This is a genomic window from Nocardioides zeae, assembly GCF_030818655.1.
Lineage (GTDB): Bacteria > Actinomycetota > Actinomycetes > Propionibacteriales > Nocardioidaceae > Nocardioides > Nocardioides zeae_A.
This window is the reverse complement of record NZ_JAUTAN010000001.1, coordinates 3,993,867-4,051,537: the sequence shown is the minus strand read 5'-3', so window position 1 is coordinate 4,051,537 and position 57,671 is coordinate 3,993,867. Positions and strand designations below refer to the sequence as shown.

The window sequence follows — 57,671 nt, the reverse complement described above, 5'->3', positions numbered from 1 at the left end:
CTCCGCGGGGGTACGACGCGTCTGGTGGCGAGCGTGGTCGAGGGGTCGCGCTGGTTCGCGCGTGCGGAGGAGTGATCGATGGACGAGCCTGTTCGCCGCCGGCGACTGCTGGTCGGCGGGGTCGTGGCGGCGACTGTGGTGCTGCTCGGCGGCGGGTTGTCGCTAGCGGTCGCGAACGGCGGCGACGGCAGCAGGGACGCGGACGATCCCGCGGCGACGAGCTCTCCGGCAGCGACGCCGGAGGAAACCCCGGCGACCGCCGAGACGGCCCACGGCTCGTGGGACGTCGTCGCCTTCGACGGTCTGTCCCGTGCCGACGCCGCCGAGCAGCGTGCCTACGTGACCCTGGACGAGAACGGGGACGCGACGGGCAGCGACGGGTGCAACTCGTTCTTCGCCGATGTCACGTGGGGGCAACCGGGCGAGCTCCGACTCGACTCCTTCGGCTCCACGCTGATCGGCTGCGTCCCCCACACGAGCGTCATCGGGGCGCTCCAGGAGGTGACGAGTGCCGTCCTCCTCGATCCCGACACGCTCCACCTCCGGGACGCCGCAGGGGCGACGGTGGTGGAGCTGCGCCGTACGGGGGCCGACGCGGAGACGAGCGCCGCCGTCGACGGCACCTGGATCGTGGAGCGCGTCGCGGGCGAAGTGCTGCCCCACGCCGGCGACGCACGGATCACGATCGCCGGCGACGTCGCCAGCGGCGTCGACGTCTGCAACTCGACCGGCGGCGAGGTCGTCCGCGGCGACGACGGCGCGCTCCGCTTCGAGCGCGTGTTCACCACGCTCGTCGGGTGCGGCAGCCGGCTCGGACAGACCCTCGTCGACACCAGGTCCGCCGCCGTGCGCGACGGTGACGAGCTGGTGCTGCAGGCAGGGGACGGTACGACGCTGGTGGAGCTCAGCCGGGTCCACTTCCCCGAGCGGGCCTTCGTGACCGCCCTCGGCGACGGCACCCGGATCGAGCTCGCCGTCGCCGACGGCCGGGTCAGCAGCCCGGCCGGGTGCGCCGGCCTCGTGGGCACCTACGAGGCGGCGGACGACGGCACGTTCGCCTTCGAGCCCGGGACGGCGCGCGGCGGAGCCTGCGACCGCAGCGGCGAGCTGGTCGAGGAGTTCGTGGCGGCGGTGCGCTGGTCGGGATCACCGACGACGCTCGACCTGTGGGCCGCGGACGGGACGCGTCTGGTCCACCTCGGCGCAGCGGACTGAGCCACCTCGGGACTGTGCGCCTGGGACAGGTCGGAGCCAGCCGGAACCGCCCCAGCCGCACACTTCCGCGCCCCCGGCCGGTGGACACCCCGCACCCCCTCGCTGACGTCATGCGAGCCGCAGCCCCCAACCGCCGCAACGCATGACGTCCCGCTGTGGCGGAGCACCGATCAGCGCGGCGCCTCCGGCCCCGGGGGCGGCTTCCGGAGGTCGGGCCCAGCCTGGGGTCGTGGCGGGGCGTACGGCGCCGGTCCACCCGCGCCGTACCCCTGCGCCGGCGGCCCGTAGGGGCTCCCCGGCGCGTACGGCGAGCCCGCCACCTGGCCGGCGCCGTAGCCGGGCGCGGTCGTGATGAGCTGCCCGGAGCCGCCGCCGTGGGCGAACCACGGCGTCGTGCCCGGCAGGAAGAGGAGCGCCACGACGAGCAGCGGCAGGACGATCCCCGGGACGGTCACGACGAGCGACTCCACGTCGGCGACGATGATCGCCGCGCCCAGCATGAGGAGCGTGACGAGCACGGAGCTCACGGCGAGCATCCAGCGCGCGACGCCGGACCCGCGGATGACGAGGATCCCGAGCACGAAGGCCGCCACGGCCCAAGCGGTGAAGGCCGCGGCGACGGCGGCGAAGATCCCGAAGGCCACGCCGAAGGCGTCGCCCATGCCGCCGGTGTCCTCGGCGGTGAAGCCGCTGAGCGAGATGAGCGCACCGAGGGCGGCCACCGTGCCGGCGCTGAGGGCGACCCCGATCGAGCAGACCATCGTGATCACACCCGCCGCGATGACCGACCCCGGCCGCGGCGGACGGTGGTCGGGGATGCCGTAGGGGTTGCCCGTGGCACCGGGCGCGGCCTGCCAGCTCCAGGCGGGGTCGGACGGCGACGGCCCGCCGTAGCCGCTCATGCGCGCCGCGACCGGTCCTGGGCCGCGAACCACGCGGCCACCTCGCGCCGCAGCAGGGCGACGACGGCGATGGCGGTGGCCGGGACCCCGACGATCAGGGGCGGGGCGAGCAGCGTGCCGAGGAGGCAGATGCCACCCGCGACCCCGGCGGAGACCAGCAGCAGCACGCGCGCCCAGCCGCGACCGCGCAGCGTGAACACCGCCAGCACGCAGGCGACCACGCACCACACCACGACGAAGCCGACCATGCCGATCGTCGCGCCGACGAGGTAGCCCTCCGTCACGCCCTGGTCGAGCAGCTCGGGCTGCGTGCGCCGCACCTCGTCCATGAGCAGGTCGGGCGAGGCGAGCACGACCGCGGCCTGCACGAGCATCAGCACCGCCAGGAGACCGGACGCGATCCACGTCGCGAGCGCCGCCGCCATGACCGCGCCGGGGCGCCGCGTCGGGGCGGCCGCCCACGGTGCCTGCCCCGGCACCGGACCGCCGTGGGTCTCCCCGAAGCCGTGGTACGCCGCGGGCTGCGCGGAGGGCGAACCGGGCGCGTACGGCGAGCCCGGCGCGTACGGCGAGCCGGCGGGCTGCTCCGGCTCGTCGAGCCGGTGCGGCGGGTAGGTCGGGTACGTCGAGCCTCCCGTCGAGCGCCCCCACGGCTGCTGCACGGGGCCGTCGGTGGGCGGCTGCGCGTCGTACGGCGGCGGGGTGCCGCCCCCGAGGGCCGAGCGGTCCGGGCCGCCGGTGCCGCCCGTGCTGTCCGGTCGGGCGGGCCGGTCGACGCGGGCGCTTCCCTCCCGCGGCACCCGGAAGCGCTCGGGGAGGGGGCGGCGGGCGAACCAGCTGCGCGCCGGTTCGAACCACAGCATGACGATGGAGACCGTCACCACCGCGGAGGCGAAGCCGCCGGCGACGGAGCCCGCCAGGAACAGCGGTGGCGCCACGACCGTGAGCCCGATGCGGGCGCCCTTGTCGCGGCGGAGCGCGAAGACGCCGAGGATCGCGGCGACCGTCGCGCAGACGGCCAGCACGAAGATCGCGATGCGACGGAGCTCCCGGGCCCGCTCCACGCCGATGCCCAGGGAGCTGCCCGGCGGCTCGTCGAGGAACTGCTCGATCATGGCGCGGGTCTCGAGCGTGCGCAGCGACGACATGGCCTCGAAGGCCCCGAGCAGCACGAAGACGGACCCACCGACCACCAGCCATCCGGCGAAGGTCACCTGGGGCGGGCGGCGCTCGGATGCTCCTGAGGTCACCCGTTCATTCCACCATGCGCGACCAACGCCCCCGGGTCGTGGTGCGAGGCCTGCGGAAAGTGCAGGGCTCGCACCACGACCGCGCAGAGGGGGTCAGCGCCCGATCAGACGACGCTCAGCTCCAGGGCGTCGCTGCCCTCGGGGTGGTCGACCCGGACGGTGCCGCCGTCGCCGACCTCGCCGCCGATGAGCATCCGCGCCAGCGGGTCGCCGATCGCCGACTGGATGAGCCGGCGCAGCGGCCGGGCGCCGTAGGCCGGGTCGAAGCCCGTGTCCGCCAGCCACTCCTTCGCCGCGTCGGTCACCTCCACCGAGATCCGCCGCGCCGCGAGGCGCTCCTCGAGCAGGCGGAGCTGGATGTCGACGATGCTGCGCAGCGCCTCCATCGTCAGCGCGTCGAAGAGCACGACCTCGTCGAGCCGGTTGAGGAACTCCGGCTTGAACCGCGACCGCACCTCCGCGAGCACGAGCTCGCGCTTCTGCTCGGGCGCCAGGATCGGGTCGATGAGGTACGTCGCGCCCAGGTTCGACGTCAGGATGAGCAGGGTGTTCCGGAAGTCGACCGTGCGACCCTGCCCGTCGGTGAGACGACCGTCGTCGAGCACCTGCAGCAGGATGTCGAAGACCTCGGGGTGCGCCTTCTCGACCTCGTCCAGCAGCACGACGGAGTAGGGCCGACGGCGCACCGCCTCGGTGAGCTGACCGCCCTCGTCGTACCCGACGTAGCCGGGCGGCGCCCCGACGAGCCGCGCGACGGAGTGCTTCTCGGCGTACTCGCTCATGTCGATCCGCACGATCGCCCGCTCGTCGTCGAACAGGAAGTCCGCGAGCGCCTTCGCCAGCTCCGTCTTGCCCGTGCCCGTCGGACCCAGGAAGAGGAACGAGCCCGTGGGGCGGTCGGGGTCGGCGATGCCGGCCCGCGAGCGCCGTACGGCGTCGCTCACCGCCGTCACGGCCTCCCGCTGCCCGATGAGGCGCTCGCCGATGACCTCCTCCATGCGGAGCAGCTTCGAGCCCTCGCCCTCGAGGAGGCGACCGGTCGGGATGCCCGTCCAGGCCTCCACGACGTCCGCGATCTGCGCGGGACCGACCTCGTCGCCGACGAGCGGCTCCTGGTCCTTCTCCATGCGCGGAGCCTGGGAGAGGCTGGCGAGCCTGGCCTCCATGTCCCGGACCTGCTGCTGCACCTCGTACCGCTGCTGCAGCACGGCGTACTTGTCCTCGCCCTCGGGCAGCGCCAGGCTGTCGCGCTCAAGCCGCTCCGTTTCAACCCGCAGCTGGTCGAGCTGGCGACGCAGCTCGCCCTCGCCCTCGAGGGACGCCCGCTCGCGCTCCCAGCGCGACTCCAGCGCCCGCAGCTCCTCCTCGCGGTCGGCGAGGTCGGAGCGGAGCGCGGCGAGCCGCTCGACGGAGGCGTCGTCGTGCTCCTTCTCGAGCGCGAACTGCTCCATCTTCAGCCGGTCGACCAGGCGGCGGAGCTGGTCCACCTCCTCCGGGGACGACTCGTGCTCCATCCGCAGGCGCGAGGCGGCCTCGTCGATGAGGTCGATCGCCTTGTCGGGCAGCTGCCGGCCGGTGATGTAGCGGTGGCTCAGCGTCGCGGCGGCGACCAGCGCGGCGTCGGTGATGCGGACGCCGTGGTGGGCCTCGTACTTCTCCTGGATGCCGCGCAGGATCTGGATCGTGTCGGGGACGCTGGGCTCGCCGACGAACACCTGCTGGAAGCGGCGCTCGAGGGCCGGGTCCTTCTCGACGTGCTCGCGGTACTCGTCGAGCGTCGTCGCGCCGACCATGTGCAGCTCGCCGCGGGCCAGCATGGGCTTGAGCATGTTGCCGGCGTCCATCGCGCCCTCGCCGCCGGCACCCGCGCCGACGACCGTGTGCAGCTCGTCGATGAAGGTGATGACCTGTCCGCCGGCGTCCTTGATCTCCTCGAGCACGGCCTTGAGGCGCTCCTCGAACTCGCCGCGGTACTTCGCGCCCGCGACCATCGCCGCGAGGTCGAGGCTGAGCACGCGCCGTCCCTTGAGGGAGTCGGGCACGTCGCCGTCGACGACGCGCTGGGCGAGGCCCTCCACGACGGCGGTCTTGCCGACGCCGGGCTCGCCGATGAGCACCGGGTTGTTCTTGGTGCGCCGGCTCAGCACCTGGATGACGCGGCGGATCTCGGCGTCGCGGCCGATGACCGGGTCGAGCCGGCCCTCCTCCGCAGCGGCGGTGAGGTCGACGGAGTACTTCTCGAGGGCCTCGTACGTCGACTCCGCGTCCTGGCTGGTGACCCGGCGCGACCCACGGACCGTGACGAGCTGCTCCGAGAGGCCCTGCATCGTCAAGCCGGCGTCGGTCAGCACCTTCTGCGCGCTGCTCTCGACCGAGGCGAGCGCCACGAGCAGGTGCTCGGAGGCGACGTAGTCGTCCTTCATCGCGGCCGCGAGGTCGATGCCCTTGGCGAGCACGCGGGTGAGCGCGGGCGAGGCACCGGGCTGCTGCACGGTCGCACCCGAGGCCCGCGGGAGCGCGGCCACGGCCGCCTGCGCGGCGCCGAGCAGCGTCGCGGGGTCGACACCGGAGGCGGTGACGACGCTCCGCACGATGCCCTCCTGCTCGGCCCGGCCCGGTCCGCCCCCGAGGAGGGCGACGAGCAGGTGGACGGGCTCGGTGGAGGTGTTGCCGGCGGTGGTGGCGGCGACCTGGGCGACCTCGATCGCCTCGCGGGCGCGGGTCGTGAACCTGTCGGCACCGAACTGACTCATGGGGCGGCTCCTGGTCTGCGTGGGTGTCCTGCGGGGGCGGAGCGGTGCTCCGCGGTTCCGACGGCCAGTGTGACCGTCTGTTCCTTGCAACGACCCGAGAGTTGAGTCGATTCCCCTCAACTCTAGGAAAATTGTCCGTTCGGGCAAGCGGACTGGAGGAGTCCGCACCGAACCGCCTGCGCGAACCCTCCCGATGCGGGACAGTGGGGCCACTCCTCGGATGATCGGACCCCACCCATGCGCACGATCGAGCCAGCGCCGCTGCCGAGCACCCCCCTCGCGCCCGTCGGGACGGACGCGACCGTCCCGCCCGCCGCCGCGGCCCCCGGCACCGGCCGCCGCGTCGTCGTCGTCGACGACACCGCCGACCTGCGCAACCTGCTGCGCCTCGTGCTCGCCCGTGGCGGCTTCGAGGTGGTCGGCGAGGCCGCCGACGGTCGCGCCGGCATCGAGGTCGCCCGCCGCACCGTGCCCGACCTCGTCCTGCTCGACATCGCGATGCCGGTGATGGACGGTCTCGAGGCCCTGCCGACGCTCCGCCGCTCGCTCCCCCGCGCCAAGATCATCGCCATGTCCGCCTTCGGCGCGACGCAGATGGCCTCCCGCGCCGTCGCCGCCGGCGCCGACGGCTACGTGCAGAAGGGCACCTCGCTCCACGCGATCCTGGCCTACGTCGAGGAGGTCAGCGGGCTCACCCGCCGCCCGAGCCAGCCGGTGGCCGTCAGCCAGGGACCGGCCGGGGAGGGTACGGCGCGGCCCGTGCGCACCGGCCCCACACCCGTCGAGCGGGCCGGGGGCACGGACCGGTCCACCGGTGCCGCCGCCGCCCTCGAGCACGCCCCCTTCGGGGTGCTCGAGGTGACGGAGGAGGCCTCGCCCCGGATCCGCTCCGCCAACCCGGTCGCCCGTCGGCTGCTGGGCGGCTCGCCGGAGGTGGGCTCGCTCCTCAGCCTCACCGCGCCCGGGCTGGCCCACCACGTCGCCACCCACCGCCACGAGAACGACGCCGTCTTCGAGGCCCTCGTCGACGCCGGCACCGTGCGCGCCACCCTGCGCCGCGCCGGGACGACGATCTTCGTCTACCTCGACTCGACCACCGAGGACGTCGGCCTGCTGCGCCGCGCCATCGCCACCGCCGCCCACGAGCTCCGCGGCCCCATCGCCGTCATCGACGGCGCGGTCGAGGCCGTCTCCTGGGGCCTCGCGACCCTGAGCGAGGCCGACCAGGAGCAGCTCTACCGCTCCGTGAAGCGCCAGGTCTCCCAGCTCGACCGCGTCACCGCGGACCTGTTCACCGCGACCCAGGTGCACCGCGGCACCCTCCACGTCGACCTGCACCGCGTCGACCTGCCCGCCCTCCTCACCGACCTGTTCGGCGGTCACGAGGGAATCGGCCTCGACCTCTCCGAGGTCCCCGCCGCCTGGGCCGACCCGCTGCGCCTCGAGCAGATGCTGGGGAACCTCCTCAGCAACGCGCACCGGTACGGCGCGGCGCCGGTCCGGATCGCCGTGCGACCCGGCACGGGTGGGCGCACGGTGCGCATCGAGGTCGTCGACCGTGGCCCCGGCGTGCCCGAGGACTTCGAGCCGCACCTGTTCCGGGAGTTCTCCCGCCCGGCGACCTCGGTGGCGACCGGGACCGGGCTCGGTCTCTACGTCGTGCGGATCCTCGCCGAGGCGCAGGGCGGCACCGCGACGTACCGGAAGCACCCCGAGGGCGGCGCCATCTTCGCCCTGCAGCTCCCCGTGGCCTAGGGCTCGCGCCCCCCCGTGGCCTCGGACTCGCCGGGGAACACCCGGGGGTCGTGGGCGTTGACGACCGTCACACCCTCCGTCGCCTGCAGCCGCCGGAGCGCGGCGTGGTTGCCCCGGATCCGCCACGGCTGGCGGCACGCCGCCACCTCGAACGCCCGCATCGGCGGCACCCGGCGGAGCGGCTTGCCGGTGGTGGCGTGGCGCGCGCCGTACGCGCTCGCGTCGAAGGCGGCGTCGCCCGCGTGGACGACGAGGCCGTCGTCGCCCTCGACCGCGACGATCGCGTGCCCGCGGGTGTGCCCGACCATCGGCACGAGGGTGATGCCGGGCAGCACCTCGTGCCCCGACAGCTCGTGGCGCCAGGGTTCCCCCGCGCCGCCGTAGCGGCGGACGTCGCTCGTGGTCGCCCACTGCACCGGCTTGTAGCGCAGGTGCTCCGGGGCGTGGGTCGCGACCGTGGCCGCCGCCCACTCCTCCGCCGTCGTGTGCACGACCGCGTGCGGGAAGTCGGAGAGCCCGCCCGCGTGGTCGAAGTCAAGGTGGGTGAGCACGATGTGGGTCACCGCCTCCGCCGAGAAGCCGAGCGCGAGCACGGCCGCCAGGGCGGTCGTGCTCGGGTCGGGGTCGGGACGCAGGGCGCGTCCCATCGGACCGAGCCGGCGGGGGTCGGCGAGGTCCGCGGTGCCGAACCCGGCGTCCACGAGCACGAGCCCCGCCTCGTGCTCCACGACGAGCACGTGGCAGATCGCTCGGGCGGCGAACCGGGGGCGGAGGACGCCGGCGACGGCGTGGTGGACCCGCATGTCCCCCATCCTGTCACCGCGGCCCACCCGCCGGGGCGCACCGCCGCACGTGCCGGGCCGCGCGCCGTGCCGCCGACCGTTCGTCGCCGGTGGACGACCGTTCGCCGACGCGGCCCGCCCGCCCGGCGACCGGCCCGGCCCGGCCCGTTCCGGCGTGACCCCCGCCACTCGTAGCGTGACGGCGCTCACACCCGAAGGAGGACCCATGTCTGATGCGTCCGAGCGGAACTACCGCTCGCAGTCGGAGCCGATCTACCGCGAGCTGCACGACACCGAGCAGTTCGCCGAGCTGCGCCGGCGCTACCGCTCGTTCGTGCTCTGCCGTGGACCGCGGCGTTCCTGGTCTGGTACCTCAGCTACGTCGTGCTCTCGAACTGGGGCGGCGACTTCATGAACACGAAGGTCATCGGCAACATCAACCTGCTGCTCCTCTTCGGGCTCCTCCAGTTCGTCACCACCTTCGGCATCGCGTTCCTGTACGCGCGCCACTCCCGCACCCACCTCGACCCGCTCGCGCGGGACCTCGAGCAGCGCTTCCACGAGGGGACCCGCCGATGAACCAGCAGTTCCTCACCACGTCGCTCTTCCTCTTCGTCGTCGCGATCACGATCGGCGTCACGCTCTGGGCGAGCCGGCAGACCAAGACCGCCGCCGACTTCTACTCCGGCGGCCGCTCCTTCTCGGGCTTCCAGAACGGCCTCGCGATCGGCGGCGACTACATGTCGGCCGCCTCGTTCCTCGGCATCTCCGGAGCGATCGCGCTCTACGGCTACGACGGCTTCCTCTACTCGATCGGCTTCCTCGTCGCCTGGCTCGTGGCCCTGCTCCTCGTCGCCGAGATGCTGCGCAACGCGGGTCGCTACACGATGGCCGACCAGCTGGCGTTCCGCATGCGGCAACGGCCCGTGCGCACGGCGGCGGCGACGTCGACCGTCATCGTGTCGATCTTCTACCTGCTCGCGCAGATGGTCGGCGCCGGCACGCTCGTCGCCCTGCTCCTCGGCGTCGACAGCGAGGCGGTCAAGAACATCGTCATCGTCGGCGTCGGCGCGCTCATGATCTTCTACGTCACGGTCGGCGGCATGAAGGGCACGACCTACGTGCAGATCATCAAGGCCGTGCTGCTCATGGCCGGCTCCGCGCTGATCGTCTTCCTGGTGCTGCTCAAGTTCGACTTCAACCTCTCGGCGCTGCTCGGCGAGGCCGCGGACCGCTCCGGCCAGGGCGACGCGTTCCTGCAGCCCGGCCTGCAGTACGGCACCACGTTCCTCGACCGCCTCGACTTCCTGTCGCTCGGCATCGCGCTCGTGCTCGGCACCGCCGGCCTGCCGCACATCCTCATCCGCTTCTACACGGTGCCGACGGCGCAGGACGCCCGGAAGTCGGTGCTCTGGGCGATCGGCCTCATCGGCGCCTTCTACCTGATGACGCTGGTGCTCGGCTTCGGCGCGGCCGCCCTCATCGACACCGACGAGGCGGGGGCGACGGGCAACCTGGCCTCCCCGCTGCTGGCCCAGGAGGTCGGCGGAGGCGAGGGCTCCATCGGCGGTGCCGTGCTCCTGGCCCTCATCGCCGCCGTCGCGTTCGCCACGATCCTCGCGGTCGTCGCCGGCCTGACGCTCGCGTCGTCCTCGTCGATGGCGCACGACCTCTACAAGGGCGTCTTCAAGCGCGACCAGGAGGTGACGGAGAAGCAGGAGGTGCGCGTCGCGAAGATCTCGGCGATCGTCATCGGTGCCATCGCCATCGCCCTGGCCATCCCGGCGCAGCGGCTCAACATCGCGTTCCTCGTGGCGCTCGCGTTCGCGGTCGCCGCCTCGGCGAACCTGCCGTCGATCCTCTTCAACATGTTCTGGAAGCGCTTCAACACGCGGGGCGCCACCTGGAGCATCTACGGCGGCCTCATCGCCTCCGTCGGCCTGGTGCTGCTCTCCCCCGTCACCTCGGGCGAGGAGACGTCGCTGCTGCCCAACGCCGACTTCGCGCTCTTCCCGCTCAACAACCCGGGGCTCGTGTCCATCCCGGTCGGCTTCCTGCTCGGCATCATCGGCACGCTGACGCTGCGGGAGACCGCGGCCGAGGAGCTGTACACCGAGCTCGAGGTCCGCGCCCTCACCGGCGCGGGTGCCGAGGGAGCGGCGCAGCACTGACCCCGCGTCGTGGGTTGCGTCCGCAACGCGGGCGCAACCCACGACGTACGACGCTGGCCCGGACGAGGGTGACGCACGTCTCGTCCGGACCGGCGCCCGTCCTAGGCTGGCGAACGGACCGCGACGTACGACCTGTGGAGAAGCCCGGCCGGCCGGCCACCGAACGATCGAGGAGAGAGACGTGAGCGAGAACCTGTCCAACCTGCTCAAGGAGGAGCGGCGCTTCGCCCCGCCCGCCGAGCTGGCGGCCGCCGCCAACGTCACGCAGGCGACGTACGACGAGGCTGCGGCCGACCGGCTCGCCTTCTGGGCGACGCAGGCCGAGCGCCTCAGCTGGGGCGAGCCGTTCACCGAGGTGCTGGACTGGTCGAACCCGCCCTTCGCGAAGTGGTTCACGGGCGGCAAGCTCAACGTCGCGTACAACTGCGTCGACCGCCACGTCGAGAACGGGCTGGGCGACAAGGTCGCGTTCCACTTCGTCGGCGAGCCGGGCGACACGCGCGACATCACCTACGCCGAGCTCAAGGACCTCGTGTCGCAGGCGGCCAACGCGCTGACCGACCTCGGCGTGACGGCCGGTGACGCCGTCGCGATCTACATGCCGATGATCCCCGAGGCCGTGGTCGCGATGCTGGCCTGCGCCCGCCTCGGCGCGCCGCACACCGTGGTCTTCGGCGGCTTCTCCTCCGACGCCCTCGCCAGCCGCATCGACGGCTTCGGCGCGAAGGCCGTCATCACCTCCGACGGCGGCTACCGCCGCGGCGCCCCCTCCGCGCTCAAGCCCGCCGTGGACGAGGCCCTCGTGAAGCTCGGCGACGCCTCCCCCGTCGAGAAGGTGCTCGTCGTCAAGCGCACCGGGCAGGACCTGCCCGAGGGCTCCTGGGCCGAGGGCCGCGACGTGTGGTGGGACGACGTCGTCGCCGGCGCCTCCACGGAGCACACGCCCGAGCTGTTCGACGCCGAGCACCCGCTCTACGTCATGTACACGTCCGGCACCACGGGCAAGCCGAAGGGCATCCTCCACACGTCGGGCGGCTACCTCACCCAGGCCGCCTACACGTTCTGGGGCACCTTCGACCACAAGCCCGAGACCGACGTCTACTGGTGCACCGCCGACATCGGCTGGGTCACCGGGCACACCTACATCGTCTACGGCCCGACGGCGAACGCCGCCACGCAGGTGCTGTACGAGGGCACGCCGGACTCGCCCCACAAGGGCCGCTGGTGGGAGATCGTGCAGCAGACGGGGGCGACGATCCTCTACACGGCGCCGACCGCGATCCGCACCTTCATGAAGTGGGGCAAGGAGATCCCGGCGGAGTACGACCTCTCCAGCCTCCGCCTGCTCGGCTCCGTGGGCGAGTCGATCAACCCCGAGGCCTACGTCTGGTACCGCGAGAACATCGGCGCCGGCTCCGCGCCCATCGTCGACACCTGGTGGCAGACCGAGACCGGCGGCCACATGATCTCGCCGATGCCCGGGGTCACCGAGGCCAAGCCCGGCTCCGCCATGGCCGCGGTGCCCGGCATCGAGGTCGCCGTCGTCGACAACGACGGCAAGCCCGTCGGCAACGGCGAGGGCGGGCTGCTCGTGGTCACCTCCCCGTGGCCCGGGATGCTCCGCACCATCTGGGGCGACGACGAGCGCTACAAGGACACCTACTGGTCCCACTTCGGGGACCTCGGCTACTACTTCGCCGGCGACGGGGCGAAGCTCGACGAGGACGGCGCCATCTGGCTGCTGGGCCGTGTCGACGACGTCATGAACGTGTCGGGCCACCGGCTCTCCACCACGGAGATCGAGTCGGCCCTCGTGTCGCACCCGAAGGTCGCCGAGGCGGCCGTCGTCGGTGCCGCCGACGACACCACCGGCCAGGCGGTCTGCGCCTTCGTCATCCTGCGCGAGGAGGCGGGCGACGGCGGCGCCGACATCGTGCAGGAGCTGCGCACGCACGTCGCGAAGGAGATCGGCCCGATCGCCAAGCCGCGCCAGGTCATGGTCGTGCCCGAGCTGCCCAAGACGCGGTCCGGCAAGATCATGCGCCGCCTGCTCCGCGACGTCGCCGAGAAGCGCGAGGTCGGGGACGTCACCACGCTGGCGGACTCGTCGGTGATGGACCTGATCTCGAAGGGGCTGTCCTCCGGCAGCGGCGACTGACGCGGTGTGGCCCGGCACGCAGGTGCCGGGTCACACCTGGGTTGTAGGGTCGCCGCAGCGGTCCCGGACCGCCCGAGACGACCCACCGAGAGCCACCTGCAGAGGGATGCCCATGACGACCCAGCCGGTCAAGGACGACGAGCCCACCATCGGCCAGCTCGTCGCCGACGCGAGCCGCGACATCTCGACCCTGGTCAAGAAGGAGATCGAGCTCGCGAAGACCGAGCTCAAGGTCTCCGTGAAGTTCGGCGGCGTCGGCATCGCCTTCTTCGTGGTGGCCGGGTTCGTGGCGATGCTCGCCGTGATCCTGCTGTCGCTGGCGTTCGTCTACCTCATCCACTGGAACGGCGACGGGCTCGCGCTGCACTGGGCCTACCTGATCGTGACGGGTGCCTACCTGGTGATCACGGCGCTGTTCGTGCTGCTCGGCATCAAGAAGGTCAAGAAGGTCCGGGCGCCGGAGCGGACGATCCGCACGGCCAAGGAGATCCCGGGCGCGCTCAAGGGCAAGGCCTGACGCTCCCCCCGCTCCACGACGTCATGCGCCCCGGAGGTCCCGACCTCCGGGGCGCATGACGTTGCCGGGGGGTGGTGGCGTCGAGATGGGACGAACTGTCGCGGCACCGGCGTCGAGATGGGACGAACTGTCGCGGCACCGGCGTCGAGATGGGACGAACTGTCGCGGCACCGGCGTCGAGATGGGTGAAACGCTCGACGGCTCCGGCACGGACTCGCGCACTTCGTCCCACCTCGGCGCGCACGCCGCGCCGTACGACCCAACTCGACGCGCACGCCGCGCCGTACGACCCAACTCGACACGCACGCCGCGCCGTACGACCCACCTCGACACGCACGCCGCGCCGTACGACCCACCTCGACGCGCACGCCGCGCCGTACGACCCAACTCGACGCGGGATCAGCTGGCGCAGGCGCCGGTGCTGACCTCGGCGCCGCTGGCGATGCCCTCGGCGGCGGCGTCGGCCACCTGGCCCGTGGTGAGCGCGTAGCCCGTGTCGGCGTCGGTCACCGACGCCGCGAAGATGACCCCGACGACCTCGCCGCCGGCGTTCACGATCGGACCGCCCGAGTTGCCGGGGCGCACGAGGCCGCGCAGCGAGTAGACGTCGCGCACGACCGCGTCGTTGCCGTAGATGTCGGGCGAGCGCAGCTGCTGCGCGTCGCGGATCCGCGCCGGCTGCTGGTCGAAGGGGCCGTCCTGCGGGTAGCCCAGGATCGCGACGCTCTCGCCCTCCGCGCCCTCGGCGAAGGCCAGCGGCTGGAGGCCGTCGTCGTCGAGCGCCAGCACCGCGACGTCCGTCTGCGGGTCGTAGAGCACCACCGTGGCGTCGACCCAGTCGCCGTTCAGCTCCACCCGCGGCTCGTCGACGCCCGCGACCACGTGCGCGTTCGTCATGAGGCGGTCGTCGCCGTACAGGAACCCCGTGCCCTCCACGCCGCGGCCGCAGGAGTTGTCACCGCGGATCTTCAGCACGCGCGACTGCGCCTGCACGACGCCGACCTCGTTGAGGGTGGTCGGGTCGCCGGGGTCGACCTCGACGATGCGCTCGGGGGCGAAGGGCTCCAGGTACTGCGGGAAGAACGACGACCCCACCACGCTGTTGAACGCGCCCAGGAGGCGGTCGGCCTGGCCCGGCAGCACGCTGTCGACGCGGCTCAGCACGGCCGAGCCGCGCACCGCCTCCGTCACGCCGCCGATGCGGGTGCCCGCGACGGCGACGCCGAGGGCCCACGCCACGAGCAGCACCGCCACGACGCTCAGCGCGGCACCGCCGACCGCGTCCACGGCGCGTGCCGGCTGCCACGTGATGCGGTCGCGGGCCATCGCGCCGAAGAACTGGAAGCTCGCCTGCCCGATCGACGCGCACACGATGACGATGAAGAGCGCGCCGAGGGACACCGCGAGACCCGGGTCCGCGTTGCCGAGCAGGAGCGGCGCGACGACGATGCCCGCGACACCTCCGGCGAGGAGGCCGATGGTCGCGAAGGCACCGGTGATGAAGCCCTGCCAGTAGCCCGACAGCGCGTAGGTCGCCACCAGCACCAGGAGCAGCCAGTCGAGCCAGTTCACGCGTCGGTCTCCTCGATGTCGGCCATCGGCGGCACCCGCGGCTCCGCCCGTCGGTCGTTCGCTCGCTCCACGCCGGAGAACATGTAGGACGGCAGCTCCGCCGTCAACGACTCGTCCCACGGCTCGCTCCACCCGATGAAGTCGAGCAGCCGCGCGATGATGCCGCCGGTGAAGCCCCACAGCACCACGTCGTGGTCGGCGCCGATGAGGAAACCCGGGGAGGTCCACCCCGACGGTCCCCGGATCGTACGGCGCCAGCGCGCGTCCACGAGGTCCGCGATGGCCACCCGGTGGATGGCGTGCACCTCCTGCGGGCTGCGCACCGACACCGCGCCGGGCGAGGCCCACCACGCGACGACCGGCACCACGGCGAAGTTGCTGGGCGGGAGCCAGAGCTCGGGGAGCCGGCCCACCACGTGGACGGAGGCGGGATCGAGCCCGATCTCCTCCCACGCCTCGCGGAGCGCGGCCTGCTCGTGGTTCTCCCCCGGGTCCAGCGAACCACCGGGGAAGGAGACCTGACCGGGGTGGGACCGCATGTCGTGGGCCCGCTCGGTGAGGAGCAGCTCCGGTCCGCGGTCGCCCTCGGCGAACACCATGAGCACCGCACCCTGGCGGGGGCTCGAGCCCGGCGGCGGCGTGAACGCCGTGAGGTGCTCGGCGCGGATCTCCGTGAGCGCGTCGGTCACCGGCCGGAGCCAGTCGGGGACCTGGTCCTCGCGCGTGGTGGTCACCGGTCGAGACCCAGCGGCTCGGCCACCGCGTCCAGCAGGTCGTCCAGGTCGTCGAAGCTCTGCGGCAGGACGGTGACCTCGCCGTCGGCGTCGACGACGACGGTCTTCGGGATCTCCCGCAGCGGCACGAACGGCCGCTGGGTGCCGAGGACGAGGTCGACGTCGATCAGCTGCGGGAACGTCGCGCCCGTCTCGTCGAGCAGGGCGATGGCCTCGTCGGGCCTCGTCTCGTTGTAGTCGATGCCGAGCACGGTCACCTCGTCGCCGTACTGCTCGTGGAACTGCTGCAGGGCCGGCAGCTCGTGGCGGCACGGGCCGCAGAAGCTGGCCCACACGTTGACGAGCAGCGGTCCCTCGAAGGTGCTGAGGTCGACCGGCTCCCCGCCACCCAGGCAGGGCAGCGTCAGCTCCGGCAACACGGCGGGCCCGCTGGTCCGGTCACCGGGAGCGCAGGCCTCGATGCCGGCAGCGGCCCGCGCCTCCTGCAGCGCGGGACTGTCGTAGTCGATGTCGGGCGCCCCGGGGGGCCGCGGCTCCACCATGAAGGGGTCGCTCTCCTCCTCCGCCCCGCCCGACGTGCACCCCGCCAGCGCCACGAGCGCGAGCGCGGCGGCGGCGAACCGCGACGTACGCCGCCGTCCCGACCTCATGCCCGCCCCTCGGTGCGCACGAGCTTGAGCGCCTCGATCGGGTCGGTCGGGCCCTCGACCCCGAAGGAGGGGCACCAGCGCGCCACCGGGCAGGCGCCGCACGCGGGCCGCTTGGCGTGGCAGCGACGGCGGCCGTGCCAGATGAGGTGGTGCGACAGCATCGTCCAGTCGCGCTTCGGGAAGAGCGCGCCGATCTCGTGCTCGACCTTCACCGGGTCGGTGAGCTCGGTCCAGCCGAGGCGCCGAGCGAGCCGACCGAAGTGGGTGTCGACGGTGATGCCGGGGATGCCGAACGCGTTGCCCAGCACGACGTTGGCGGTCTTGCGGCCGACGCCGGGCAGCTGGACGAGGTCGTCGAGCCGGGCCGGCACCTGCCCGTCGTGCTTCTCGACCAGCGCCTGCGAGAGCCGCAGCAGCGCGTCGGTCTTGGCGCGGAAGAAGCCGAGCGGGCCGACGATCTGCTCGAGGTGGGCGCGGTCGGCGCCGGCCATGGCCGCCGGGTCGGGGTAGGCCGCGAACAGGGTGGGACGCACCCCGTTGACCCGCTTGTCCGTCGTCTGCGCGGACAGCACGGTCACCACGAGCAGCTGGAACGCGTCGTCGAAGTCGAGCTCGCAGCGCGCGTCGGGGTAGGTCTCCGCGAGCACCCGGTTGACCTTCCGGGCGCGACGGACCAGGGCGACGTCGGGCACCCGCACAGGGTACGGGTCGGCACCGACATCCCACCGAGCCCCACCGACACCGGGTGCGCGCGCCGGTCGGTGCGCGACGCGGGGGTCACAGCCGACTAGGATGCCGGAAGGCCACGACGGTCCCTCGTCCGTGGCGACGAGACTCGTTCCACCTGGAGGCTGTTGTGGACATCGACGTTCTGCGTCAGGCGCCGCTGTTCAGCGCGCTCGACGACGACTCGATCGAATCGCTGGTGGCGTCGCTGGCCGAGACCCGGCTGCGTCGCGGCGAGGTGCTGTTCCACGAGGGCGACTCCGGCGACAAGCTCTACGTCGTGCTCGAGGGCAAGGTGAAGCTCGGCCGCACGTCGGCCGACGGCCGCGAGAACCTGCTGGCCATCCTCGGCCCCGGCCAGATGTTCGGCGAGCTCTCGCTCTTCGACCCGGGCCCGCGCTCCGCCACCGTCACCGCGGTGACCGAGTCGACCTTCGCGTCGCTCTCCCACGAGGACCTGCAGCTCTGGCTCGAGGGCCGCCCGGTCGTCGCCCGGGGCCTGCTCTCGCAGCTCGCGGCGCGGCTCCGCAAGGCCAACGACGTCGTCGCCGACCTGGTGTTCTCCGACGTGCCCGGCCGTGTGGCCAAGGCGCTCATCGACCTGGCCGACCGCTTCGGCCGCACGGCCGACGACGGCGTCCACGTCCACCACGACCTCACGCAGGAGGAGCTCGCCCAGCTCGTCGGCGCCTCCCGCGAGACCGTCAACAAGGCGCTGGCCGACTTCACCTCGCGCGGCTGGCTCCGCCTCGAGCCCCGCTCCGTCGTCATCATGGACATCGAGCGCCTCTCGCGCCGCGCGCGCTGACCCGCGCCGTACCCGCGCGGGGGAAGCCCCCCTCACCGCCACGTAGTCCCCTCACCGCCACGTAGTCCCCTCACCGCCACGTAGTCCCTGACGTTCCGCACCCGACACGCCGGCTCCAGGCCGCGACACGGTGCAGAACGTCAGGGACTACGCGCGTTACGTGGCGGCCCCCCCACACCCGCCCCGACGTACGACGGGGGCGTCAGCCCAGGCGGCCGAGGTAGGCCAGCTGGGCCCGGACGCTGAGCTCGGCGGCTCCCCAGAGCACGGGGTCGACATCGGCGTACACCGTCTCGACGACCCGCCGCGGCAGCGTGTCGGCCGGTCCCGGCTCGAGCGTCGTGGCGGCGGCCTCCACCTGAGCGAGCCGGTCGCGGCGGTGGGCGATGTAGTGGTCGAGCGCGGCGAGCGCGTCCTCGATGACCGGCCCGTGGCCCGGCCAGACGACCCGTGCCTCCTCGCGCTCGGCCAGGGCGTGCAGCCGGTCGAGCGAGTCGAGGTAGGCCCCCAGCGAGCCGTCGGGGTGCGCGACCACCGTCGTGCCGCGCCCGAGCACCGTGTCGCCCGTCAGCACCGCCCGCTCCGCGGGCAGCACGAACGACAGCGAGTCGGCCGTGTGCCCCGGCGTACCGACGACGTGCAGCTCCAGGCCGTCCACCTCGACGACGTCGCCGTCGCCCAGGCCCTCCGCACCGAGCCGGTACGCCGGGTCGAGGGCCCGCACGCCGCAGCCGACCCGCTCGGCGAACGCCTTCGCCGCCTCCGCGTGGTCGTGGTGGTGGTGGGTGAGGAGGACGGCGCCGACGCGCCCGTCGGCGGCCTCGACGATCGCGTCGAGGTGACCGGGGTCCGTCGGCCCCGGGTCGATGACCACGGAGCGGCTGCCGCCCGGCTCGCGCAGCACCCACGTGTTGGTGCCGTCGAGGGTCATCGGGCCCGCGTTGGGCGCGAGCACGCAGCGGGCACGCTCGCCGAAGGCACCGCCGGTCCAGTCCGTCACCACGACGCGGTCCCTCTCACGACGCGCCCCGCCGCGCGGCGACGACGGGCCGCATGCGGTCGGGCATCGACATCGTCCACCGCTCGTCGTCGAGCGGCTCGACGGTCGGCGTGAACATGGCGACCTCCCGCGTCGCGGCCTCCGCGAGCGCGGCGGCCGGGCCGTCCTGCGCGGCGACGTCGAGGCACGTCAGGTAGGTCGGCGGCATCATCGCCAGCTCGTCGGCCTCGGCCTGCGCGACGGCCGTGGCCGCGGGCAGCCAGACCACGGAGGACGACTCGCGCGAGACGTCGCGGGTGCGCTGGCCCTCGGGCAGCGCGGCGACGAAGAACCACGTGCGGAACCGGCGCGGCTCGAAGACCGGCGTCGTCCACGCGTCCCACAGCCCCAGCAGGTCGGTGCGCACGACGAGCCCGCGGCGGGCGAGGAACGCCGTGAACGCCAGCTCCCGCGACTCGAGCGCGACGCGGTCGGCCTCCCAGTCGTCACCGGTCGTGTCGGCGACGACCTCGTCGGTGGAGGGCCCGGCCAGCAGCACGCCGGACTCCTCGAAGGTCTCCCGCACAGCGGCGCAGACGAGCGCCAGCGCGAGGTGCTCGTCGACCCCGAGCCGCACGGCCCAGTCCGCCGGGGACGGACCCGCCCAGGCGTCGCGGGACAGCTCGGCGTCGAAGTCGCGGGGGTCGACGCCCCCGCCGGGGAAGACGGCCATGCCCGCGGCGAAGGCCATCGACGTCTGGCGCCGCAGGAGGTAGACCTCCGGCCCCGGTACGTCGCCCCTCCCCTCCCGCAGGAGCACGACCGTCGCCGCGTCACGCGGCTCGGCCGGGGTGCGGTGGCCCGCGGCGTACTCGTGCGCACGCGTCACCACCTCGGGGTCCAGCGGGACGGGCGGGAGCGGGATGCGCACGGACCCTCCTCAGACCTCGACGACGATCTCGACCTCGACGGGCGAGTCGAGGGGCAGCACCGGCACGCCGACGGCGGACCGGGCGTGGACGCCGGCGTCGCCGAAGACCTGGCCGAACAGCTCGGACGCGCCGTTGGCGACCTGCGGCTGCCCGGTGAAGTCGGGCGTCGAGGCGACGAACACGACGACCTTGACGATGCGCTTCACGAGCGCCAGGTCACCGAGCTCCGCCTTCACCGCGGCGAGCGCGTTGAGCGCGCACTGCTGGGCGCACGCACGGGCCTCCTCGGGATCCACCTCCCCGCCGACCTTGCCGGTGACCATGAGCTCGCCACCCCGCATGGGCAGCTGCCCCGAGGTGAAGACGTGGGCGCCGCTGCGAACCGCCGGCACGTAGGCCGCCACCGGCTTGGCGACCTCGGGCACCGCGAGACCCAGGGCGGCGAGCCGCTCCTCGGGATGCGTCATCGCGGTCAGGCCTGCGGGCGCTTGAGGAAGGCGATGAGCCCGCCCTGCGCGTTGGTCTGGATGGTGACGAGCTCCCACCCGTCCTGGCCGAAGTTGTTCAGCATCAGCGCCTCGTTGTGGAGCGGAATCGGCGCCACCTGGTACTCCCACTTGGTCATGGCCAGCACCCTACTGTCCGCGCGGGGGCCGACGGTCGCCGTGGCCCACCGGGTCCAGCACGCGGGCGCGCCCGGGCTCGGCTCGCGCGATGCCGCGCAGGTGCACCTCGTCGGGGCCGTCGAAGATCCGCATGGCGCGGTGCCAGCCGTACATGGCGGTCAGCGGCACGTCGTCGCTCACTCCGGCGCCGCCGTGCACCTGGATGGCGCGGTCGATGACGTCGAGCGCCACGCGGGGCACGGCGACCTTGGCCATCGAGACGAGAGAGGCCGCCGCCTTGTTGCCGTGGGCGTCGATCACCGCCGCCGCATGCTGGCAGAGCAGCCGGGCCTGGTCGACGGCGATCCGCGACTCGGCGATGTCGCGCTGCACCATGCCCTGCTCGGCGAGGGGCTTGCCGAAGGCGACACGGTCGTGGGCGCGGCGCACCAGCAGGTCGAGCGCCCGCTCGGCCGCACCCAGGGCGCGCATGCAGTGGTGGATGCGGCCGGGACCGAGGCGGGCCTGCGCCAGCGCGAAGCCCGCGCCCTCCTCGCCGAGGACGGCCGTGACGGGCACGCGCACGTCGGTGAAGGCGACCTCGCAGTGCCCGTGCTGGTCGTGACGACCGAACACCGGCACGTCCCGCACGATCTCGACGCCGGGGGTGTCGGTCGGCACGAGCACCATCGACTGCTGACGGTGCTTCGGCGCCTCGGGATCGGTCTTGCCCATGACGACGAGCAGCTCGCAGCGCGGGTCGGCCGCGCCGGAGGTCCACCACTTGCGACCGTTGACGACGTACTCGTCCCCGTCCCGCTCGATCCGCGTCTCGATGTTCGTCGCGTCGCTCGAGGCCACCGCGATCTCGGTCATCGCGAAGGCGGAGCGCATCGTCCCGTCCAGCAGCGGCTCGAGCCAGCGGGTGCGCTGCTCCGGGGTCGCGAAGAGGTGGAGCAGCTCCATGTTGCCGGTGTCGGGGGCCTGCCCGTTGATCGCCTCCGGGGCCAGCTCGAGGCTCCACCCGGTGATCTCGGCGAGGCCCGCGTAGTCGAGCTGGCTGATGCCGCCGAACGACGGCAGGAACAGGTTCCACAGCCCCCGCCGGCGCGCCTCGACCTTGAGGTCCTCGACGACGGGCGGCAGCGTGTGGTCCGCGGGCCCGCGCGCCCGCCGGTAGGCGTGGTAGTCCGCCTCCGCCGGGAACACGTGCTCGTTCATGAACTCCACGAGCGAGGCCCGCAGCTCCCGCGCGCGCGGCGAGGGGGTCAGGTCGAGGCCGGCGACGTCGAACGGGTCGTCGGCGGGGTGGAACGGCATGGGGCCTCCGGTGGCGCGGAACGGGATCGCGGGACGGGTCTCGGACTCGAGGGGGTACGGCGCGGGGCCGGTCAGGCCCGCAGCCGCGGATCCTGGGCGGTTGCGGCGCCGGCGCGGGCACGCTCGAGCAGGAGCGGGACCATCGGGCCGAGGTCGTCGACGCCCGTGCCCACCGTGGTGCCCTGGAGGTGCCGGGCGTGGATCTGCTCGAGGATCACGAGCAGCTTGAAGTCGGAGAAGACGACGTACCACTCCACGTCGGCGACCTCGATGCCGCAGCGCTCGGCGTACGTCCCCAGCACCGTCGCGCGGTCGGGGAACCCGGGCAGCGCGGTCGCCCCCGCGGTGATGGGGTTGGCGACGGCGCCGGCCTCGTCCCAGAAGCTCAGCAGCATGCCGACGTCCGCCAGCGTGTCCCCGACGGTGGCCATCTCCCAGTCCAGGAGCGCGACGATCCTGGTCGGGTCGTCGACGTCCAGCATGAGGTTGTCGATCTTGTAGTCGCCGTGCACGATCCCCGGCCGGCCCACGCGCGGCATGGAGGCCCGGAGCCGGGTCGCGAGCTCCTCGAAGCCGGGCAGGTCGCGCGTGCGGACCTTCTCCCACTGGCGCTGCCAGCGGGCGAGCTGCCGCTCCAGGTAGCCGTCGGGGCGGCCGAAGTCGGCGAGCCCGACCGCGGCCGGGTCCACGGCGTGCAGCCGGACGAGCAGGTCGACGAGGGACTCCGTCAGACCGGCCCGCTGCGCGGGGGTCAGCGTCGCCGTGTCCTCGGGGGTCCGCAGCGTGCGCCCCTCGACCTTGTCCATCACGTAGAAGTCAGCCCCGATCACGCCGGGGTCCTCGCAGCGCGCCACCACCCGCGGCACCGGCACCGGCGCGCCTGCCAGCGCCCGCAGCACCCGCGCCTCGCGGCCCATGTCGTGCGCCGCCGCGGCGACCACCTCGCCGTACGGCGGTCGGCGCAGGATCCAGCGCTGCGTCCCGTCCCCCACCTCGTACGTCGGGTTCGAGCGCCCCCCGGCGACGAGCCGCGCCGTGAGGGGGCCGCGGAGGCCACCCTCGACGTGGGGACCGAGGTAGCGCTCGAGGGCAGCGAGGTCGAGCTCGGCCACGCCCTCGAGCGGGCTGCTGGTGGTCGTCATGGTGCTCCCTTGTCCCGAAACTTACCGAACGCTCGCTTAGATAGCATGGCGGGTGCGGCCCCCGGGGTCAACCGGGAGCACGCCCCCGCCCGGCTCAGGTGCCGAGGTAGGCCTGACGGACCATCTCCGACGTGCGGAGCTCCTCGGCGTCGCCCGACACGACGATCCGCCCGTGCTCGATCACGTGGCCGGTGGTGGCGAGCCGGAGCGCGGCGTCGACGCGCTGCTCCACGAGCACGACCCCGGCACCCGTCTCCGCCGCGATCATCGCGACGAGCCGGAAGACCTCCGCGCTCAGCCGCGGGCTCAGGCCGAGGGACGGCTCGTCGAGGAGCAGGTAGCGCGGTCGCGCAGCCGCGGCCCGGGCCAGCGCGACCATCTGCTGCTCGCCGCCCGACAGCAGGCCCGCCCGCTGCCCCCAGCGCTCGCGCAGCCGCGGGAAGGAGTCGAGGAGGTGCTCGACCACGTCCGGGTCGCCGCTGCGACCGCGGGCCGCGTGGCGCCCCATCCCCACGTTCTCGGCGACGGTGAGGCCACCGAAGAGGCGCCGCCCCTCGGGCACGTGGACGAGCCCGAGCCGCGCCCGCCGCTCCGGGCGCAGCCGGTGCACGGGCGTGCCGTCGAGCACGATGCTGCCCGCCGTCGTCGCGAGCAGCCCGCTGACCGTCTGCGCGAGCGTCGACTTGCCGGCGCCGTTCGCACCCACGACCGACACGATCTGCCCGCGGGGCACCTCGAGGTCGACGCCGTGCAGCACGGCCAGCCGACCGTAGCCCGAGGCGACCTTGTCCAGCACGAGGCTCATGCCGTCTCCTCCATCTCCACGCCGAGGTAGGCCTCGACGACCGCCGGCTCGGCGAGCACCTGGGCCGCCGTGCCGTGCGCCAGCACGGCGCCGCTCTCCATGCAGGTCACCTCGTCCGACACCTGGGTCACCAGGTCCATGTGGTGCTCCACCACGACCATCGCCAGGCCCCGCGCGCGCAGCGTCAGCATCAGTCGACCCAGCTCGGCCGTCTCCGCCGTGTTGAGGCCCGCGGCGGGCTCGTCGAGGATCAGCAGCCGCGGGTCGCTCGCGAGCGCCCGCGCGATCTCCAGCGCACGCTGCTTGCCGTAGGGCAGGCTCCCCGCCTCGACGTGCCCGTCCGCACCGAGGCCGACGAGCTCGAGGAGCTCGGCCGCGCGGTCGCGCAGCTCGCGGGCCCGGCGGTACTGCCCCGGGTCCTTCAGCCAGGCGCGCACCAGCGGCAGGCGCCCCGTGTCGGGGAAGCCGGCCAGCACGTTCTCGGTCGCGCTCGCGTGGGTGAAGAGCAGCGGCGTCTGGAAGGTGCGGGCGACACCCGCGCGCACGATCGCGTGGGTGCGGCGCCCGTCGATGCGGCGGCCGTCGAGGGTGATCTCGCCACCGTCGATGCCGTAGACACCGGTGACCAGGTTGGCCACCGTGGTCTTGCCGGCACCGTTGGGGCCGATGACCGCGTGGATGGTGCCGCGCCGCACGACGAGCTCGGCCGCCCGCACCGCCTTGATGCCGCCGAAGCTCTTCGACACGCCGCGCACGGCCAGCAGCACGTCGTCGCCTCCGCCGCCGCCTCCTCCACCGTCGGACGGCACGGTGGCGACCTCCCGCGCGGTCACGCCCGGGGCCGTCGGGACCGACGGGACCGACGGGGCGCTGCGCCCCGGCAGCCGCTGGGCGAGCTCGCCGAGCCCGCCCACGATGCCCTGGGGCAGGAACGCCAGCGTGAGCACGAGGAGCACGCCGATGAGGCCGGGGGTCGAGAGGTACCAGGTGTCGCTGACCTGGCGCTGCAGGTCGACGAGCGGCGTCAACGCGTCGGTGCGCTGGAGCAGCACGATGATGACGGCGCCCACGAGCGGCCCCGCGACCGTGCCCGCACCGCCGAGGATGACCGCCAGGATCATGGTGATCGAGAGCAGCATGGTGAAGCTCTCGGGCTGCAGGTGGGCGAACACCTGGGCGTAGAAGACCCCGCCGAGGGCGCCGTACGTCGACGCCAGCGCCATCACGGCGACCTTGCGCCCGAAGACGTTGACGCCCAGGTGCGCCGCGAGGTGCTCGCTGGTGCCGATGGCGTGCAGCGAGCGCCCCCAGGGCGAGCGGGCCACGTTGCGGTAGCCGACGAGGGCGACGACCGCCACGACGAGGATCGCGACGACCACCGTGGCCTCGGTGCCCGCGAACAGCGGCGGCTCGAGGCTGGTCCCGAACACCTCGACGGGGGGCATGAGCCCGCTGCCGTGGTCGAGGGTGTTGGGGTAGCCGGAGAGCCGGCCGAGCGGCGCCCACTCGGCGAGCACGCGCTCGGTGAGGATGGCGACGACCAGCGTCACCATGGCGAACGCCGGGCCCCGCAGCCGCATGGTGCAGAGCGCCAGCAGGCCGCCGAACGCCGCCGTGACGACGAGGGCCACCACGATCGCGACCAGCGGGTGCAGGGCGGAGTCGACCGAGAGGTAGGCGCTGACGTAGGCACCGATCGCGAAGAAGGCGCCCTGGCCGAGCGAGATGAGACGGGCGTGGCCCGACAGCAGGTTCAGCCCCGCCGCGGCGACGGCGACCGCCACCACGACCGCGGCCGTCTGCGTGCCCGCGAGGGTCGTGCCGTCGCCGCTGAGGGCAGGCACGGCGATCCAGGCGGCGGCGGCGAGCAGCACCCCGAGGAAGCCCAGGTCGCGCGCCGCCTCCCCGCGGCGGAACCGGTCGAGGAGCCGGGAGGTCGAGGTCGTCGTGCTCACAGCTTCGCCTCCATGCGTCGACCGACCAGGCCCTCCGGGCGGAGGACCAGCACCACGATGACCAGCGCCAGACCGGCGACCTGGCCCCAGAGGGCGCCCAGCTCGTAGGCACTGACCTGCACGACGACACCGAAGACGACGGCGCCGACGAGCGGTCCCCAGAAGGAGGTGAGGCCGCCGATGACCGCCACCGCGAACGCGGAGACGAGCACGTGCACGCCGAGGCCCGGCGTGGCGCCCACCTCGGAGGACCAGAGCACGCCCGCGAGGGCGGCGAGGGCGGTGGCCGCGGCGTACGCCACCGCACCCACGAGCCGCGGCGAGATGCCCATGAGCGCGACCGTGCGCGGGTCCTCGGCGACAGCGCGCATGATGACGCCGCCGGAGGTCCAGCGCGAGGCCGCCACGAGCGCGAGCGTCACGACGACCGCGACGACCGCGATCACCAGCGACTGGCGGTTGACCCCCACGCCCAGCACCTCCACGGTGCCGGGGTTGCGGGTCAGCTCGACGCGCTGCGGGTTCGCGCCCTCACCGTTGGTGAAGAGGTTGAGCAGCACGTAGGAGATGCCCACGGTGCTGAGCAGCCAGCGCGAGTCGTGCTCGCCGCGGGCGAAGGGCAGCACCAACCACCGGTGCACCACCGCGCCGAGGGCGCCGCCGACGAGCACGACGACGGCGAGCTTCCCCGGGGTGGGCAGCCAGGACCAGCTGCCCACCCCCAGGGCGAGGAAGCCGCCGACGGCGAGGAGCTCACCGGAGGCGAAGTTGAGGGTGCGGGTGGTGACGAACGTCAGCACCAGCCCCTGGCCGACCAGGGCGTACAGCCCCGCCAGCACGATCCCGGACACCACGGCGTCCATCGGCGACCTCTCTCCCAGGTTCTCGGGTTGTCGGTACGGCGCTCAGCAGCCGTCGGCGATGCAGGTGCCCAGGTCGCCCCGGGCCTCCAGCGCGCCCTCGCCGTCGAAGCCGAAGACGACCCACTGCGAGGGGTCCTCGGGCTCGTAGATCTCGTGGTCACCCGCACCGAACGGCTTCTCGTAGACGTCGTCGCGCACGGAGACCTCCTCGAGGCCCTCCATCGCCTCGCGCACGGCGTCGAAGTCGCGGGCGTCGCCCACCTCGGCGACCGCCTGCAGGTAGGCGTCGACCGCGGCCATCCAGCTGTAGACGTTGGTGGGGATGATCGGCGCCTCGCCGTACTCCGCCTCGTAGTCCGCCGCGATGCCCGCGACGGTGTCGCCGGTCAGGTCGCGCGGGTCGATGAAGACCAGGTTCTCCCACTGCTCCGGGTCGGCCAGCGTCGCGAAGTCCGCGAGGATCGTCGCGTTGGTGACGACCCGGTCGGCAGCGAGGCCCTCCTGGGCGATCGCCTTCGTGACCGTCGCGGTGTCGGCGCCGGCCGTGATGGCGAGGAAGACGGTGTCGACACCGGCGGCTGCGAGGCGCGAGATGCCGGCACTGAAGTCGGTCGTCCCGGGCTGGATCGCCTCGACGGCCGCGATGTCGGCGCCCAGCTCCTCGGCCTCGGCCTCGATGGACTCGGCGCCGCTCTGCCCGTAGGCGTCGGCCGAGTGCACGATGCCCACGGTGCTGTCGCCCGAGAAGAGGTACTGCGCCACGACCGAGGACAGGTCGCTGGCGTTGTAGTTGGTGCGGAACAGCCAGTTGGGGTCGAGGGACTCGTCCATGATCTCCGGCGCCAGGGCGGCGCTCAGCCACGGACGGCCGCTGCGCTGGATGACCTCGGCCACCTGGAGGGCGTTGCCCGACTGCGGCGGGCCGAAGATCGCATCGACGTCCTCGGTGTTGAGCAGCTGCTGGACGGCCGCCGAGGCACCGTCGGGGGTGCCCTTGTCGTCCACCGTGACGATCTCGATGTCGAGGCCGTACTCGTCGGCGAGGTCGGCCACGGCCAGCTCCACCGGGCGGAGCAGATCGGTGTAGAACTGCGGCGCCGCGCCCGTCTCGGGACCGACGAGACCGATGCGCACGACACCGTCCTCACGACCCGACGAGCTGTCGTCGCCGCATGCGGCGAGGCTGGCCACCGAGGCCACGGCGAGCGCCGCGGCTGCGAACTTCTTCATGGTTCTTCTCCTGGAGTCGGCCGCTCCCGTCGAGCGTGACCGGCGTCACCGTACGGTCCGGCGTCGGCGAATGCAATACCGAACGCTCGCTATAAATAATCCTCCAAAGCAGCGCGGTTGCTGGGTCTTGTGCCACCGCGATTACCGAGCGATCGTTAGGTTCGCGTGCCGCCCCGGGGTCGTGGCCCCACCGCTGCGTTTTCCGTGGCACTGGGGCCACGACTCCGCGACGCGTCCGGGTGGCCCCCGCTCCGGGGCGCGCATCAGGCAGGATCAGCGACCACACCCGGTCACCGCGGCCGTCACGAGACAGGAGCAGGCATGGCGACGTCGGGACGCCGGGGCGGGCGGGCGGTCATCATCGAGGGCGCCGTCGAGCTCTTCGGCAAGGTGGGCTACCACGGGGCGTCGACGCGCGACATCGCCGCCGCTGCGGACGTGACGGTCGCGTCGATCTACTACCACTTCAAGTCGAAGCAGCAGATCCTCCAGGCGATCATGGTGGACATCCTCAGCGAGGTCATCGAGGAGACCCGGTCGGCGGTGCTCGCCGCCGGCGGGGACGCCGACCGGCAGCTCAGCGCCCTCGTCCGCACCTGGGTGCTCTTCCACATCCGCCGCCAGCGGGAGGCCCTCATCGGCGCCTCGGAGATCCGCAGCCTCGACGAGGAGGGGCTCGCGACCATCGTCGGCCTGCGCGACCAGCAGGAGACCTTGTTCCGGGCGGTGATCGACCGCGGCGTCGCCGACGGCACCTTCGGCACGGCGCACCCGCGCGAGGCCGCGCGCGCCATCATCAACATGAGCCGGTCGATCGTGACCTGGTACCACGCCGACGGCCCGGTCTCACCGGAGGAGATGGCGGCGACGTACGCCGACCTCGCGCTCGCCATGGCGCGCTGACCCGGGAGGGCGGGCGGCAACCCGATCTTGACGACCGGTGTGGTCCGCCTTACATTGACCGCGTAACTGAGCGAGCGTTCGTTTAGAAGGAGCTGGAGTGGACTTCCCCGACACCCATGCGGAGCGCACGCCGGACAAGGTGGCCTACGAGCTCGGCGCCACGCAGGTGACCTACGCCGAGCTGGTGGACGACTCGATCCGCATCGCCAACCTCCTGCGCGAGCGCGGCATCGCCGACGGTGACGTGGTCGCGATCCTGCTGCCCAACGTCGTCGGCCTGCTCGAGGTGGCCTGGGCGGCCCAACGCTCCGGCCTGCGCTACACCGCGATCGCCGAGCGCCTGACCGTCAACGAGATCGCCTACATCCTGGCGGACTCGGGCGCCCGCGCCCTGTTCACGGCCACCAGTCACGCCGCCGTCGCCGCGGCGGCGCTGGCCGAGGTGGACCGCCCCGTCGCCGCCTTCACCGTCGACGGCCCCGCCGCGGGCCACGAGGACGTCTTCGAGGAGCTCCGCCCGCTGCTGGCGGCGCAGCCCGCTCGGCCGACCGGCCCCGAGCGCGAGGGCGTCGACCTGCTCTACTCCTCCGGCACCACCGGGCGCCCCAAGGGCGTCGCCGCGACCCTGCCGAACGCACCCCTCGGCACCGCCCCGGGCACCGCCCCGTTCCTCCAGGCGACGTGGGGCTTCGACGCCGACACGGTCTACCTCTCCCCCGCCCCGCTCTACCACGCGGCCCCGCTCCGCACCTCGATGACGGTGCAGCGGTTCGGCGGCTCGGTGGTCGTCATGCCGAAGTTCGACGCCGCCGAGGCCCTGCGCCTCGTCGAGGCGCGCCGCGTGACGCACACCCAGATGGTGCCCACGATGTTCGTGCGGATGCTGCAGCTGCCCGAGGAGGTGCGCGCGGCCGCCGACCTCTCCTCGCTCCGGGCCGTCATCCACGCCGCCGCACCCTGCCCGCCCGACGTGAAGCGGGCGATGATCGACTGGGTCGGTCCGATCGTGGACGAGTACTACTCGTGCACCGAGGCCATCCTCCTCACCGTGATCCGCTCGGCGGAGGCACTCGAGCGGCCGGGCTCCGTGGGCCGCGCCGTGCTGGGCACGCCCCACGTCCTCGACGCCGACGGCAACGAGCTGCCGCCCGGCGAGCACGGCACCATCTGGTCGGAGGGCGGACTGGACTTCAGCTACCTCAATGCGCCGGAGAAGACCGCGGCCACGCGCGACGAGCGCGGCTGGCGCACGGTCGGCGACCTCGGGTACGTCGACGCCGACGGCTACCTCTACCTCAGCGACCGCCGCGAGGACCTGGTGCTCGTCGGGGGCGTCAACGTCTATCCCCAGGAGGCCGAGAACGTCCTCGTGGCGCACCCCGACGTCGCCGACGCCGCGGTGTTCGGCGTGTCGCACCCGGAGTACGGCGCGGAGGTGCGCGCCGTCGTGCAGCTGCGGCCGGGCCTCGACCCGAGCCGGGAGCGCGCCGAGGCGCTCCTCGAGCACGTGCGGGAGCGCCTCACCCGGGTCAAGTGCCCGCGCACCCTCGACTTCACCGAGGAGCTGCCCCGCACCCCGACCGGCAAGCTGCTGCGCCGCGTGCTGAAGGAGCAGTACGCCGCGGGCTGACCCGCGCCGTGGACCGAGCCGTCAGGGCTTGGTCCACTTCGGGTGGTTGCGGTCGCCCTTGCACACCCAGCGCTTGTGGTTCTTGTCGTAGCCGCTCTTGCCGTAGGACTTCTTCGGGCAGAACTGCCCGCCCTTGATGCACGTGCCGCTCGACGTCTTCGTGCAGGACGCCGCGGCAGCGGCGGGGGCAGCAGGGGCGGCGGAGCCGACGGCCGGGGCAGCGACGAGCCCGGTGAGCACGAGCAGGACGGCGGCGATCAGGGTGCGGAACCTCATGGCACGCACGCTAGGAACCCGCGCGGCCCCTGTCCCCCGGATTCCCCGAAGTGGCTCCGGAGGTCTGGACCGGACCCGGCGGGTCCGCTACCCGCCGGGACGCACCAGGCCGGTGTCGAAGGCGTGCACGACGGCGGCGGCGCGGTCGCGGAGCCCGAGCTTGGTGAAGATCCGGCCGACGTGGCTCTTCACCGTCAGCTCGGAGATGGTGAGCTCGGCCGCGATCTCCCCGTTCGTCAGCCCCCGGCCGATGGCACGCAGAACCTCGGTCTCCCGCTGGGTGAGCACGTCGAGGCCCACCGACGACGCGGGGGCCACGGCGCGGTACGTCGCGAGCACGCGACCCGTCACCGTCGGGTCGAGCCACGAGGCGCCCGCGGCGACGGCGTGGGCGGCGCGCACCAGGTCGTCGGCGGGCGTGTCCTTCAGGCAGAAGCCGGCCGCTCCCGCCCGGAGCGCACCGGACAGCAGCTCGTCGTCGTCGAAGGTCGTCAGCACGAGCACGGGCGGGGCATCGGCCTCCTCGCGCAGCGCCGCCGTCGCCGCGATCCCGTCGACGCGGCGCATCCGCAGGTCCATCACGACGAGGTCGGGACCGTGGGCCGCGACCGCCGCGGGCACCTCGTCGCCGTCGTCGCACTCCGCGACGACCTCGAACCCCGCGCGGCGCCGCAGGATCCGGCGCAGCCCCGAACGCACGAGCTCCTGGTCGTCGACCAGCAGCACGCGGACCGGTGGTCGCTCGCTCACCGCGCCACCTCCGCCTCGACGACCCACCGCACGACGCCGCCCTCGCGACGTCGGCCCGCCCGCAGCGTGCCGCCGAGCCCGGCGACGCGCGCGGCCATCCCGTCGGTGCCCGACCCGTCGGTGCCCGGGACCGCGCCCGGAAGCACCTCGTTGACGACGCGGAGGCGGGCCCCGCGGCGTACGTCGACCTCGACCTGCACCGGCGCGCCCGGTGCGTGCCGCGCCGCGTTCGCCAACGACTCCTGGAGCACCCGGTAGAGGCCCAGCCCGAGCGCGGGCGGCACGGCGGCGAGGTCGCCCTCGACCGCCGCCTCCACCGGGAGGCCCGCGGCGCGGACCTGCGCCACCAGGGCCGGCAGGTCGCGGGCGTCGGGCAGAGCGTGCCGGCCCTCGCCGTCCCCCCGGGCCAGGAGGCCGACGGTGCGCCGGATGTCCGCCATCGCGCGGCGCCCCACCTCCTCGGCGTCGGCCAGCGCCTCGCACGCCTCGCGCGTCGCCTCGTCGAGCGCCGCGGGCCGACCTTCGGCGGCGTCGGCGACGCCGTCGAGGAGCACCTGGCGCGCCCCCGCCACGTGGAGGACGGTCACGCTGAGCGAGTGCGCGACGAGGTCGTGGATCTCGCGGGCGATCCGCTGCCGCTCGGCCAGCGCCGCCCGCTCCGCCTCCTGCGAGCGGGCCGCCCGCTCGGCCGCGAGGGCCCGCATCTGCGTGCGGAACCAGTAGCCAATGACCGCACCGAGACAGACCTCGAGCACGCCCACGACGGCGCCGCCCGGGTCGGCGGAGGTGCCGAGGAGCGGGCCCGGCAGCACCACCGCGACGCCGATGGCGGACGCCGCCGCCACGGCCCCGACGCGCGCGCTCGTCGCTGCTGTCACGTGGGCGACGAGGAAGGCCAGGGACACGGGCAGGAAGTCGGCGAGACCGGTGGCGACCACGGGCAGCGCCGCGATCCACGCCGCACCGACGAGCCCGGCGGCGAGGTCGACCCAGGCCGGCACCCAGGCGTGGACGTGCGCCTGCACGACGAACGGCGCCGCCACCACCGCCACGGCGAGCAGCGCCGGCGAGAGCAGCGCGTCGCGCTGCGCCAGCGCCACGAGCGCCGCGGCGACCTGGGCGAGGACCGCCGTCGTGCCGATCCACCAGGGCGCCGCCAGCCCGTGCCGCAGGGCCTTGTCCTCGATGCGGGCGCGCACGCCGGCGGGCGGGCGCGGTACGCCGGGGGCTCCCTCCACAGGGGCACCCTAGGCGGGCGCACGCGCGTCCGACATCCCTCCACGACACCCGGCGTTCCCCGGTCCGTCTCCTCCCACGGGAGGAGACGGACACCCTGCCGTCGACCGATGCGCCGTTCCCCCGCGAGCCCTAGCGTGGGGGAGCACGCGCCCGCACCCCGAGGAGGACGAGACATGCCCCTGCTGCTGGACCGCGCCGAGCGCGTGCCCACCGGACGGGACCCCGTCGGCGACGTCCGGGCGGCGGCCCGCTGGGTGGGCGAGCACGCACTGACCCGGGCGTTCTTCGAGCACGCGGCCCGGAGCGGGGAGCTGTTCGCGCGGATCGACTGCGACCCGGCCCTGCGCGCGGACCCCTACCCGGCCTACGAGGAGCTGCGCTCGCTCGGCCGCCTCGTCCCGGGTCGCATCGTCTCCGCGACGACCGACCACGCACTGACGACGGCCCTGCTGCGCCACCCCGACGTGCGTGTCGGCGCCGGTCTGCGCGAGCTGCCCGGCCCCCTCGGCGCCCTGGCCCGCTGGGGCACCGACCCGTGGGCCGCCGGTCCGATCGACCCGCCCTCGCTGCTCGCCACCGACGGGGTGGACCACGTCCGCATGCGCCGGCTCGTCAACCGCGCCTTCACCGCCCGGCAGGTGCGCGCCCAGGAGGATCTCGTCACCGCCACCGCCGAGCGGCTGCTCGACCGGATCGAGCGGGCGGGGGCAGAGCGCACCGACCTGGTGGACGCCTACGCGGCGCAGCTCCCCGTCGCCGTGATCGGCGCCATCCTCGGGGTGCCCGAGCGCGACCACCGCCAGCTCCTCGCCTGGGGCAACAGCGCCGCCAGCCTCCTCGACCCCGGGCTGCGCTGGGGTCGCTACCGCCGTGCCAGCTCGGCCGTGCGCGCGATGCACCGGTGGGTCACCGAGCACGTCGAGGAGAAGCGGCGCCACCCGGGCGACGACCTGCTCAGCCAGCTCGCCCTCCTCGACGGCGACGGCGACGAGACCCAGCTGACCGACCTGGAGCTGCGGGCCGTCGCCCTGCTCGTGCTGGCCGCCGGGTTCGAGACCACCGTCAACCTCATCTCCAACGCCGTCGTCCTGCTCGAGGGGCACCGGGACCAGCGGGAGCGCGCCCTCGCCGAGCCGGACCTCTGGGCGGGCGTCGTGGAGGAGACGCTCCGCTTCGACCCGCCGGTGCAGAACTCGCTCCGTGTCGTGCCGCACGACCTCGAGGTCGAGGGCGTCGAGATCGCGGGCGGCACGCCCGTGCTGCTGTTCCTCGCCGCCGCCAACCGCGACCCCGCCGTGTTCGACGACCCGCAGGTGTTCGACATCGCGCGCCCCAACGCGAACGCCCACCTCGCCTTCTCCTCCGGTGCGCACTACTGCCTCGGCGCGGCCCTCGCCCGGGCCGAGGCGCGGATCGCCCTGCAGATGCTCCACGAGCGGTTCCCCGACCTCCGCGTCGACGGGTCCCCGCAGCGTCGCGAGACCCGCGTGCTCCGGGGGTTCGAGCGGCTGCCGGTCGCCCCCGGGCGGGTCGCCACCCGCGCCTGACGGTCCCCGCCCGCGTCCACCCGCGGGGGGACGCGCGGGGCCGGGGCGGCGCCGTACCCTCGGCGACCATGAGCACCGCGCCAGCCCTCCCCCGGCAGCCGCGGCGGCTGGGGCCGCGGGGCGAGGCGTGGTTCGACCGGGGCCTCGCGGTCGGCCTCGCGGGCCTGAGCCTGCTCATCGGGGTCGCCGCGGGCGCGCCCGACTGGGCGCTCCTGGGCGTGCTGCAGTGCGCACCGCTGTGGTGGCGACGCCGCTCCCCCGTGGCCGTGTACGCCGCGGTGGCCGCCGCCAGCGCCCTGCAGGTGCTGCTCGTCGACATGCCGCTGTTCTCGCAGCTCGCGTACCCGGTCGCCGTCTACGCCGTGGCCCGCTTCTCCACGGCGGTGGCGGGGACCGTCGCCCTCGGCGTCGGTCTCGTGGCGGCCGCGACGGCCGCCTGGGACTGGACCTCGCCGTACGTGGACCCCGTCGACTACCCCCTGCAGCAGGTGGTCAGCTACGCGACCACGATCGGCGTCATGGTGGTCGCCGCGTGGGCGCTGGGGACGCTGGGGCGCACGCGGGCGGCGTACGTCGACGCCCTGCGCACCCACGCCGAGCAGGTCGCCCGGGACGCCGAGCAGCGCGCCGAGCTCGCCGCCTCCGACGAACGGGCCCGCATCGCCCGCGAGATGCACGACGTGGTCGCGCACGGCTTGTCGGTGATGGTGGTGCAGGCGGACGGGGCGCGGTACGCCGCGGCGAAGGACCCCGACGTCGCCACCGCCGCGCTCGGCACCATCGCGGCGACCGGTCGGGAGTCGCTCGGCGAGATGCGGCGGCTGCTGGGGCTGCTGCGGTCCGAGCAGACCGGCACCCGGCCACAGCCCGGCCTCGACGACGTGGCGGGCCTCCTCGAGCAGGCCCGTGCCGACGGGCTCCCGCTCACCGTGCGGCTGCCCGACCCCCTGCCGGCGGTGCCGACGGGCACGGGCCTCGTGGTCTACCGGGTGCTGCAGGAGGCGCTCACCAACGTGCGCCGTCACGCCGGTCCCGTCCGCGACGTCGAGGTGGTCCTCGACGCGGAGCCGGGCGGGCTCGTCCTGCGGGTCACCGACGACGGGCGGGGGGCGGCGGCCGGGGGCGCGGGCCCCGGCGAGCCGGGACGGACCGGCGGCGGCCTGGGGCTCGTGGGGATGCGGGAGCGGGTGCGCGCCACCGGCGGCACCCTGGCGACGGGCCCGCGGGGTGGCGGCGGGTTCGAGGTCGTGGCCCGGGTGCCGGTGTGATCCCCCGGTGTGAGGATGACCGCGTGAGCGTCCCGCCGATCCGCGTCTTCCTCGTCGACGACCAGCAGATGGTGCGGGCCGGGTTCCGGATGCTCGTCGAGAGCCAGGACGACCTGACGGTCGTCGGCGAGGCCGGCGACGGCGAGGAGGCGCTCCGGTTGCTCGCCGCCCCGACGGGCGCCGACCGGCCCGTCGCCGACGTCGTGCTCATGGACGTGCGCATGCCGCGCCTCGACGGCGTCGAGGCCACCCGGGCGCTGGCCGCGCGGGCCGACGCCGGGGCGCCCGTGCCCCGCGTGATCGTGCTGACGACGTTCGACCTCGACGAGTACGCCTTCGCCGCCCTCAAGGCCGGCGCCTCCGCGTTCCTCCTCAAGGACGCCACCCCGCCCGACCTGCTGGAGGCCGTACGACGCGTGCACGCCGGCGACGCCGTCGTCGCGCCCTCCACGACCCGCCGCCTGCTCGACCACGTCGCGGCGACGCTGCCGGACGGGTCGGACCGCGGCGTACCGTCGTCCGCGGCCTCGCACGTGCCGCACCCGCGGCTGGCGACGCTGACCGAGCGCGAGGCCGAGGTGCTGGAGCTCGTCGCCCGGGGTCTGTCGAACGGCGAGATCGCCGCCGAGCTCGTGCTCGGCGAGGCGACGGTCAAGACCCACGTGGGGCGGCTGCTCGCCAAGACCGGCTCGCGCGACCGCGTGCAGCTCGTCGTGCTCGCCTACGAGGCGGGCGTCGTGGGGCCGGGCTGACGCGGATGGGAGACTCCCCCGTGTCCCACGCCCAGCAGCTCCTCGACCTCGTCGTGCGCGCGGCCGAGGAGGACGGCTTCGGCGCGCACGCCGCCCACGTCCTCGTCGGCGACGAGACCGCGCGCCACCTGTGGGCCGAGGACGTGCGCCGCGACGTCCACTCCGCCGCCAAGGCCGTCTGCGTGCTGGCGGCGGGGATCGCCCACGACGAGGGCGTCTTCGACGTCGACGCCCCGGTCGCGCGGTGGTTCCCCGGCCACCCCGTGGGCGCGGGGGTCGAGACCGTGACGACGCGGCACCTGCTCGGGATGACCAGCGGGATCGACCTCCCCTGGTCGGAGACCCTGCTGACCGACTGGCCGGACCTCGCGCTCGAGCTCCTGTCCCGACCGTCCGCCGGGCGGGTGTTCCAGTACTCCAACGCGAGCACCTACACCGCCATGCGCGCGCTGGGTACGGTCGTGGGGGACGTCGCCGCCTGGCTCGGCCCGCGCCTGTTCGAGCCGCTCGGCATCGACGCCCCGCCGTGGGACCGCTGCCCGCAGGGGTGGATCGCCGCCGGCGGGGGCCTGCACCTGACGGTCGACGAGCTCGCCCGCATCGGGCGGCTCATCCGGGACGACGGTCGGTGGGAGGGCACCCGGCTGGTCTCCGCCCGGTGGCCGCGCGCGATGCGGACACCCTGGGTCGAGCGCGAGGCGCACCCGTCCTACGCGCGGTACTCCCTCGGGGCCTGGGGCGGGCCGGGCGACGCGTGGCGCCTGCACGGCGCCCACGGCCAGCTGGTCATCCTGCGCGGCGCGATGGTCGTCACCCTGACGGCCCACGACCACGCCGGCGCCGACCGGATGGCGGAGCGCGTCGTCGAGGCGTGCAGGGCGGCGCCGGGCTGAGGAAAGTGCGCGCCGGGGAAAGAAAACGCGGACCGGGAGGCCTCTTGGATCGATCCATCCGAGGCTCCGGTCCGCGTTCTCTTTCCCCCGGGCCCCGACCGGTCCGCGTTTTCTTCCCCCGGGCCGAACCCGCCCGGGCCTGCCGCCTCCACCCACGGGTGGACCCGGGGTCCACCTCGGGTCCCACGCGCGTCGTACCACCGCCCGCGAGGATCAACCGCTCGCGTGACGACGCCGGGGGTGCGCCGTCCCTAGCGTTCCCACCATGTCCACCACACCCTTCACCGACCTGGTCCAGCCCGCCCCGACCACCCCCGCCCTCGCGGCGAGCGCCCGGGGCCTGACGAAGACCTACGGCCGGGGCGACGCGCAGGTCCACGCCCTGCGCGGCGTCGACCTCGACGTCCCGGCCGGCCGCTTCACGGCGGTCATGGGCACCTCGGGATCCGGGAAGTCCACCCTCATGCACTGCCTGGCGGGGCTCGACCAGCCCTCCGCGGGGTCCGTGACCATCGCCGGGCGCCGGCTCGACGGCCTCGGCGACGACGACCTGACGCGCTTCCGGCGCGACCACGTCGGCTTCGTCTTCCAGGCCTTCAACCTGCTGCCGATGCTCACGGCCGGGCAGAACATCCTGCTGCCGTTCGAGCTCGCGGGCCGGAAGGTCGACGCGGGCGTCCGGGCGCGGTACGACGAGGTCGTCGCCACCCTCGGGCTCGGCGACCGGCTCGGGCACCGCCCCGGCGAGCTGTCCGGCGGCCAGCAGCAGCGGGTGGCGATCGCCCGCGCGCTCGTCGCGCGGCCCGACATCGTCTTCGCCGACGAGCCGACGGGCAACCTCGACTCGGACACGTCCGCGGAGGTGCTCGGGTTCCTGCGGCGCTGCGTCCGCGAGCTCGGCCAGACGGTCGTCATGGTGACGCACGAGCTGGACGCCGCGGCGTACGCCGACGACGTCGTCGTGCTGGCCGACGGCACGGTGCGGGCGCACCTCGTCGAGCCGGACGCGGACCGGCTGGTCGCGACGCTGCGGCCGGGCAGCACGGTCACCACGGGTGGTCACGGGGGTGCCGCCCGATGAGGACCGTGCTGCTCGCGTCGCTGCGGACGCACACGCGCCGCTACGTGGCCGCCGTGCTGGCCGTCGCCATCGCCGTCGCCTTCGTCGTCGTGACCGACGCGATCGCCTCGGCGGCGCGCGGCGGGCTCACCGACGAGGTGGGCAAGCCCTACGAGCGGGGCGACCTCGTCGTCACCGGCGGGGGCGTGGCCTCGTGGCCCACGAACGAGGGCGTCGAGGCCGTCGTGGCCCTGGCCGCCGACGAGGGCGACAGCGCCGCACCCCTCGCCGACGCCTGGGTGCCGGTCAGCCGCACCGACGGCACGTCCGTCGTCGAGGACGCCCCGGTCGGCACCTGGCCGGCCGACCCCGACCTCGTGTGGCAGGACCTCGTCGAGGGGCGCGGTGTCGAGGCACCCGACGAGGTCGTCGCGGACGCCTCCCGCGCCCAGGCCGACGACCTCGGGATCGGCGACGAGGTCGTCGTCGGCACCGGCGACGCGGCGACCACCCTCGAGGTCGTCGGCCTGGCCGACCGCACCACGTTCACGCCGAGCGCCCTGTGGGCCGACTTCTCCGTGGTCTCCTCGTTCGACGGCTGGGCGGCGGAGACGGTGACCTACGCCGTCGGTCCCGACCGCGACGTCGCCGACGTGGCGGCGGAGATCGCGGCGCTGGGGAGCGACGCGAGCACGGTCGGGGACCTCGGCACGTTCACGCCCGCCGAGGTGGCCGACGACCGCCTGCAGACGGCGAACCAGCAGGTCGACGTGCTGTCGATGGTGGTGCTGCTCTTCGCGGCCGTCGCCGCCGTGGTCTCCGTGATGGTCATCGCCAACACGTTCTCGATCCTCTTCGCGCAGCGCCAGCGCGACCTCGCGCTGCTCCGGTGCGTGGGCGCGACGCGCCGGCAGGTACGGCGCTCCGTGCGCCTCGAGGCCCTCGTCGTCGGCCTGCTGTCGTCGGCCACGGGCCTGCTGGTGGGCGCCGCGATCGGCTTCGGCGGCGTCGCGCTCCTGCAGGCGACCGTCGACTTCCCGCTGGGCACGCCGCAGCCGTCCCCGGTGTGGTGGGGCGCGGCCTTCGTCGGCGGGGTGCTGACGACGGTGGTCGCCGCCTGGGTGCCGACGCGCACCGCCACCCGGGTCAGCCCGCTCGCCGCGCTGCGACCCGCGGCGGCGCCGAGCGTGCGCACCGCGGCCGGTCGTGCGCGGATCGTCCTCGGCCTCCTCGTGCTGGGCGCCGGCGTGGCCGGCCTGACCGCCGCCGTCTCCGCCGCCGACATGGTGGTGATGGTGGCCGGCGGCACCCTGTTCTTCGCCGGCGTGGTGCTGCTCGGCCCCGTCCTGGTGCCGGCGGCGCTGCGGCTGGTGGGCCTCGTCGTGCGGCGTACCGGGCCCACGGCGCGCATCGCCGGGGACAACGCGGTGCGCAACCCGCGGCGCACGGCGGCGACGACCGCCTCCCTCCTCATCGGGGTCACGCTGACCACGGCCGTGCTGACGGGCATGGCGAGCGCCCGGGCGGCGACGGACGCGGAGCTGGACGAGCAGTACCCGGTCGACATCACCGTCGCCACCGAGGAGGGTCCGATCGACGACGCGCTCGCCGAGCGCGTCACGGGCCTCCCGGGGGTCGAGGCGGCGCTCGTCGTGCCGGGCGGCGAGGTCGCGGCGGCGCCGGTGCTCGACGCGACCGTCGCCGGGCTGCCGGTCGACCAGCTGTTCGCGGACGAGGCCCTGCCGGTGGTCGCGCCGGGGGCGGCGGCCGACGCCGACACGGCGCTGGACGAGGTGGTGCGCGGCGACCGCGGGATCGCGCTGCCCGCGGACGACGAGATCCTGGTGCCCTCCGGGCTGACCGGGGAGACGGGCCTCACCGAGCGGCTCGAGGTGAGCACGCCGCAGGGGTCGGTGACGCTGCGGGCCCGCTACGTCGACGGCGCCTGGGGCACGGCGGCCATCGTCGCGCCGGACACCCTGGCGACGCTGCTGGGCGACGACACCGCGCCGTACGCCGCGTGGTTGCGCGTCGACGGCGACGGGCTGGACGACCTGCTGGCCGACCTCGACGCGGCGACCGCCGGCACCGGGGCCTCCGTGACGCCGCTCGTCGAGCAGCGCGACTGGATCAGCCGGCAGCTCGACATCGTCGTCATCGCGGTCGTGGGGCTGCTCGGGATCGGGGTGCTCATCGCGCTGATCGGCATCGGCAACACGCTCGGCCTCTCGGTACTGGAGCGGTCGCGGGAGAACGCGCTGCTGCGGGCCCTGGGCCTCACGCGCCGGCAGCTGCGCCGCACGCTGGCGACCGAGGGGGTGCTGCTCTCCGTGGTCGCGACGCTCATCGGCACGGCCGTCGGGGTCTACTTCGCGGTCGTCGGCGTGCAGGTGATGGTGCAGCCGTCGATCCCCGAGGCGGCGCTGGTGCTGCCCTACGGTCAGCTGGCGGCGGTGGTCGCGGTCGCCGCGCTCGCCGGGCTCGTCGCCTGCGTCCTCCCGGCCCGCCGCGCCGCCCGCACCGCCCCGGCCGCGGGGCTGACGGCGGACTGAGCGCCTCGCTCGCGCCGAGTTGTCAGGCGAACGCGTCCTTGCCGGGGCCGAGGACGGGCAGGTACTCGCGCACGACCTGGTCGACGACGACGCCGAGCTTCACGAACGGGTCCTCCGCCGTGAGCGCGCGCACGTCGTCGGCCGAGTCGCCCCGGAAGAACAGGAGGGCGCCGGCGGGCTCGTCGGCGCCCCAGGGGCCGGAGACGACCATGTGGCCGGCCTCCGCGAGACCGGCGAGGTACTCCCGGTGGCTGGCGCGCTCCGCGTCCCGCAGGGCCACGTCGTCGGAGTAGGTGTAGGTCACCGCGTAGATGCTCATGCGGGCATCCTCCCAGGGCCCGCTGGCTATGCTGCGCGCGTGTCCGCCGACGATCGCCCCGGGCCCGACTGGCCGGGCGTGCAGCTGCACGTCGTGACCGGCAAGGGCGGCACCGGGAAATCCACCGTGGCCGCCGCGCTCGCCCTCGCCCTGGCCTCCCGGGGCAAGGAGGTGCTCCTCTGCGAGGTGGAGGGTCGCCAGGGCATCGCCCGGATGTTCGACGTCGACCCGCTGCCCTACGAGGAGCGTCGGATCGCCAAGGGCCTCCCCGCGGAGCCGAGCGGCGCGGCCGGCACCGTGCACGCGCTGCACATCGACGCCGAGTCCGCGCTGCTCGACTACCTCGCGATGTACTACCGCCTCGGCCGTGCGGGGCGCGCCCTCGACAAGTTCGGCGTCGTCGAGTTCGCGACCACCATCGCGCCCGGCGTGCGCGACGTGCTGCTCACCGGCAAGGTCTTCGAGGCGGCCAAGCCGGGGCGACGCGGCAAGAACGCGCGCCAGTACGACGCGGTCGTGCTCGACGCTCCCCCGACCGGCCGCATCACCCAGTTCCTCAACGTCTCCGACGAGCTGGCCGGGCTGGCCAAGGTCGGGCCCGTGAAGTCCCAGGCCGACCTCATGATGACCCTCTTCCGCTCGTCGCGGACCGCCGTGCACTTCGTGACCGTGCTCGAGGAGATGCCCGTGCAGGAGACGGCCGACGGCATCGCCGACCTCCGCCGCACCGGGCTGCCCGTGGGCGGCGTCGTGGTCAACCTGACCCGCCCCGACGAGCTGGACGCCGACGACCTCGCGGCCGTCACCGCGGGTACGGCGCAGGCGGCGCCCCTCGCCGAGGACCTGGGCGCCGCCGGGATCGACGGCGGGCCCGACGAGCTCGCCGACCTCGCGGAGCACCTGCTCGCGCAGGGTCGGGACCACGCGGAGCGCAAGGCGCTCGAGGACGCGCAGCGGGCGCTGGTCGCGACGTACGGCGTCCCCCACCTACGAGCTCCCGCGCATGGCGGGCGGCGTCGACCTCGGCGGGCTCTACGAGCTGGCGGGGCACCTGCGGCGACAGGGGATGGCATGACGGTCAGCAGCACGCCCGGTGGCGGGGCGGCGGAGCGGCTCGGGAGCCACCGGCGCAGCAGCCACCGCGTCGGCCGGCTGGCGGGCGACGCGGCGGAGGTCGCGCCCCACCTCGACCTCGACGCCCTCATCGACGACCGCGGGACGGGCATCGTCGTGTGCTGCGGGTCCGGCGGCGTCGGGAAGACCACGACGGCGGCGGCCCTCGCGATGCGGGCGGCGGAGCGCGGGCGGAAGGTCGTCGTGCTCACCATCGACCCGGCCCGGCGGCTCGCGCAGTCGATGGGCATCGAGGAGCTCGACAACACCCCGCGGCCCGTCGTCGGGATCGACCCGGCCGGCGGCGGCTCGCTCGACGCGATGATGCTCGACATGAAGTCGACCTTCGACGAGGTCGTCGAGAGCCAGGCCAGCCCCGAGAAGGCGCGGGCGATCCTGGACAACCCGTTCTACGTCGCGCTGTCGAGCTCGTTCGCGGGCACGCAGGAATACATGGCGATGGAGAAGCTCGGCCAGATCCACCGGCAGGCGAAGGTGGACGGCACCTACGACCTCATCGTCGTCGACACCCCGCCGTCCCGGTCGGCGCTCGACTTCCTCGACGCCCCGGAACGGCTCTCGAGCTTCCTCGACGGACGCTTCATCAAGCTGCTGCTCGCGCCGGCGAAGGGCCCCGCGAAGGTGCTCGGGATGGGGTTCGGCCTCATCACCGGCGCCCTGACGAAGGTGCTGGGCGCGCAGGTGCTCACCGACCTGCAGACGTTCGTGGCGGCGTTCGACACCGTCTTCGGCGGGTTCCGGCAGCGGGCCCAGCAGACCTACGCCCTGCTCCAGGACGCCCAGACCGCCTTCGTGGTGGTGGCCGCGCCCGAGCGGGACGCGTTGCGCGAGGCGGCCTACTTCGTCGAGCGGCTCGCCGACGACCGGATGCCGCTGGCCGGTCTCGTCGTGAACCGCGCACACCCGCAGCCCCCGGTCGACCTCGGCGCGGAGGAGGCCGTCGCCGCCGCGCGCTGGCTGGCGCGGAACGCGGAGACCGAGGGGGACCCGGGGGGTACGGCGCTGCACGACCCCGCCCTCGCCGAGGGCCTGCTGCGGCTGCACGCCGACCACGTGCGCATCACGGAGCGGGAGGGCGAGCTGCGCCGACGCTTCGCCGCGACGCACCCGGAGGTGGCGACCGCCGTGGTGCCGGCGCTCGCCAGCGACGTGCACGACCTCGACGGGCTCCGCCGCGTCGGCGAGCTGCTGGCCGTCGGCCGGGTCTGAGCCCGGCGTCAGGTCGTCAGACGGCGGCGGTGGCGGCGTGCTGGGCGCGGGCGCTCTGCAGCACCTCGCGCCACGACTCCTCGGGGCGGCGACGCAGGAGCGCACGGCGCTCCCGCTCGGTCATGCCGCCCCAGACGCCCCACTCGATCTGGTTGTCGAGGGCCTCGGCGAGGCACTCGGTGCGCACGGGGCAGCCCTGGCACATCTGCTTGACCTTGTTCTGCTCGGCGCCCCGCACGAAGAGCTCGTCGGGCGTCGTCTTGCGGCAGATCGCCTCGTTCGTCCAGTCCTCGACCCACATGTGATGTCCCCAGATCATCCGGAGGATCCGCAGCCCCACGCCGCTCGCCCTCACTTCTCCAACCCAACACGGAGAAAGGTAAAGAAAGGCTGAGGAGATTCACAGACCCGCACGGCTCACATCACGTAGTCCTAAATGACTAGGACGTCCCGTACCGGACCACGGGACTCACCCGTGCGGGCGAGCCGGGCGGGGGGCCCGCCGTCTGCGCCGTCGGGGGTCGTCGCGGACGCGACCCTTCACAGGTTCACCCCGTACCCTTCTGCACCATGGCCTCCTCTGATCCCGAGCGCCTCACGGCTGCCCGCGTCGTCAAGCACCTGCTGGTGATGGTGGCGGGCGTCGGTCGTGCTGGGCGTCGTCGCCTCGGGCCTCGCGCTCCCCTTCGCCGGGCTCCTCGGCGTGGGCGCGCGGAACGTCTCCGAGAGCGTGAAGGAGCTCCCCGCCGAGCTCGAGACCACTCCGCTGCCCCAGCGCAGCCGCATCCTCGACGCGAACGGAGCCCTCGTGGCGACGTTGTACGACGAGAACCGCGTCAACGTGCCCCTGACCCAGGTGGCGCCGGTGATGCGCGAGGCCATCATCTCGATCGAGGACTACCGCTACTACGAGCACGGCGCCCTCGACATCAAGGGCACCCTGCGCGCGTTCGTCATCAACCAGGCCTCCTCCGGCGTGGTCCAGGGCGGATCGTCCATCACCCAGCAGATGGTGAAGCTGACGCTGATCCAGCAGGCGGGCGACGACGAGGAGGCCCGGCGGGCGGCGACCGCGGAGACGGTGGCGCGCAAGATCCAGGAGCTGCGCTACGCCATCGCGATCGAGAACACCTACTCCAAGGACTGGATCCTGGAGCGCTACCTCAACCTCGCCTACTTCGGCAACGGTGCCTACGGCATCCAGTCCGCGGCGAAGACCTACTTCGGCGTGGACGCGGCCGACCTGACGCTGCCGCAGGCCGCGCTCTTGGCCGGGCTCGTGCAGAACCCGGTGGGCCTCGACCCGACGGTCAACCCCGACCGCGCCCTGCAGCGCCGCAACGTCGTCATCGACCGCATGGCACAGCTCAGCGTCATCGACGACGCCCAGCAGCAGGAGGCCCGCAGCAGCGACCTCGGTGTCAACGTCGCGGCCCCGTCCAACGGCTGCGTCTCCTCGGCGGCGGCGTTCTACTGCGACTACGTCCTGCGCTACCTCGTGGCCGACCCCGCTCTCGGCGAGTCGGAGGCCGACCGTCGCGCACTGCTCTACGAGGGCGGCCTGACCATCCGCACGCCGCTGCGCCTGCCGTTCCAGGCGGCGGCCGACGAGGCCGTCTCCGAGACGGTCGACCCCACCGACAACGCCATCGGCGCGCTCGCCATGGTCGAGCCGGGCACGGGCTACGTCCGCGCCGTCGCGCAGTCGCGCCCCATGGGTCGCGACGTGGACGCCGGCCAGACCTACCTCAACTACACGGTGCCCGAGCGCCTCGGCGACGCCAACGGCTTCCAGGCCGGCTCGACGTTCAAGACGTTCGTGCTCGCCGCCGCGCTGGAGCAGGGGATCCCGGTCTCCTGGGGCATCAACTCCCCGGAGCAGGTGCGGCTGCGGGAGTCGACCTTCAAGGACTGCGACGACGAGCCCTACGGCGGCTCGACGATCTGGGACCCCTCCAACTCGACGAGCTCGGGCTACATGACGATGACGACGGGCACGCGCCTGTCGGTCAACACGTTCTACGCCCAGCTCGAGCAGCGCACCGGCCTCTGCGAGCCGTTCGAGCTCGCCCGGTCGATGGGCGTCGAGCTCAACAACCCGACCGGCACCGAGGAGCCCGGCCGCGGCGCCGAGCGTATCCCCTCCTTCGTGCTCGGCGTGGCGGACGTCAGCCCCATCGAGATGGCCGAGGCCTACGCGACGTTCGCCGCCCGCGGCCAGCACTGCGACGCCCTGCCGGTGCAGCGCATCCTCGACTCGGCGGGCAACGTGCTCAAGGACTACCTGCCGACCTGCGACCAGGTGATCCAGCCGGAGACGGCCGACGCGGTCAACGAGATCCTCTCCGGCGTCCTCGGCTCCGGCGGCTTCGCCTCCGCGCAGAACCTCGGCATCGACAACGCCGGCAAGACCGGAACGACGCAGAACGGCCGCTCGGTGTGGTTCGCGGGCTACACCCCGAACCTCTCGACCGCGGCCATGATCGCGGGCGCCAACAGCTCGGGCTCGCCCATCCCGCTGTCCGGCCAGCGCGTCGGCGGTCGCACGTTCTACAACGTGTCCGCCTCCGGGTACGTCGCCCCCATGTGGGGTGACGCCATGCGCGGCGTGCGGGACGAGCTCGCCGGCGACGACTTCGAGCAGTTCAGCGCCTCAGCGCTGCGCGACGCCGTCGGTCCGCCCGACCCGCAGGGCTTCCTCGGCCTCGGCGGCGGTGGCCGCGAGCGCAGCAGCGGTACGTCGCGGGGCTCCACCACCAACGAGACCCGCGCGCGCGAGCCGGAGACGACCGCGCCCGAGCCGGCCGACCCCGCACCCGGCGCCGGAGCCGGTGGCGGTGGTGGCGGCGACGCCGGTCCTGGTGACGGCGCCGGTCCTGGTGCCGGTGGTGCTGGCGGCGGTCCTGGTGCGGGTGGTGACGGTGGTGCTGGCGGCGGTGCTGGCGGTGGTGCTGGCGGTGGCGCCGGTGGCGCCGGTGGCGCCGGGCCCGGCGGCGGCAACGGACCCGGCGGCGACGGGGGCTGACCCCGCGCCGTACGGACGACACGAGCGCCCGCTCTCCGCACGGAGGGCGGGCGCTCGTGCGTCGGGGGGCCTGGTCCGCCCGGGCGCCGGAACTGTGCGGCTGGGGCGCGCCTGGTCCGGGCGGAGCTGCTCCGAGGTCCCAGTTCTGGGCGGTCACGCGAGCGTGTGAGCCATCCCTCGCCACGTCACTCAGGGAATTCTCAGCACCGGGGACGCGGCTTCGCTAGGTTCACCCTCCGTGTGCTGCCGACCGGTCGCGCACGACGGGAAGGGAACCACGTGAACAACACCATGGCCCGCCGCGTGCTCGCGGCTGGTTTCGCGCTCGCCGCCGCCACCACGCTCGCCGCCTGCGGGGAGGACGAGGCCGAGGCCGAGCGCGACGGCGCCAGCGACGAGATCACCAGTGCCGGCACGCAGGACGCGTTCGCGCTCAAGGTGGGCGACTGCTTCGACGAGCCCGACGGCACCGAGTTCGAGGACGTCGCCGCCGTTCCGTGCGCCGAGACCCATGAGGCGGAGATCTACCACCAGTTCGATCTCGAGGACGGCGACTTCCCGGGTCAGGACGCCATCGACAACGAGGCCATCGAGGAGTGCGGACCGGCGTTCGAGGACTTCGCGCAGATCGCCTACGACGACTCGCTCCTGGACTGGTACCCGCTGACCCCGACCCAGGGCTCGTGGGACGGTCTCGACGACCGCACCGTCCAGTGCGTCATCTACGACACCGAGGGCCCCGTCGAGGGCACCCTCGAGGGCGCTGCGCGCTGATCGCACGCCCGCTCCGGGCCACCCCGGGAACAGCACGAGCGCCCGTCCTCCTCGCGGAGGGCGGGCGCTCGTGGTGCGGAGGGGGGACGGGCGGCCCCGCGGGCTCACCAGCCCGGGTGCTGCCCCACCAGGTTGACGGAGCCGGCGCGCTCGCCGTCGGCCAGCGCGCGCACCTCGCCGGCGACCCAGGCCTCGACGCCGGTCTCGGCGAGGATCGCCAGGGCGGCGTCGACCGAGCCCGGGTCGGTGAGGGCGACCATGCCGACGCCGCAGTTGAGCGTGGCCTCGACGTCGGCCTGGGCGACGTCGCCCGCCTGCCGCACGACGTCGAAGACGGGCAGCGGGGTCCAGGTGCCGCGGTCGATGGTGACGGTCAGCTCGGCCGGCACGACGCGTTCGAGGTTGGCGGCCAGGCCGCCGCCGGTCACGTGGGCCATCGCGTGCGTCGCCGTCTCGCGCGCGAGCCGCAGGGACGGCTTGGTGTAGAGCTTCGTCGGGGTCAGCAGCTCCTCGCCGAGGGTGCGGCCGAGCTCGTCGACGTGGCGGTCGAGGCTCCAGCCGGCACCGGCCTCGGACAGCAGCACGTGGCGCACGAGCGAGTAGCCGTTGGAGTGCACGCCGGACGACTTCATGGCGATGACGACGTCACCGGGACGCACGCGGCCGGGGCCGAGCATCTGCTCCGCCTCCACGACGCCGGTGGTGGCTCCCGCGACGTCGTAGTCGTCGGGGCCCAGCAGGCCCGGGTGCTCCGCGATCTCGCCGCCCACGAGCGCGCAGCCCGCCTCGACGCACGCCTCGGCGATGCCCTTGACGATGGCGGCGATCCGCTCGGGCACGACGCGGCCGGTCGCGATGTAGTCCGTCATGAAGAGCGGCTCGGCGCCGCACACCACGAGGTCGTCGACGACCATGCCGACGAGGTCGAAACCGATCGTGTCGTGCTTGTCGAACGCCTGGGCGATCGCGACCTTCGTGCCGACGCCGTCGGTCGACGTGGCCAGCACCGGACGGTCGTAGGCCTTGAGCGCGCTCGCGTCGAAGAGGCCGGCGAAGCCGCCGAGGCCGCCGATGACCTCGGGACGACGGGACTTCTCGACCCAGCCCTTCATCAGGTCGATCGCGCGGTCCGCGGCCTCGATGGAGACGCCGGCGGCGGCGTACGCGTTCTCGGGCTGGTTCACGTGGCTTGCTCCCAGGGGTCTGCGGGGTGGTTCGGGCGGGACGGGTGCGGGGGTACGGCGCGGGTCAGGGCCGCTGCAGCGCGTCGGCCGCGCCGCTCCCGGCCAGGGACGCGGCGAGGCCGTCGACGTCGGTCGTGCGCACGACGGGGGCCGTCGCGCCCGACCTCGAGCACGTCCTTGCCCAGGTGCTCGGGCGTGGGAAGCGGGATCGGGTAGACGCCGTCGAAGCAAGCGCGGCACAGGTTCTGCTTCGGCACGTCGGTCGCGTCGACGAGCTCGTCGAGGTCGATGTAGCCCAGCGAGTCGGCGTCGATGGAGCGGCAGATCTCGTCCACCGACAGCCCGTTGCCGATGAGCTCGGCCCGGGTGGCGAAGTCGATGCCGTAGAAGCAGGGCCACTTCACCGGCGGCGAGGAGATCCGGACGTGCACCTCGCGCGCGCCCGCCTCGCGCAGCATGCGCACGAGCGCCCGCTGCGTGTTGCCGCGCACGATGGAGTCGTCGACCACCACGAGGCGCTTGCCCTCGATGACGTCGCGCAGCGGGTTGAGCTTCAGCCGGATGCCCAGCTGCCGGATGGTCTGCGAGGGCTGGATGAAGGTGCGGCCCACGTAGGAGTTCTTCACGAGACCGGTGCCGTACGGGATGCCCGAGGCCTCGGCGTACCCGATCGCCGACGGCGTGCCCGACTCGGGGACCGGGATCACGAGGTCGGCGTCGACGGGGAACTGCTTGGCGAGGCGACGGCCGATCTCGACGCGCACGCTGTGCATGCGCTTGCCGGTCATGATCGTGTCGGGGCGCGCCAGGTAGACGAACTCGAACAGGCAGTGCTTCGGCTCGGGCTGCGCGAAGGTGCGGGTGCGCAGGCCGTCGGCGTCGATCGCGACGAGCTCGCCCGGGTCGATCTCGCGGATGAACGAGGCGCCGACGATGTCGAGCGCCGCGGTCTCGGAGGCGACGACCCAGCCGCGCTCGAGCCGACCCAGCACCAGGGGGCGGATGCCCTGGGGGTCGCGGGCCGCGTACAGCGTGTTCTCCGTCATCCAGACGAAGGAGAAGGCGCCCTTGACCTGCGGGAGCAGCTCGACGGCGCGCTCCTCGACCGTGGTGTCGGGGTGGTCGGCGAGCAGCGCGGTGACGACGCTCGTGTCGTTGGTGGAGCCGACCTGCTCGGGCCGGTGCACCTTGAGGTCGAGCTCGCCGTCGAGGACGCTGCGGTCGCGCACCATCGCCGCGAGGTCGGCCGTGTTGGTGAGGTTGCCGTTGTGGGCGAGCGCGATGGAGCCGTGCGCCGTCGGGTGGAACGTGGGCTGCGCGTTGTGCCACGTGCTCGCGCCGGTCGTCGAGTAGCGCGAGTGGCCGATCGCGAGGTGGCCCTGCAGCGCGTCGAGGGTGGACTCGTCGAAGACCTGGGAGACGAGGCCCATGTCCTTGTAGACGAGGATCTGCCGGCCGTTGCTGACCGCGATGCCGGCGGACTCCTGGCCGCGGTGCTGCAGCGCGTAGAGCCCGTAGTAGGTCAGCTTGGCCACGTCCTCGCCCGGCGCCCAGACGCCGAAGACGCCGCACGCGTCCTGGGGTCCCTGGTCCTGCGGGTCGAGAGCTGCGGTGAGCCGCCCGTCGCCGCCCTTGCGTGTGCTCGCGGAGTTCGCCACCGGGCCATGGTACGGCGAACGGTGACTGGTGATCGACCACGCGCGGATCGGGCTCCTCACACCCCTGACCCTCCCGCCGCGTCACCTTTCCGGGCGATCGACCACGGGGATTGGGATCCCGGGCTACTGTCGGGACACTTGCGTGACTCGGGACCGGCTTGGGGGAGGGGACCCGTGACGACAGCACCGACGAACGTGCACGGGTCCGGCGGCCCTGCGGTCCCCCGCACTCCCGCCGACGTGGTCGACGCCAGCATCACCGCGGCGCTCCTGCACGGTGTGGCGGGGCGGTACGCCGAGGCGATCGACGTGCTCGCCCGTGGCGCCGGCGACGTGGCGGGGTTCGGGGTGGTCGCCCTCGCGATGCGCCGCGAGTCCGGTGACCACGAGTTCGTCAGCTTCGTCGGCGACGAGGAGGGCCGCGCGATGGTGCTGGGCAAGCACCTCCCGGCGGCGGCCCTGGTCGAGCAGACCGAGGAGGCCGACGCGTGGGGCCCCCTGCGCTTCCTGCCCGCCGAGCGCGCGACGCCCACCGAGCTCTCCTGGACCCCCGACCTCGCGAAGGTCGACCACCCCGACGCCTGGGACCCCGACGACTGGTTCTCCGCGCTCCTGCTGCGGGCCGACGGGGAGCTGACCGGCGTGCTCACCCTCGACGTGCCCTTCGACGGCCTCCGTCCCGACGCCGACACGCGCGCCCGCCTGGCCGACTACGTCCAGCGCACCGCGGCGGTGCTCGAGAACCTCGACCAGCGGCACCGCGTCGAGCAGCAGCTCGCGCTGGCGGCCGCCTCCCGCGAGGTCATCCGTCGCGCGGACCCCCGCCAGGGCGCCCGTGCGGTCGTCGAGGCCTGCGCGCCCGCCCTCGTCGACGCCCTCGGGGCCGACGCCGCGTGGTTCCACGTCGTCGACGGCCCCTCCGTCATCGCGCACCGCGACTCCCCCGACGACCGCCGGGTCGTCCTCGAGGAGGCCGTCACCACGCCCGAGGAGCTCCGGCTCCTCACCCGGGTGACCCGGCACCTGTGGTCGCACCAGGAGCTGCTCATGCGCAGCCTCTTCTCGCGGCCCCACCCCGGGATCTCCGACGCCGACCTCGCGGCCGTCGACGCCTGGCTCGAGCGGAAGGACGTGACCACGGTGCTCGTCGTCCCGCTCGGCACCCGCGACGAGCCCCTCGGCACGGTGGTGCTCGCCCGGAGCGGCCCGCAGCGCGACTGGAGCGACATCGAGGAGCGGGCGGCCCGCGACCTGGGCGACGACCTGGGCGACGCCCTCCACACCGCGGCGGTGTTCGCCGAGAAGCGGGCGATGGTGGGCTACAAGGAACAGCTCATCGCGACCGTCGCCCATGAGCTGAAGAACCCCATCACCGCGGTGCTCGGCAACCTCGACGTGCTCGCGGAGCTCATCGCGCCCACCCCGCCGCTCGACGCGTCCCGCCGGGCCGCCGAGCGGATGGGCGCGCTCGTCGACGACCTGCTGGCCCTGTCGGAGGCCGACGGCCCTCAGGCCGTGCCGACCGCACCGGCCAGGTTCGACGAGGCGGTCGTCGAGACCGTCGAGATGCTCCGCACGGTGGCGGCGGCCAAGGAGCAGACGCTCGTCGTCGCCGTGCCCTCCGACCCCGTGCCCGTGCTCGTGCCCCGCGGCGGGCTCGACCGCGTGCTCGGCAACCTGGTGGGCAACGCGATCAAGTACACGCCCGAGGGCGGCACCGTCGTGGTCGACCTCGAGGTCGCGCCCGCCGTCGGGGACAGCCCGGCGACAGCCGTCCTGCGGGTCGTGGACACCGGCATCGGCATCGCGGAGGAGGACCTCGGACGCGTCTTCAACGCATTCGTGCGCTCCGCCGACCCCGTCGCGCGTCGCGAGACCGGGACGGGGCTGGGCCTCGCGATCGTCGCCCGCACCGTGCAGCGCGCCGGTGGCAGCGTGCACGTCGACTCGGTCCACGGCGAGGGCAGCACCTTCACCGCGACGCTGCCCCTGGCGACCCCATCGGTCCCGCGCGGCTGAGACCCGCGGCGTACGGCGTCACATGCGGCTCTCGCCGTCCACGATGGCCTCGCGGATGCGCGTGTAGGTGCCGCAGCGGCAGATGTTGCGGATGCCGTCGAGGTCGGCGTCCGTGATGGTGCGGCCCTCGCGCCGGGCCTTGCTGACGAGCGCCACCGCGGCCATCACCTGACCCGGCTGGCAGTAGCCGCACTGGGCGACGTCGTGCTCGAGCCACGCCTCCTGCATGGGGTGCAGCTCGGCGCCCACCGTGGCGGGCAGCCCCTCGATGGTGGTGACCTCGTCGTCGGCACCGAGGTCGCCGACACGGACGGCGCAGGGGTTGAAGGCGCGTCCGTTGACGTGCGAGGTGCACGCCTTGCAGACGTTGATGCCGCAGCCGTACTTGGGGCCGGTGACCCCGAGCAGGTCGCGCAGCACCCACAGCACGCGCACGTCGTCCTCGACGTCGACGGTCACGGTCTCGCCGTTGAGACGGAAGGTCTGGGTGGGCACGGGTACTCCTCGCGGGACGGTTCGGTGGGGATCAGTAGGTGAGCCGCAGGCCGTTGGTCGGCGACGGCGGGATCGGCGGGACGAACGGCTTCGGCTCGAACGCCAGCGGCTCGCGGTGGTTGATCGGGAAGTGGGTGGGCGTCGTGCCCGTGGCCCGGGCGTAGGCGCAGGCGACGGCCGCGAAGGTCGCGGCGACGCCGGCCTCGCCGGCCCCGCCCGGCTGCGGGCTGTCCGAGGGCATGACGTGGACCTCGACCTGGGGCGGCGTGTTCCACTGCCGCGTGTAGAAGTAGTTGTCCCAGCTGGCCTCGAGGAAGTGGCCGTCCCGCAGGTGGAGGCTCGACGTGAGGGCCAGGGCGATGCCGTCGTTGATGCCGCCCTGCATCTGCGCCTCGAGCCCGCGCGGGTTGATGACCAGACCGGCGTCGACGGCGAAGACGACCTTCGTGACCCGCGGCCCGGTGACGGCGTCGCGCACCTCGCGCCCGACGGTCTCCGGTCGGCAGTCGATCTCGACGAGGCAGGCAGTGGCGCCCTTGTACTCCTTGTGGATCGCGATGCCCTGGGCCGTGCCGGGCTCCATCGCGCGCCCCCAGCCGCCCTCCTCGGCGACCTTGTCGAGCACCGCGGCGACGCGGGGGCTGCGGGCGTGGGAGCGCCGGAACTCGTAGGGGTCCTTGCTCACGGTGGCGGCGATCCGGTCGACCACCAGCTCGGAGGCGGCGCGCACGTCGGGCGAGTAGATGTTGCGCATCGACCCGGTGTTGAAGCGCTGGTCCACCTCCATCAGCGTCTGCACGACGGCGCCGAAGTCGTAGGGCACCTCCTGCGTGAGCAGGAAGACCGTCTCGCTGAAGCCGAGGTTCCCGAGCCCGGTGGGGAGGTCCGCGGCGAACGCGGTGAGGGCGTCGCCCAGGCCGTGCCGGAAGTCGGTCTCGATGCTGGTCAGGGACTGCTGGAAGGCGACGACCTCGTCGCCGACCAGCACGGTGCGGATCCGGGAGGTGCACATGGGGTGCACCCGCCCGGCGCGGGCGTCGTCGGCGCGGTGCCACATCAGCTTCACCGGCACGCCCATCGCCTTGCTGATCCGCGCCGCCTCGAGCGCGCCGTCGAAGAAGAGCCGACGCCCGAACGACCCGCCGCCCTGCACGACGTTGACCGTCACCTCGTCCACCGGCAGGCCCACCGCCTCGGCGATCGCCGCCTGGGCGACGACGGGCGACTTGAGCGCCGACCAGATCTCGGCGCGGTCGGACCGCACGTCCGCGACGGCCGAGTTGGTGTCCATGGGCGAGTTGCTGCGGAAGTAGAACGTCACGTCGTGGTTGATGGTCCGCGCCAGCAGCGGCAGGCTCGGCAGCCTCGGGAGCGGCAGCTGCGAGGCCTGCAGGCCCCGGAGCACCGTCTCGTCGGACTCACCCGCGACCGGACCGTCCGCCCACTGCGCCTCGACGGCCCGCACGGCGTCGATGCACTGGCCGAAGGTCCGCGCCCGGATGGCGACACCGAAGTCCAGCTCGGCGACGTGGCTGACCCCCGGCATGCCCCGCACGGCGTCCAGGTTGTCGACCGACCGCAGCGTGCCGTTCAGGGTGGGCGCGCGGCACACCATCGTCGGCCAGGCGTTCTCGACCTGCAGGTCGGTCGCGTACTGCTTGCGGCCCGTGACCGCGTCCCGGGCGTCGACCCTGTTCTGCGGCGTGCCGACGACCCGCCCCGCCGGGCGGTCGGGCAGCTGCACCTCGACCGCGCGGTCCTGGGTGACCGCGGCGTCGACCGTGAGCTCGGCGTAGGTCACCTGCCGGCCGTCCGGGGCCTCGACGATCCCGCCGGCCTTCGTGACCAGCTGGTCGACGTTGTCGCCGAGCAGGCGGGCGGCGGCGTCGAGCAGTGCGCCCCGGGCGACCGCGGCGGCGACGCGGACGGGCGTGTAGGTCGAGATGGTCGTGTTCGACCCGCCGGTGAGTTGGTTGAAGAGCAGCTCGGGCCGGGCCGGTGCCAGCGAGACCCGCACCTTCTCCAGGGGGAGGTCGAGCTCCTCGGCGATGATCATCGCCGTCGAGGTCGTGATGCCCTGGCCCACCTCGGCGCGCGGCAGCGCGAACGACGCGCCGCCGTCGTCGTCGATCGTGATCGTGACGAGCTGGCTCGTCGGCAGCGCGATGTGGGTGAGGAAGTCGTTGAGGTCGTAGATCTCCGCCGGCTGCGGCACCGTCGGGATGCCGTCCGCCGCGGCGGGCGGCGCCTCGAGGAACGGCGCGGCCGCCACGAGCGTCGCGCCCCCCAGCACGAAGCCGAGGAAGCCACGGCGTCCGATGGTCCCTTCCGTCGCTGCTGCCTGGTCCTGCCCGAGACCGGTCGCGCCGGTCGGACCTGTGATGGTCACGTTGCCTCCGAGAGCGTCGTCCGGTCGCGCCGTCCGGCGCGCCCGGGTCGTCACTCCCTCCCTGTATCCACGGTCACACCGCCGACGCGTCCACCCAACCCGCACGTGCCCACCATGTGGTGCGCGTCACTGTGCGGTCTGCACAAGCAGCCGTGCGACCCGCAGCGTCGCGTCAGTCGACGACGCCGAGCCGGTACGCCGCGAGCGCGAGCGACAGCTCGGCCGGCGGTGCGCCCTCGCCGAGCCGCCCGTCGGTGAGCCGGTGCACGCGGCGGAGCCGGTTGAGCACCGTGTTGCGGTGGCAGGGCAGCGCCCGCGCGGTGGCGGTCGGCGAGCCCCCGGAGCGCACCCACGCCTCCAGCGTGTCGAGGAGCGCCCGCGACTCGTCGGCGGGCAGCGCGAGGAGCGGTGCGAGCCAGTGCCGGGCGAGGCGTCCGGCGATCGCGGGCGCCGCCAGCACGAGGGCGTCGGGCAGCGCATCGTCGAAGGCGACCACCGCCAGGCGCCGCGCCGCGGCGATGCGCTGCGCCGCCACCGCCTGGTTGAACGCCTCCTCCACGTGCCCCAGTCCCGCGGCGACGCCGGACACCCCCGTCGCTCCGACGTCCGCCGTCTCCAGAGCGGGGCACAGGGCGTCGACCGACCCCGCGGGGGCCTGGACCACGCCGACGAGGCCGACCGCGCGCCGTACCCAGCTCGAGTGGTGACCCGCCACCCGCAGGTGCGTCTCGGCACGGCGACCCGCCTCCGGCGGCGCGCCGGACGGCGCGACGACCACGACGCACGGCCCCGGCGCCAGGTCGAGCACGCGGGCGGCCTCGGCCGCGAAGGCCGCGTCGGCGCCGCGGCCGGCGAGAAGGTCCTCCCAGAGGGCGGTACGGCGCTGCTCGTGCACGCGGATCGAGGAGGCCTCGGCCTGGTGGTACGCCGCGGCCACCGCCGCCGAGGTGCTGTCCACCACCGCCCACAGCGCCGTGCCCAGCTCGCGCGTCTCCCGGGCCTCGAGGATGCCGTCGGCCTGGTCGAGCAGGTCGTCCCAGATGAGACGGCCGCCCATGCGGAACGAACGCAGCACGTCGTCGAGGGGCAGGCCCTGCTCGGCGCGGCGGCGACCGGTAGCGCGGGCCGCGTCGTACCGGTCCACCGAGGGCCCGCGACCGTCCGGTGCGAGACCGAGCTCCACGGCGAGCAGCTGCAGCACCCGCGCGACGTTGTCGACGCAGGAGGCCCGCAGGTCCTCGACGGGGACGACCGGCAGGTCGACGTAACCGGCGTTCTCCGCGCGGATGGTGGCGACCAGCAGGTCCGCCAGCGGACCCACCCGGTCGGCGCGGTGCCGCTCGAGCAGGTCCGCCGCGGCGGGGCGCACGGTCAGGCCCGGGCGCTCGCGGACGGGGTCGTCGAGGGAGCCAGGCGCTCCAGCAGGAGCGTCTCCGCGAGCAGCACGCGCTCGAACTCGGCGAGGTGGAGCCCCTCGTTCGCGCCGTGGGCGCGGGTGTCCGGGTCCTCGACGCCGGTGACGAGCACCGCCGCCTGCGGGAACGCCTCGAGGAACTCGGCGATGAACGGGATCGAGCCGCCGACGCCCATGTCGACCGGCGCGGTGCCGTCCCACGCGTCGGTGAAGGCACCCCGCGCGACGTCGTAGACCGGCCCGGTGGCGTCGATCTGGGTCGCCTCGCCCGTGTCGACGAGCGTCACCGTGAGCTGGGCGCCCCACGGGACGTGGGCCTCGAGGTGGGCGCGGAGGGCGGCGAGGGCGCGCTCGGCGCTGTCGCCGGGGGCGATGCGCATCGAGATCTTGGCCCGGGCGGCGGGCACGAGGGTGTTGGACGCGCCGTCCACCTTCGGGGCGTCCAGGCCGGTGATGCTGAGCGCCGGCTTGGTCCACAGGCGCTCGACCGCCGAGCCCGTGCCGATCAGCTCGACGCCGGGTGCGACGCCGGACTCGGCACGGAGCCGGTCCTCGGGGTAGTCCACGTCGGCGGCCGGGCCCGCGTGGAGGCCCGCGACCGCGACGTCCCCCGCGTCGTCGTGGAGCGAGGCGACGAGGCGGGACAGCGTGATGAGGGCGTCGGGGACGAGACCGCCCCACATGCCCGAGTGGACCGCGTGCGTCAGCGTGCGCACCTCGACGTCGACCCGGACGAGCCCGCGGAGGCTCGTCGTGAGGGCCGGGACGCCGATGTCCCAGTTCGTGGAGTCGGCGATGACGATGACATCGGCGGCGAGGTCGTCGTGGTGGGCCGCCAGCAGGGCCGGGAGCGTGTCGGACCCGACCTCCTCCTCGCCCTCGACGAAGACCGTGACGCCGACCCCGAGGTCGTCGCCGAGCGCGCGGATCGCGCCGAGGTGGGCGGCGATGCCGGCCTTGTCGTCGGCGGCGCCGCGGCCGAAGAGGCGCGGACCGCCGGGCGAGTCCGCCTCGGTCGGCTCCCACGGTGGCGTCGCCCAGTCGGCGTGCTCGCCCTCCGGCTGCACGTCGTGGTGGGCGTAGAGCAGCACCGTCGGTGCGCCCGCGGGCGCCGGGCGGGACGCGATGACCGCGGGGGCACCGCCCTCGGCGGACACGACCCGGGTCGCCAGGCCCTCCGCCTCCAGGAGGGCGGCGACGGCGGCCGCGCTGCGCCGTACGTCCTCGGCGCGCGCCGGTTCCGCGCTCACCGACGGGATCCGCACGAGGTCCTCGAGGTCGGCGCGGACACCCGGCAGGACGTCCGCGACCCGCTGGCGCAGCTGGTCGAGAGTGAGGTCGCTCATGGGTCGACCCT

Annotated in this window: 47 protein-coding genes and 2 pseudogenes; 20 read left to right on the top strand and 29 right to left on the bottom strand. The window is 74.0% G+C overall.

Features of this window, described 5'->3' with window-relative positions; all coding sequences use genetic code 11:
• The first annotated feature begins 78 nt into the window (after nt 1-78).
• Nucleotides 79-1,215, top strand: a complete 1,137-nt coding sequence (locus QE405_RS19165; protein ID WP_307204248.1) for an META domain-containing protein — start codon at nt 79-81, stop codon at nt 1,213-1,215.
• A 170-nt stretch (nt 1,216-1,385) separates the two neighbouring features.
• On the opposite strand, the gene QE405_RS19160 is transcribed toward QE405_RS19165, so the two are convergent.
• The 3 genes from QE405_RS19160 to QE405_RS19150 all read right to left on the bottom strand — a co-directional run bounded on the left by QE405_RS19160 (nt 1,386) and on the right by QE405_RS19150 (nt 6,120).
• Nucleotides 1,386-2,117: a hypothetical protein gene (locus tag QE405_RS19160; protein WP_307204246.1), complete on the bottom strand. Its 732-nt coding sequence runs from the start codon at nt 2,115-2,117 to the stop codon at nt 1,386-1,388.
• Nucleotides 2,114-3,367: a hypothetical protein gene (locus tag QE405_RS19155; RefSeq protein ID WP_307204244.1), complete on the bottom strand. Its 1,254-nt coding sequence runs from the start codon at nt 3,365-3,367 to the stop codon at nt 2,114-2,116. Before QE405_RS19155 ends, QE405_RS19160 begins: the two co-directional genes overlap by 4 nt.
• A 104-nt stretch (nt 3,368-3,471) precedes the next feature.
• Nucleotides 3,472-6,120, bottom strand: a complete 2,649-nt coding sequence (locus QE405_RS19150; protein WP_307204242.1) for an ATP-dependent Clp protease ATP-binding subunit — start codon at nt 6,118-6,120, stop codon at nt 3,472-3,474.
• 237 nt (nt 6,121-6,357) lie between these two features.
• Here QE405_RS19150 and QE405_RS19145 point away from each other — a divergent pair, with 237 nt between their 5' ends.
• Nucleotides 6,358-7,875 carry a hybrid sensor histidine kinase/response regulator gene (locus QE405_RS19145; protein ID WP_307204240.1) on the top strand — a complete coding sequence of 506 codons (1,518 nt, stop codon included), beginning with the start codon at nt 6,358-6,360 and terminating at the stop codon, nt 7,873-7,875.
• Here the strand turns inward: QE405_RS19145 and QE405_RS19140 are convergent.
• Nucleotides 7,872-8,678 carry an MBL fold metallo-hydrolase gene (locus QE405_RS19140; RefSeq protein ID WP_307204238.1) on the bottom strand — a complete coding sequence of 269 codons (807 nt, stop codon included), beginning with the start codon at nt 8,676-8,678 and terminating at the stop codon, nt 7,872-7,874. The two genes, QE405_RS19145 and QE405_RS19140, sit on opposite strands and share 4 nt — an antisense overlap.
• Nucleotides 8,679-9,041: 363 nt before the next feature.
• Between QE405_RS19140 and QE405_RS19135 the strand changes: the two genes are divergently transcribed.
• The 4 genes from QE405_RS19135 to QE405_RS19120 all read left to right on the top strand — a co-directional run bounded on the left by QE405_RS19135 (nt 9,042) and on the right by QE405_RS19120 (nt 13,503).
• Entirely contained in the window at nt 9,042-9,236 is a 195-nt protein-coding gene (locus QE405_RS19135) for a DUF485 domain-containing protein (protein ID WP_307204236.1), read from the top strand.
• A complete protein-coding gene (locus tag QE405_RS19130) occupies nt 9,233-10,828 on the top strand; it encodes a solute symporter family protein (RefSeq protein ID WP_307204234.1) in 1,596 nt (531 codons plus the stop codon). The genes QE405_RS19135 and QE405_RS19130 overlap by 4 nt, the downstream gene beginning before the upstream one ends.
• A 181-nt stretch (nt 10,829-11,009) precedes the next feature.
• Nucleotides 11,010-12,986 carry an acetate--CoA ligase gene (gene acs, locus QE405_RS19125; protein ID WP_307204232.1) on the top strand — a complete coding sequence of 659 codons (1,977 nt, stop codon included), beginning with the start codon at nt 11,010-11,012 and terminating at the stop codon, nt 12,984-12,986.
• A gap of 112 nt (nt 12,987-13,098) precedes the next feature.
• Nucleotides 13,099-13,503, top strand: coding sequence for a phage holin family protein (locus tag QE405_RS19120; protein ID WP_307204230.1), 405 nt, complete (start codon nt 13,099-13,101; stop codon nt 13,501-13,503).
• 399 nt (nt 13,504-13,902) lie between these two features.
• Here QE405_RS19120 and QE405_RS19115 read toward each other — a convergent pair whose 3' ends face one another.
• Genes QE405_RS19115 through nth form a run of 4 tightly spaced genes read right to left on the bottom strand, consistent with a single transcriptional unit; the run spans nt 13,903 to nt 17,151 of the window.
• Nucleotides 13,903-15,075, bottom strand: a complete 1,173-nt coding sequence (locus QE405_RS19115) for a MarP family serine protease (RefSeq protein ID WP_307204228.1) — start codon at nt 15,073-15,075, stop codon at nt 13,903-13,905.
• On the bottom strand, nt 15,072-15,809 hold the full coding sequence (locus tag QE405_RS19110) for an NUDIX hydrolase (protein ID WP_307204226.1): 738 nt from the start codon (nt 15,807-15,809) through the stop codon (nt 15,072-15,074). The genes QE405_RS19115 and QE405_RS19110 overlap by 4 nt, the downstream gene beginning before the upstream one ends.
• Nucleotides 15,806-16,459, bottom strand: a complete 654-nt coding sequence (locus QE405_RS19105) for a TlpA family protein disulfide reductase (protein ID WP_307204225.1) — start codon at nt 16,457-16,459, stop codon at nt 15,806-15,808. Before QE405_RS19105 ends, QE405_RS19110 begins: the two co-directional genes overlap by 4 nt.
• Nucleotides 16,456-17,151 carry an endonuclease III gene (gene nth, locus QE405_RS19100; RefSeq protein WP_307204223.1) on the bottom strand — a complete coding sequence of 232 codons (696 nt, stop codon included), beginning with the start codon at nt 17,149-17,151 and terminating at the stop codon, nt 16,456-16,458. Before nth ends, QE405_RS19105 begins: the two co-directional genes overlap by 4 nt.
• A gap of 164 nt (nt 17,152-17,315) precedes the next feature.
• Between nth and QE405_RS19095 the strand changes: the two genes are divergently transcribed.
• Nucleotides 17,316-17,993: a Crp/Fnr family transcriptional regulator gene (locus QE405_RS19095; RefSeq protein WP_307204221.1), complete on the top strand. Its 678-nt coding sequence runs from the start codon at nt 17,316-17,318 to the stop codon at nt 17,991-17,993.
• 202 nt (nt 17,994-18,195) lie between these two features.
• On the opposite strand, the gene QE405_RS19090 is transcribed toward QE405_RS19095, so the two are convergent.
• From QE405_RS19090 to QE405_RS19045, 10 genes are all read right to left on the bottom strand, one after another.
• Entirely contained in the window at nt 18,196-18,993 is a 798-nt protein-coding gene (locus tag QE405_RS19090) for an MBL fold metallo-hydrolase (RefSeq protein WP_307204219.1), read from the bottom strand.
• Nucleotides 18,994-19,009: 16 nt separating this feature from the next.
• The gene (locus QE405_RS19085; protein ID WP_307204217.1) at nt 19,010-19,903 is read right to left on the bottom strand and encodes an NUDIX hydrolase; all 894 of its coding nucleotides are present in this window, start codon (nt 19,901-19,903) and stop codon (nt 19,010-19,012) included.
• A 9-nt stretch (nt 19,904-19,912) separates the two neighbouring features.
• Nucleotides 19,913-20,371: a RidA family protein gene (locus QE405_RS19080; RefSeq protein WP_307204215.1), complete on the bottom strand. Its 459-nt coding sequence runs from the start codon at nt 20,369-20,371 to the stop codon at nt 19,913-19,915.
• Nucleotides 20,372-20,376: 5 nt separating this feature from the next.
• The gene (locus QE405_RS19075) at nt 20,377-20,529 is read right to left on the bottom strand and encodes a hypothetical protein (RefSeq protein WP_307204213.1); all 153 of its coding nucleotides are present in this window, start codon (nt 20,527-20,529) and stop codon (nt 20,377-20,379) included.
• A 10-nt stretch (nt 20,530-20,539) separates the two neighbouring features.
• Nucleotides 20,540-21,829: an acyl-CoA dehydrogenase family protein gene (locus tag QE405_RS19070; RefSeq protein WP_307204211.1), complete on the bottom strand. Its 1,290-nt coding sequence runs from the start codon at nt 21,827-21,829 to the stop codon at nt 20,540-20,542.
• A gap of 71 nt (nt 21,830-21,900) precedes the next feature.
• Nucleotides 21,901-22,971, bottom strand: coding sequence for a phosphotransferase family protein (locus QE405_RS19065; protein WP_307204209.1), 1,071 nt, complete (start codon nt 22,969-22,971; stop codon nt 21,901-21,903).
• A 94-nt stretch (nt 22,972-23,065) separates the two neighbouring features.
• Nucleotides 23,066-23,776, bottom strand: a complete 711-nt coding sequence (locus tag QE405_RS19060; protein ID WP_307204207.1) for an ABC transporter ATP-binding protein — start codon at nt 23,774-23,776, stop codon at nt 23,066-23,068.
• On the bottom strand, nt 23,773-25,731 hold the full coding sequence (locus QE405_RS19055; protein WP_307204205.1) for a branched-chain amino acid ABC transporter ATP-binding protein/permease: 1,959 nt from the start codon (nt 25,729-25,731) through the stop codon (nt 23,773-23,775). The genes QE405_RS19060 and QE405_RS19055 overlap by 4 nt, the downstream gene beginning before the upstream one ends.
• Nucleotides 25,728-26,594 (bottom strand): branched-chain amino acid ABC transporter permease, encoded by an 867-nt coding sequence (locus QE405_RS19050; RefSeq protein WP_307204203.1) that lies wholly within the window; start codon nt 26,592-26,594, stop codon nt 25,728-25,730. The genes QE405_RS19055 and QE405_RS19050 overlap by 4 nt, the downstream gene beginning before the upstream one ends.
• Nucleotides 26,595-26,636: 42 nt before the next feature.
• The gene (locus QE405_RS19045; RefSeq protein WP_307204201.1) at nt 26,637-27,824 is read right to left on the bottom strand and encodes an ABC transporter substrate-binding protein; all 1,188 of its coding nucleotides are present in this window, start codon (nt 27,822-27,824) and stop codon (nt 26,637-26,639) included.
• A gap of 321 nt (nt 27,825-28,145) precedes the next feature.
• Between QE405_RS19045 and QE405_RS19040 the strand changes: the two genes are divergently transcribed.
• Both QE405_RS19040 and QE405_RS19035 read left to right on the top strand, forming a co-directional pair.
• A complete protein-coding gene (locus QE405_RS19040) occupies nt 28,146-28,727 on the top strand; it encodes a TetR family transcriptional regulator (RefSeq protein WP_307204199.1) in 582 nt (193 codons plus the stop codon).
• Nucleotides 28,728-28,824: 97 nt separating this feature from the next.
• Nucleotides 28,825-30,357 carry an AMP-binding protein gene (locus QE405_RS19035; protein ID WP_307204197.1) on the top strand — a complete coding sequence of 511 codons (1,533 nt, stop codon included), beginning with the start codon at nt 28,825-28,827 and terminating at the stop codon, nt 30,355-30,357.
• A gap of 21 nt (nt 30,358-30,378) precedes the next feature.
• Here QE405_RS19035 and QE405_RS19030 read toward each other — a convergent pair whose 3' ends face one another.
• The 3 genes from QE405_RS19030 to QE405_RS19020 all read right to left on the bottom strand — a co-directional run bounded on the left by QE405_RS19030 (nt 30,379) and on the right by QE405_RS19020 (nt 32,621).
• Nucleotides 30,379-30,633, bottom strand: coding sequence for a hypothetical protein (locus tag QE405_RS19030; RefSeq protein WP_307204195.1), 255 nt, complete (start codon nt 30,631-30,633; stop codon nt 30,379-30,381).
• An 87-nt stretch (nt 30,634-30,720) separates the two neighbouring features.
• Nucleotides 30,721-31,383: a response regulator transcription factor gene (locus QE405_RS19025; protein WP_307204193.1), complete on the bottom strand. Its 663-nt coding sequence runs from the start codon at nt 31,381-31,383 to the stop codon at nt 30,721-30,723.
• Nucleotides 31,380-32,621 (bottom strand): sensor histidine kinase, encoded by a 1,242-nt coding sequence (locus tag QE405_RS19020; RefSeq protein WP_307204191.1) that lies wholly within the window; start codon nt 32,619-32,621, stop codon nt 31,380-31,382. The genes QE405_RS19025 and QE405_RS19020 overlap by 4 nt, the downstream gene beginning before the upstream one ends.
• 174 nt (nt 32,622-32,795) lie before the next feature.
• On the opposite strand from QE405_RS19020, the gene QE405_RS19015 reads away from it, so the two are divergent.
• The 6 genes from QE405_RS19015 to QE405_RS18990 all read left to right on the top strand — a co-directional run bounded on the left by QE405_RS19015 (nt 32,796) and on the right by QE405_RS18990 (nt 40,694).
• Nucleotides 32,796-34,169, top strand: coding sequence for a cytochrome P450 (locus QE405_RS19015; RefSeq protein WP_307204189.1), 1,374 nt, complete (start codon nt 32,796-32,798; stop codon nt 34,167-34,169).
• 68 nt (nt 34,170-34,237) lie between these two features.
• On the top strand, nt 34,238-35,437 hold the full coding sequence (locus QE405_RS19010; RefSeq protein WP_307204187.1) for a sensor histidine kinase: 1,200 nt from the start codon (nt 34,238-34,240) through the stop codon (nt 35,435-35,437).
• A 23-nt stretch (nt 35,438-35,460) separates the two neighbouring features.
• Entirely contained in the window at nt 35,461-36,189 is a 729-nt protein-coding gene (locus QE405_RS19005) for a response regulator (protein ID WP_307204185.1), read from the top strand.
• 20 nt (nt 36,190-36,209) lie between these two features.
• A complete protein-coding gene (locus QE405_RS19000) occupies nt 36,210-37,082 on the top strand; it encodes a serine hydrolase domain-containing protein (RefSeq protein ID WP_307204183.1) in 873 nt (290 codons plus the stop codon).
• A gap of 265 nt (nt 37,083-37,347) precedes the next feature.
• A complete protein-coding gene (locus tag QE405_RS18995) occupies nt 37,348-38,163 on the top strand; it encodes an ABC transporter ATP-binding protein (protein ID WP_307204181.1) in 816 nt (271 codons plus the stop codon).
• A complete protein-coding gene (locus QE405_RS18990) occupies nt 38,160-40,694 on the top strand; it encodes an ABC transporter permease (RefSeq protein ID WP_307204180.1) in 2,535 nt (844 codons plus the stop codon). The genes QE405_RS18995 and QE405_RS18990 overlap by 4 nt, the downstream gene beginning before the upstream one ends.
• A 22-nt stretch (nt 40,695-40,716) precedes the next feature.
• On the opposite strand, the gene QE405_RS18985 is transcribed toward QE405_RS18990, so the two are convergent.
• On the bottom strand, nt 40,717-41,013 hold the full coding sequence (locus tag QE405_RS18985; RefSeq protein ID WP_307204178.1) for a YciI family protein: 297 nt from the start codon (nt 41,011-41,013) through the stop codon (nt 40,717-40,719).
• Between QE405_RS18985 and QE405_RS18980 the strand changes: the two are divergent.
• Nucleotides 40,906-41,565: pseudogene (locus QE405_RS18980) on the top strand (ArsA-related P-loop ATPase); the annotation flags it as partial. The gene QE405_RS18985 and the pseudogene QE405_RS18980 sit on opposite strands and share 108 nt — an antisense overlap.
• Before the next feature lie 519 nt (nt 41,566-42,084).
• A complete protein-coding gene (locus QE405_RS18975; protein WP_373459499.1) occupies nt 42,085-43,356 on the top strand; it encodes an ArsA family ATPase in 1,272 nt (423 codons plus the stop codon).
• Nucleotides 43,357-43,372: 16 nt separating this feature from the next.
• On the opposite strand, the gene QE405_RS18970 is transcribed toward QE405_RS18975, so the two are convergent.
• Nucleotides 43,373-43,657: a WhiB family transcriptional regulator gene (locus tag QE405_RS18970; RefSeq protein WP_307205937.1), complete on the bottom strand. Its 285-nt coding sequence runs from the start codon at nt 43,655-43,657 to the stop codon at nt 43,373-43,375.
• A 348-nt stretch (nt 43,658-44,005) separates the two neighbouring features.
• On the opposite strand from QE405_RS18970, the gene QE405_RS18965 reads away from it, so the two are divergent.
• Together QE405_RS18965 and QE405_RS18960 are read left to right on the top strand one after the other, a co-directional pair.
• Nucleotides 44,006-46,381: a transglycosylase domain-containing protein gene (locus QE405_RS18965; protein ID WP_307204176.1), complete on the top strand. Its 2,376-nt coding sequence runs from the start codon at nt 44,006-44,008 to the stop codon at nt 46,379-46,381.
• Between the two features lie 279 nt (nt 46,382-46,660).
• Nucleotides 46,661-47,155 (top strand): septum formation family protein, encoded by a 495-nt coding sequence (locus tag QE405_RS18960; protein ID WP_307204174.1) that lies wholly within the window; start codon nt 46,661-46,663, stop codon nt 47,153-47,155.
• 104 nt (nt 47,156-47,259) lie between these two features.
• On the opposite strand, the gene purM is transcribed toward QE405_RS18960, so the two are convergent.
• Entirely contained in the window at nt 47,260-48,339 is a 1,080-nt protein-coding gene (gene purM, locus QE405_RS18955) for a phosphoribosylformylglycinamidine cyclo-ligase (protein ID WP_307204172.1), read from the bottom strand.
• 197 nt (nt 48,340-48,536) lie between these two features.
• A pseudogene (purF, locus tag QE405_RS18950) lies at nt 48,537-49,997 on the bottom strand (amidophosphoribosyltransferase); the annotation flags it as partial.
• 174 nt (nt 49,998-50,171) lie between these two features.
• Here purF and QE405_RS18945 point away from each other — a divergent pair.
• Entirely contained in the window at nt 50,172-52,016 is a 1,845-nt protein-coding gene (locus QE405_RS18945) for a GAF domain-containing sensor histidine kinase (protein ID WP_307204171.1), read from the top strand.
• An 18-nt stretch (nt 52,017-52,034) separates the two neighbouring features.
• Here the strand turns inward: QE405_RS18945 and QE405_RS18940 are convergent, their stop codons facing one another.
• The 4 genes from QE405_RS18940 to QE405_RS18925 all read right to left on the bottom strand — a co-directional run bounded on the left by QE405_RS18940 (nt 52,035) and on the right by QE405_RS18925 (nt 57,660).
• The gene (locus QE405_RS18940; protein WP_307204170.1) at nt 52,035-52,511 is read right to left on the bottom strand and encodes a (2Fe-2S)-binding protein; all 477 of its coding nucleotides are present in this window, start codon (nt 52,509-52,511) and stop codon (nt 52,035-52,037) included.
• Nucleotides 52,512-52,542: 31 nt separating this feature from the next.
• Entirely contained in the window at nt 52,543-54,900 is a 2,358-nt protein-coding gene (locus QE405_RS18935) for a molybdopterin cofactor-binding domain-containing protein (RefSeq protein WP_307204169.1), read from the bottom strand.
• Nucleotides 54,901-55,072: 172 nt separating this feature from the next.
• Complete coding sequence (locus tag QE405_RS18930) at nt 55,073-56,269, bottom strand: PucR family transcriptional regulator (protein WP_307204168.1); 1,197 nt, start codon at nt 56,267-56,269, stop codon at nt 55,073-55,075.
• Between the two features lie 2 nt (nt 56,270-56,271).
• Entirely contained in the window at nt 56,272-57,660 is a 1,389-nt protein-coding gene (locus QE405_RS18925) for a dipeptidase (protein ID WP_307204167.1), read from the bottom strand.
• Nucleotides 57,661-57,671 lie beyond the last annotated feature (11 nt).

What these genes read in the sequence shown, in the direction of transcription:
- QE405_RS19165 (WP_307204248.1), top strand. Translation starts at nt 79, where the DNA reads ATGGACGAGCCTGTTCGCCGCCGGCGACTGCTGGTCGGCGGGGTCGTG.
- QE405_RS19160 (WP_307204246.1), bottom strand. Translation starts at nt 2,117, where the DNA reads ATGAGCGGCTACGGCGGGCCGTCGCCGTCCGACCCCGCCTGGAGCTGG.
- QE405_RS19150 (WP_307204242.1), bottom strand. Translation starts at nt 6,120, where the DNA reads ATGAGTCAGTTCGGTGCCGACAGGTTCACGACCCGCGCCCGCGAGGCG.
- QE405_RS19145 (WP_307204240.1), top strand. Translation starts at nt 6,358, where the DNA reads ATGCGCACGATCGAGCCAGCGCCGCTGCCGAGCACCCCCCTCGCGCCC.
- QE405_RS19140 (WP_307204238.1), bottom strand. Translation starts at nt 8,678, where the DNA reads ATGCGGGTCCACCACGCCGTCGCCGGCGTCCTCCGCCCCCGGTTCGCC.
- QE405_RS19130 (WP_307204234.1), top strand. Translation starts at nt 9,233, where the DNA reads ATGAACCAGCAGTTCCTCACCACGTCGCTCTTCCTCTTCGTCGTCGCG.
- QE405_RS19120 (WP_307204230.1), top strand. Translation starts at nt 13,099, where the DNA reads ATGACGACCCAGCCGGTCAAGGACGACGAGCCCACCATCGGCCAGCTC.
- QE405_RS19105 (WP_307204225.1), bottom strand. Translation starts at nt 16,459, where the DNA reads ATGAGGTCGGGACGGCGGCGTACGTCGCGGTTCGCCGCCGCCGCGCTC.
- QE405_RS19080 (WP_307204215.1), bottom strand. Translation starts at nt 20,371, where the DNA reads ATGACGCATCCCGAGGAGCGGCTCGCCGCCCTGGGTCTCGCGGTGCCC.
- QE405_RS19075 (WP_307204213.1), bottom strand. Translation starts at nt 20,529, where the DNA reads ATGACCAAGTGGGAGTACCAGGTGGCGCCGATTCCGCTCCACAACGAG.
- QE405_RS19070 (WP_307204211.1), bottom strand. Translation starts at nt 21,829, where the DNA reads ATGCCGTTCCACCCCGCCGACGACCCGTTCGACGTCGCCGGCCTCGAC.
- QE405_RS19065 (WP_307204209.1), bottom strand. Translation starts at nt 22,971, where the DNA reads ATGACGACCACCAGCAGCCCGCTCGAGGGCGTGGCCGAGCTCGACCTC.
- QE405_RS19060 (WP_307204207.1), bottom strand. Translation starts at nt 23,776, where the DNA reads ATGAGCCTCGTGCTGGACAAGGTCGCCTCGGGCTACGGTCGGCTGGCC.
- QE405_RS19050 (WP_307204203.1), bottom strand. Translation starts at nt 26,594, where the DNA reads ATGGACGCCGTGGTGTCCGGGATCGTGCTGGCGGGGCTGTACGCCCTG.
- QE405_RS19045 (WP_307204201.1), bottom strand. Translation starts at nt 27,824, where the DNA reads ATGAAGAAGTTCGCAGCCGCGGCGCTCGCCGTGGCCTCGGTGGCCAGC.
- QE405_RS19040 (WP_307204199.1), top strand. Translation starts at nt 28,146, where the DNA reads ATGGCGACGTCGGGACGCCGGGGCGGGCGGGCGGTCATCATCGAGGGC.
- QE405_RS19030 (WP_307204195.1), bottom strand. Translation starts at nt 30,633, where the DNA reads ATGAGGTTCCGCACCCTGATCGCCGCCGTCCTGCTCGTGCTCACCGGG.
- QE405_RS19015 (WP_307204189.1), top strand. Translation starts at nt 32,796, where the DNA reads ATGCCCCTGCTGCTGGACCGCGCCGAGCGCGTGCCCACCGGACGGGAC.
- QE405_RS19010 (WP_307204187.1), top strand. Translation starts at nt 34,238, where the DNA reads ATGAGCACCGCGCCAGCCCTCCCCCGGCAGCCGCGGCGGCTGGGGCCG.
- QE405_RS18995 (WP_307204181.1), top strand. Translation starts at nt 37,348, where the DNA reads ATGTCCACCACACCCTTCACCGACCTGGTCCAGCCCGCCCCGACCACC.
- QE405_RS18990 (WP_307204180.1), top strand. Translation starts at nt 38,160, where the DNA reads ATGAGGACCGTGCTGCTCGCGTCGCTGCGGACGCACACGCGCCGCTAC.
- QE405_RS18985 (WP_307204178.1), bottom strand. Translation starts at nt 41,013, where the DNA reads ATGAGCATCTACGCGGTGACCTACACCTACTCCGACGACGTGGCCCTG.
- QE405_RS18975 (WP_373459499.1), top strand. Translation starts at nt 42,085, where the DNA reads ATGACGGTCAGCAGCACGCCCGGTGGCGGGGCGGCGGAGCGGCTCGGG.
- QE405_RS18970 (WP_307205937.1), bottom strand. Translation starts at nt 43,657, where the DNA reads ATGTGGGTCGAGGACTGGACGAACGAGGCGATCTGCCGCAAGACGACG.
- QE405_RS18925 (WP_307204167.1), bottom strand. Translation starts at nt 57,660, where the DNA reads ATGAGCGACCTCACTCTCGACCAGCTGCGCCAGCGGGTCGCGGACGTC.